Here is a 57,671-nt window from a genome sequence, read left to right as displayed (position 1 = left end):
GCAGGAAACACGCACTTCGCCATGGACCGTCATCCAAAACAGCCCATAAAAGCCCGGCCACGGATGCAAGAAACAACTCCGAAATAATCCCTGCCCCGGAGATAACCATGCGCTTACGTTTATCGGTCAGTTTCCAGGAATCGCTGGTGTCGGTATAAAGCAAAGGCCATAGAACTAATATTGCAACTCCCAGCGTAGTTACCCGAACCCCGTAATGTCTGGCGGTAATAGCATGGGCAAACTCATGTATAATCTTACTTAAAATTATTACAACGGTATAAACAACCAGCCCTTTAAAGCTGAAGAAATGCGCAAAAGTAGAAAGGAAACTGTCCCATTGACGCACTATCAATCCCAGAGAAAAAAGGGATAAAAAAAGCATCATCCAAACGAAGGTACGAGTGAAAAAAATCTTAAAGCATGGATGAATCCACTCAAGAAAACGATCTGGCCGGCAAAAAGGAATTTTGAAGAACAGATAACTTTTCAGAACCTTGGACAAGCTCATGAGTTTCATTCCGCGCACCTGTTCATGGCGGGGCAGGTCAGCAAGTTCCGGACGACTTAAAAAAGAAACACGCAGAAACTTATCCATCCTGACCAGATCTGACTCCGAGGTCCGAAAAACAGTCTCATGATTCATGGCATCAAGTATTTTCTGCACATCGCCCATATGCCAACGACTGAGGATTTCAAACTCCTTCCAGCCGATACGGAAAAATTGCCCGCTCACAGGATCATGAATCGTCCAGGTCGGATTATCAAGAATATCGACAGGCCCGGGGTGAAGCTCAAGTTCCTGCCTTAGCACACAGGGAACAAAAGGTTCCTGTTCCTGAAGCATTTAAAAGCCGCCCCACTGCCTTATGGCCGAGTACGGACGCCGTAAAAGATAATAGGCAAAAGAAACCTCCTGCCCGTAAATTTTCGCAACACCTCGCAGACCAACCCTTGGAACATTTTGTTTATCGTCAAACTCTGCTTCAACCCGGTAAGCCATAAATCCTTCCGGACGTGGGGAAGGGATAAACGCGGCCCTGATCAAGGTTGCCTCCACCGGATTTTCCGGGTCTACATTCAAAAACATCCTGATTTTTGAACCGGGCTCTAGAGAAATAGCGTCCTGTGTAGAAAGCCAGACAATAAGCTTGCTCTGCCCCTTGCGGGCAATTGACAGGATACGTTCACCGGTTTTCACAGGACGGCCCACAAGCTCGGTCTTATCTTCAAAAATTGCGACACCTTCAAACGGGGCCTTAATATCCGCTCGTTTCATGAGGTCCTTTATGTAGGCCACCTCTACTTCTCGTTCCTTGATCGTGGCCCGGAGAATATCGATCTGACCGGAAAACTCCATGCTGCCGAAAGCTGTTTGCGTTGCCTTGAGCAATTTTACCTTTTCAACATCGCGGCTTTTTTCGGCCTGCAAAAGCTGGCTTTCAAAATTCTGCTTATCCAGCTTTACCAGCAACTGATCTTTAAACACATCTGCATTAGGATCAACCAGCACCTCGTCTATGACACCGTCAAGAGGGGAACGGATCACCGCGGGATCAAGGGCGGCAACCTCGGCCTGACCAAGAGCTGTAAGCGGGACCTTAATAAATACGGAACCTGCAAGTAAGCCCAGCATGAGCAGCAATACTCCCCAGCTCCGGCCCACCGCCTTGAATCTCCAGGAAAAACCATCCTTTCTCTGATTTTCCAAGGCATCCCAGGCGTGCCCGTAAGTTTCCGCAAGAAAAGAGACTAGAGTGATATCACTGTCAGTCCACTCTTCATTCCGGGCCAGAACCATCGCCCCTGACTTGGATTTCCCAACATTACTCAGCGGAATCCATAGAAGATTTTCAGGAAGCCACTCATCCCAGCCAGAGAGTAGTTTTTCGGGAATATCGTCTCGTGAGACGACATATGGCTCAGCTTTGCCCTGTTTATTCAGAATTCGTGATAATTTAAGCGCCCATCGAATATACGGGGTATTCTTTTCAAATGCAGGTGAACCGGAAACAGCTTCAATACGGTTTTTACTCAAGCTCCAGACAAAAGCCTGCCGGTAGGGAATCAGTTTTATGGTCTCGTTTACGGCGAGGAAAAGCAGCGAAGAAACAGTATCCGCCCTGCGGGCCATCTTCTCCAATTGCAACAATACACTCAGGCCGGAACTCTGGGGTGAGCCTTTTTGCATACCTTCCTACTGAGTTTTCTGCATGTTGAATGAAAAGATAGCGTTGCCACTCATTCCGGGCAACACAGAACCGTCTTTGGCATTGAGTTCGCCTATGATCTTGACTGTCTGGCTAACTGGATCAACCTTGGCTCCAATAGACGAAACCACAGCCTCAAATTCCTTATCAACCTCTTCTATGTGCAATCTGAATTTCTGCTCACGTTTAAGCCAGCGTAACCAGCTTGAAGGCACCCTGAGCTCAACTTCAAGAGAATCAGGATCAACTATGGACATGAGCACTTCACCCGTATTGACCCGCTGGTAGGGTTTCACATTCAGGTTTGCTATCCTTCCATTGAAAGGAGCTTTTTCAATGCAGGTCTTGAGCTTGGCACGCATGATACCGACTTTGGCCCTTGCCATATCCAGTTCGGCCACACTTTTCTCAACATCAAGCAGACTGATGGATTTGAGCTTGTCGAGTTGCTTATTGACCCTGACCGCTGTTTCAGCTGCTTTTTTCTCAGCCTTAGCGTACTGCATTTCCGCCTCTTCCATACTACAGTCAAATTTCACTAAAACTGCTCCTGACTTGAAGCTGTCCCCTTCGCGATAAGTCAACTTGGCGATTTTTGCTCCAATTCCCGAAGAAAGGACCGTTTCCTTCTTGGAACGCAATTTAGCCCGGACAGGCTCACTAAAAATCGGACCTGTAGCATTGAAAACTTCGGATGCCTCTGCTTGTAACACCAAAAATGTCACAAGCAGAGGCATTGCCAAAAGGTAATACTTAATATTTTTACGCATGAAGTCCTTCTGCACTTCAGTGCTTTATAAGTTTATTTTTCTTCGTCTTTGGGATTTTCCAACATCATCGCCAGCTTATGGCGGTTTACCAACCCTTTCACATCCATCATAGCGAAGTTCTGGGTGAGCATAAGCTTGTTCCTAAGCTCATTGAAACTCATCACACTAAGATCTGCACCAGGAAGCATATCAAGCCCCATAGACATGACCACCCTTCCGTAAGAATTATGAGCCTCAGCGTAACGCTTGTAATGGTTCAACTCAGAAAACAGGGCGGATGCGTCCTGCCTGATGGACTCAAGCGGATTTCCCGCAGAACTACTCACCTCATTTTTCATAAGAGTATTCATTTTAGCGTCAATATTGCTGATTGCTTTGGCGCGCTGACTTGAAGCAATAGAGTCGCTGTACTGACGAACAGCAATCTGCACCTGTGAAATCACCGCAACATGAACAGCCAGCCTTCGGTGTTCAGCAAGATTCACAGTAGACTCTGCATGTTCAATTCTGGTTGGAGCAGTCAGAATATCCATAATATTACCTGTCACATGAGCCCAAAGGTTACTCCAGGAGTTATCTCTGAGATATGTGTTGGAATCATAATTCAGGGCAGCCTTGAGCTCCAGTCCGGGAAGCATTTTCAAAATAGCTTTACGTACTTCATACGAACTTGAACGAGCCTGATACATTGCCTGCCTGACTTCCGGGCGCTGATTAAGGGCCAGATCAATCATATCCTTCAGCTCAGGAAAGGTCGCATTGAGTTTTTCTTTGTCCGGATTTCCAGGAGCAAGAAGTGTAAGCTTAGCCCCGAAAGGAGCATCAATAAGAGTCCGCAGCTCAATCTTGGCAAGGTCAAGTTCAGACTTCAGATTCTCCAACTGAGATATTATTTCATAAAGAGCACGCTGATACCTGAGAGTTTCCATAGGAGGCCTGAGTCTCAACTGCTCAGTCTTTTTGGATTTCTCAAGTGCCACCCTTGTTTCGGCAAGGATGGCAACGACCTTCGGTTCAAAGAATTGTGCGAAATACGCTTTCCAATAAGCATAACGAACCTTGACCATCAGGTTCTGCAGAACTTTGCGCTGCATTTCATGACGTACAAGAACCGCATCGGCCTGCTGCTTGGCCTGATAATAGCTTAAACCGAAGTCAAGTAAATTCCAGGAAAAAGTAACATCTCCAAGAAACCGTTCCTTCTCTTCAGAGGAAGTGTAGCCGCCAGTGGAAACTTCACCGGTATCAAGGTTCACACTCTTGGAAGCAGACTGGGGGTCACGATATGCATATGAGCCAGTTGCACGAAGTTCGGGCAGCATTTCCAACTTAGCCTTTTCAAACTCCCCGTTAGCAACCACCTTCTCCATCCTCTGAACCTGATAGTCGGTATTGGCGAGGATAGTTCTGGCCATGGCATCATAAAGGGTCATAGGTCCCTTGATATCAATACTGTATTTTTCACGCAGTTTTTTATCTTCTTCAATATAATCCTGCCTTTCTTGGAGCGTGAGAGGCTCGGGTTTAATAAAGCCGCAACCGGAAAGCAGGACCAGACAGCACATGGACATGAACAATTTTGAGTAATTAGCTTTCTTCATTCTAACAACACTTTGTAATTTTGTTTACCCCGGCTAGCCGAGTTTATTAACTGCTTTGGAAAGAGCTTCCTGAATCAAAGCGACATCCGCGAAAAAGCCCTTCCTACCAGCCTTTGCCATCTGGCTAGAGAAGTCGGAATTATCAGCATGAGAATCATCTTCCAGACCTGCAGCTTCCCCCTCCTCATTCTCCTGGCTCTCTGAATCCTGAAGTCCATTGAGGCTTTCGATCAGCCTGTCAACTTCACCAAGAATATCCTGATCCCCCTCGCCCAATCGCTGATTACCATCGCCGAGACGGCGCTCGGCTTTGTCCGAACTTTCATCCTGCTGACTTTCCTCCACTAAAGGACCAGCTTCAATGCTGTTGGAACCAAGCCCATCCTTGACTATTTTAATAGTAAAGACAGCCTTGGCCTCATTACCAAAATCATCGATAGCCTTAACCATGATGGGCATCTTGACCTGAACATCCTTTGGCGGCGTTATCATAAACGCCTTGGTTTGCGTATCAAAAGTAATCCACGGCGGCAGCGGAGAACCGTCAGGTCTTGTTGCCTCGAAAGACAACTGGGCATTAGGATCGGTATGATGAATAGCCGCAGCAGGAATCTTGAATTCTGAAGCCTTTTCCGCCTCAAAAGTCTGATCCGTCAGTTCAATCAGGAACCTGGTATCTATGTCAACACCGAGTCTAGCTTCATCGTTGGCAGAAAGTGCATTTCTTGCTCCCCATTGAATAATCGGAGTACTTGCACCACCCTGTCCGTACCCCACAGAAACGGGGCCGTCATTAGGACTGTTCGGTCCTACAACTGGAGGATTAACCACCGGATCAACCACAGGCGGGATAGGGTCAGGCTGTGGATTCGGGTCAGTATTCGGCCCGTCCGGTTTCGGATCAGGTTTCGGATCAGGCTTATTGTCGTCAGGCTTCGGATCAGTCTCCGGATCTTTAGGAATTGTAATTGTTATTTTAACCTTTGCATCGGAGCTACTATGACCTCCGTCGTCATTGGTAAAATATTTGAAATTAACAGTCCCAGACTGATTCAGCTTGGGCTTGAAAATTAATTTCTTGGCATCATCAGGAGTAAAAGTATCCCCTACCTGAACCGGAGTTGTACCGTCGGGATGATAAAGTGTTCCCTTGGTAGCATTAGGCAGAGTCTTGATCTCCATATTATTGAGGTCACCGTCAGGGTCATCCCCGTCAAGAACAACAGTGATTGGCTTGTCATGGGTTGTGCTTCCGGTAAAATCCTCGGCGGTGGGAGGATCATCAACCGCACTAGTCACGATAATATTCACGCTGTCGGTATCGGAGAGAGGTCCTCCTGCTCCGGTATTGCCCTGATCATCTGTCGTGATAGTCAGAGTATCCGCACCATGATAGTTTGGATTACCCTTATATTTCATACCATCAAGTGCAGAATTTATTTGTGCGATAGTCCCTTTGAGTACGACCTCGGAAGTACCGTCTCCGGTAACGTTAACTGCTCCGGGACCAGGGATTGTCAGGGTTCCCTTGTTAACCTTCAAAGTAACTTTCATTTCACCATTACCGGCATCAACATCCGCAATACTGATCTTATTGCCATTACCTGTGCTAAAGGTCAGGTTTGAGTTTTCGCCGATAGTCTGGTTACCGGGAACGGTGTTCACAGGAGCGTCATCAATAGGTGTTACCGCGGTATTGATCTCGACCTCATTAGATGAATCGGAATATTCTGTAGCACCACCGGAATTAGCTCCGGCAACATTCTGGTTGTTGCCCGTGGTTATGTTACCGCCGGTTTCAACAAGCCTCACAGTAATACCGCCAGGAGTTCCCGTGTAGTCGGCAGTCGGGTTGAACCGCAACTGCGCATCCTTGGAGATTATCACACTGGTTACAGCTGTTACATTGGTAGGAATGGCAGTCCAGTTCGTTCCATCGGTGGAATACTGCCAGACGCCCTGTGCCGCAGTAGAGGCATTACCAACTACAGCAACCCCGACAAAGGCATCAGCAGATGTTCCGCCAACAACCTGATCCTTGGCATCGCTGAAGGCTGCGCTAAGCAAATTGCTTACGGTATCCTTGGAGGGGGTAACCGTATCCTCGGTCATGTCCGGCAGACTTACGGAATTCAAAAGTTTAGTTGGTGCATCGTTAACAGGGGCAACAGTGATGGTTCTGGCAAGCGAAACAGTAGTCGCTGCACCTCCGGCACCGGAATTGCCCTGATCATTATACTGAGCGTTAAGATTTACAGTGCCGTTGAAATCAAGGTCTCCCTTATACTGGAGTGAGGCAAGGGTGGAGTTTATATCGGCAAGCGTTCCGGTAACAGTGATCGAACCGGAATTGTTGTTGCTGACATTTGCGGCTCCAGCTTCGGTAACCCGGATAGTACCTTTATCCACGGAAACTGTTGCGGTATTGTTATTGGTATTGCCCGCATCGACATCATTAAAAGACACAAGCGCACCGCCGTTGATAGCAGACCACACATCTTCGGTGGCATTGGCTCCTGCATTGGCGATGGTCGCTGTCGGTGTATCGTTAACACCTGTCACAGTCGTGCCGATGGTCACCTGATTAGAGGAATCGGAATAAGTTGTGGTTCCGCCGGAATTACCACCGGAGACATTCACCATCACTCCGCTGGTGTCGTTACCGCCAGTCTCAACAAGACGCACGGTAAGCTTGCCCGGAGTTCCGTTGTAGTCAGCCGCAGGATTGAAACGAACAAGATGCTCCTTGGCAATAACCAGTCCGTTGGTTGCGGAGACATTGGTAGCAATATTGACCCAGTTTGTCCCACCATCAGTCGAGTACTGCCAGATTCCCTGACCTGCCGTGGCGGCATTACCCACAACAACGATACCTTCAAAGGTGTCCTCGGAAGAACCGCCGACCACCTGATCCTTGGCATCAGAGAATTGGGCTGCAATCAGGTTATCCACCGTATCCTGCGAAGGATTGTCTGCATCTTCCGCAAAATTCGGCAAAGTGACAGCTCCCGTTCCGGTAGGAGCATCGTTCACCGGAGCCACGGTAATGGTTCTGGCAAGTGCTACAGTGGTACCGACACCGCCGGCACCGGAGTTGCCATGATCATCATACTGGGCGGAGAGATTGACAGTGCCATTGAAATCAAGGTCACCCTTGTATTGAAGAGAAGCAAGAGTGGTGTTGATATCGGCAAGCGTTCCAGTAATGGTGATTGAGCTGGTATTGTTGTTGATTACATTTGCCGAACCGGCCCCGGTAACACGGATGGAGCCCTTGTCCACAGTGACTGTTGCGGTATTGTTGTCGGTATTTTCGGCATCCACATCAGCAAAAGAAACAAGGCCGCCGCCATTGATTGCCGACCACTGGTCCTCTATGGCATTCACACCCGCATTGGCTATGGGTGTGGTCGGCGTATCGTTAACCGCAGTAATGGACGTCCCGATAGTCACCTGATTAGAAGAATTGGAATAGGTCGTAGTGCCTCCGGAATTACCGCCGGAAACATTTACAGTCGCCCCGGTAGTATCATTACCGCCGGTCTCTACCAGCCGTGCAGTGAGCAGACCGGGAGTGCCGTTGTAATCCTGTGCAGGCTTAAACCTGACCAGATGTTCCTTGGCGATAACCAGTCCGTTAGTCGCGGAAACATTGTTGGCAATGTCAACCCAGTTGGTTCCACCGTCAATGGAGTACTGCCATGTTCCCTGTCCGGCAGTGACCGCGTTGCCGATAACAACAATCCCTTCAAAGGTATCGGCGTTTGAACCGCCCGCAACCTGATCCTTGGCATCAGAAAACTTGGCCGAAATAAGGTTGTCCACTGTATCCTGAGAAGGATTGACCGCATCTTCAACAAAAGTAGGCAGAGTAGCCGCCGCACCACCGATTCTGGTGGGCGCATCGTTCACTTCAGCGATGTTCAAGGTATGGGTTACGGTAACGGTCTTTTCGCCACCGACACCAAGATTTCCTTTATCGTTGAAGACAGCGGTGAGGGTGTCCGTTCCGTTGAAATCCAGATCTCCCTTGTACCTAAGGGTCGCAAGCGTGGCGTTGATGTCAGCGATTGAACCGGTAATGGTCAAGGTTTTACTGCTATTGCCGCTCACATTTGCGGCCCCCTGCCCTGTCACATTGGCAATACCCTTGCCCACCGTGATGATCGCGGTGTTGTTCGTGGAGTTAAAGGTATCACTGTCTGCGAAAACAATTGTATTGCCGCCGTTAATTGACAGCCACTGATCTTCCGTTCCGGCGATGTTGGCATTGACGGTAGTTGTAGTAGGATCATTGTTCGCGGCACTGACAAGCACGTTAATATTGTCCGTTGCCTCCCTCGCAGGACCTACACCACCCACAGGGACACCTCCGTTATCTTGGTCATTCACAGTAACGTTTATAACGGGGGAGTTATTCACATCATAGTCTGTAGGCACATAGGAAAGGCCATTGAGGGCTGCATTGACCTGCGCTTTAGTGCCTGAAATCGTTACGGAGTTAGTACCGTCATTTGTTACATTCGCACCGCTGCCGCCTGCAACAGTCAGAATTCCATATCCGTTACCGCTGAGTTTGGCAGAAACAGTCACGGTAAAGGTATCCAGACCGTTGTTATTCAGGTCCTTGGCATCATCAATAGAAATCTGATTTCCGTTTGCGGCGCTGAACACAAGGGGGGTAACTGAGATTATGTACTGGTCTTCGTTCGGTGCGTCCAAAGTTGGAGCATCGTTCACATCCTGAACTTCTATATTTTGCGTTGCTACAACATCTCCACCGCCAAGCTGCCCTACGTTACCCATATCATTATATTTAACGGTGACTGTATCCGCGCCGTTGTAGTCGGCATTACCCTTGTATTGCAGCTTGGTCAGGTAGGTATTGAGCTGTGCTAGAGTTCCGCTGAGAGTGATTGTGCCAGTGCCATTTCCGTTGATCCCTGATTCACCCTGAAGTCTGAGTATTCCCTTGGTTACGCTGATGATCAACGTGTTGTTGTTCTTGGTAAAAGCGTCAGGATCATTAATCACAAAGGTATCAATATTAGTCCATGTATCCTCCAGCGCGGCAATGGGGCCGGGAGTGGAGGTAAATGTAGGATCATCGTTGTCCTTTGATGCGTGAATCTTAAAGGTGTCAGTAACAATGTTATTTGTTTCGTTTACGATCTGTACAGCCCCGGAACCTTCGTTCTGGTTGCCGCCGTTGGCATTGGCAGTGAGATTACCGGAACCGTCACGTAACCGGTCGTCAATTTTAACAGTCACGGTTACAGTCTGGTCGAGATCGAGAACGCTGTCTCCGGCATCAACAACAGTGTAGCTGATGGAATCCAGAGCAGCTTGAACTTCAGCAAGGGTACCGCCGAGAACCAGATCGGCGCCACGGACACCGACACCGGAAGAATAACTAAGACCGACCAGATCGCCAACTGCGAACCTGGAGTTGGCATTGTCAGTGGAAACGGTGACCTGTACAAAATCGGTCTCCCCTGTTGTGAGCGAAGCAACATCGGCATCACCGATGGTGATCTTCTTGCCTGCACCGCCAAAATCCAGCGGAATACCCACATCATAAAATATATCGGAACCCGGAACGGAAACTGTCGGAATATCGTTCAGAGGTGCAGTAATAATGATGTCAAAACGCCCGTTATCCTTTGCAAGACCATCATCCACTACAAAGGTAAAATAATCGGCATGATTTTCAGAGCCATCATGGGTGTAGGTTACCCTGTTGTTATCAAGGTCATCCTGAGTGAAAGTGGATCCCACACCAAGGCGCTTGCCGTTCAGGAACAGGGTCCCGTAATCGACAATGTCAGTCACCTTGTACTGGCGCTGAATGGTGTTGTTATCGGTATCGATTGCAGAAAGCAGCCCGGAAGGAATGGTTTCCGTGGCACCTTCTGCCATTTCCAGACGGTCGTTATTTGAAGTCAGAACCGAACCGTCATTAGCTGTGGCTGTATCGTTTGCACTGTTATGAAGATCAGTAACCTGCGGAGGATCGTTAAAAGCCGCGATGCTGATATTCACAGTGGCCTCATTACTAATATTGTTACCATCTATATCTGACGCCTGAACCGGGTTGACCGGGGCAGCGCCATCAGGAGTGGTCAGTGCAATATTAGAAGGCACAGCCTGGTTGGCGCGAACCTCAAGAGCGTTCCCCGCTGCAGTGAGATCATCACGCACATAGAATTTGAAAAGGTCAGTGAGCGATGCCGCATCATCTTTACCATTATGGACATAACGGATACCGGAAGTACTTCCGTCAACATTGGTTGCGCTGAGTATGGACTTGGAAAACCAAAGAGTGTTGGTTCCGTCCCCGGCGTTGTAGAGTTGGTTCGCGGCAATGGCAGTCCATGCAGCACCATTCCAGTACTGCAATTCACCATCCGCAGGAAGCGCACTGATCGAGAACCAGAAGTTGTCTGCGTTGCCCTGTGCAACAGCCTGCTTAGCAACTTCATTAGCACCGTCTACATCACTCATGCCCATATGACTTGAATCAATGCGCACGATGCCTGACCCGGCAACGCCGTTCAGTGCTTCAGTTGTCTCTACAGTTCCGCCAGATGCAGATGCCTGATCATTGATGGGTGTAACATCAACGTTAAGGGTAAGATTGAAATCGTTGGTTCCGTCTGTCACTGAAAAAACGTAACTGGAAACAAAATCTTCGGAACCATTATGGATCAACCTGACCGCGCTGTTGTTCAGGTCTTCCTGAGTAAAATAATCGTAGCGGGTTACATTAGTCCAATTCCCTCCGCCGAGATCTTTCTGCAGAGTGGTGTTGCTGGAAAGTGTGGTCAGTCGGAAAAGAATTTCATTAGCGGGAACCTCATAATCCGGATTCATGGGATCTCCGGAATATGAGCGATAATTGATCTTGCTGTTGTCAAGAACGTTCTTGGCCCCTTCATACATGGTAAGGGTTTCACCATTGCCTGAACCGGTAAGGTTCAAAACAGCAAGAGAACCGTCAGAGCCGCCAGCTCCGCCGGACCAATGGTCAACTAACATATTAAATGTGAATTCTTTCAGTGTATTAGAATTACCATCGTAAATAGCACCTTCTTGCCCCGTATTATCACCAGCAGCCTGCCAGCTCTTAAGTTCGGAGTCGCGAACAGTGAACTTGAAAGTATCTATAGTATTGTCCTGAGGAACATTATTGATATGTGAATAACGAACCTGATTATTATCAATCTGAAGCTGAGTGAACCTGCCGCCTACAGAGAGATCGCGCCACTGCCCGCCAACCAGAACCTGAACTTTACCATACGAAGGCAATGCGGTGATTGTGTAGGCGAGATTATGTATGGAAGTATCAATGTCGGTTACCTGAAGGTCTGCATTGGTAATGAGCTTGACCGAAGCGGTTCCTACATCAAGATAGTCACCTGTAACGGGGCCGTCATAATTCTCATTATTCCCGTCTCCGTCATCATCCGCTCCCCCCTGAACTCCGTCACGATTCTTTGCGAGCACAGGGTCATCATCAACTTCAATCATGGAGATCTGGATAGTCTGATCCCCGGAAGAAAGTTTATTGCCTGCCCCTTCGCCACCTCCGGCATCGGTTACGTTGATAACAAAGGAAGGCTTGGTGTTTCCGGGTTCATCACCATCATGTACAAACTTAAGCTGCCCAAGATTATCCGCAGAAAAAGTTTCACCACCAGTAAGAGCCTCTCCCGCGTCAACAACTCCGTTGTCATTAATATCACGGAAAAGGGTGCCTTCATTCTGGTTGTTGACCGAAACGATAGTCACGGAAGAATCGGCCGCAGTGTCGGCATGCCCGCTTTCCTCATCACTTACGGAAAGCCCCAATGAAATAGTCTCACCCTCGTGAACAGTAGGACTTCTGCTGATTGAAGGAGCCGCGTTGACAGGCTGCAGGCTGATGTTGATGGCAGTGACCCCAGCCTCGCCGCCAGCACCGTCGTAGACATTGACATTGAAAGTATCGGTGGCTCCCACGGCTACGTCCGAGCCGTCATGGGAATATGTAAGCTTTGCGACCTGGTCATAAGAAAATGAAGACCCCACGGCGACCGGGCTGCCGTTGTACTTAAGGGTGCCTTTTGTAGGCAGACTTTTGATCTGGACGATCTGCTGCTGCTTTACCTGCTGGCCTGAATCGATATCAGGATCGGAAAGGCCGAAATTAGCTTCACCGAAAGAAACGTTCGCCTGCCCCTCATTTACACTCAAATTCGAGGAGGTCAGCGTGGGATCATCATTGACCTGCACAACTTCTACGGTCACGCTGCCATTAGTTGTCACAGGGGCTGCAGCCGTAGCGTCAGTAGCGGCGAGACTGATCACAGCATTGCCGTTGTAGTTGAAGGAACCTTTGAAGGTCATACCGCTCAGGGCAGTGTTAATGTCAGCCACAGTGCCGGTAACAGTGACAGTTGAAGACCCGTCAGCGCCGGCGTCAATTGTCAGGTTGGCAACTGAGGCCAGCTTAATGGTACCGTGATCAACAGTCAGCTGCACGGTCAGGTTGTCGTCATCAGAATCTCCGACGGTCACGCCGGTAATAGAAAGATTGGTATCCTCTGCTACTGAACGAGTACTGGTTGCACTGTCAGTAATGCTCGGAGCAGCAAGAAGACCTTCATAGTCGTCAAGGGAGGAATAATGATCCGCAATGTTCGACTCGATTTCACCACTGGCAAATTCAAGATCCCAGTCACCACCCTTTGCAGCCGAACCGGTTGCATCATCGGATGCGGCGACATCAGCATCGGTAAGGGAACTAAGTTGTTCGATCATGGCTTTCCCGTTACCGTCTTCGGCTACGGAGCAACCGTAAAGCAGAATATCTGCATCAGCGGTAAGAGACTCGGACCATTTGTTTATTTCTGCAGCCCGGTCGGAAAGGACTGAAGCGTCAATCTGGGTTCCGCCCAGAGAAATAGAGCCGTTGCTACCGTGAGAAAGGATATGAACGGAACTTACATCGTCACGCTCAGCTAGCGCTTTTGATATTTCTGCGATACCATCCTGCCCCTGTTCGATTACATGCACCTCGGCATCACTATCAAGTCCGGCAAGGATATCTTCATAATTTTCTACACTGCTGTCGACAACGACAAGAGAATTTTCATCAGAGCTGTTTTTAAGCTCAAGGAATTGGCCGGTCTCAAGCGGAAGATCGTCATTATCAGAATCATCCCCTTCCATATTGATTTCCTTAACCTCGAAATCCTTCATTCCATTTTCATCGGCAGAAAAATCAACGGCTGCGGCAACAGCCTCAAGTGAGCACTCGCTATCTTTTTGAGGCATGCCATTTGAAATAGCCTCAAGAGCTTCAACTACATTATCGCAGTTATCGGCATCGGCAACATCACTTGCAGACTCGGGTGGAGCTGCATTATCCACAAAGGAATGTGCATTATCACCACTATCGTCTGCATCAGCAGGGGCTGCATTATCTGCGGCCTGGACCAGATCTGCAACTACAGCGGGCGCGGCTGCGTCAAAAAGAATTCTCGGTTCAAGAGCGTAGGCCTTGTGACTGGGTTTATCATTAGAATTATCAGACTGAACTTTCTTGTTAATCAACATCAATCATCTCCAGAACAAACTATCATAACTACACTTTTAATCGACAAGGCTTTAGCAACAGATATCCGTAATCCGAACTTGAGCCGCAAAAAAAGAGCACGCCTAATTTCAAATTCAGGCGTATTTCAACTAACTTGTATCCGTTTTTTAAGGAGTGAGCGCCATACGACGCACGAGACATTACCCCCCCTCTAACTCCAATACAAAAAGCCACTTAACAAACCAAACATGAATACACAATAAGTATTTCAGGATAGTTTAAATTAAAGTCTTTTCTTCAACACTGATTCAATAAATAAAGATTCTAGAACAGAAGGTGACAGTTGGTTTTCTGGTGATCCGAAGCGCGATATTCTTGAGTTGCTATTGCAACAATACAACCCAGCACAGTGGTTTTTCGGGCACTTTCACATCCATCAAACTGATAAATTCAAAAATACAGCATGGACGGCTTTAGCAATCCCTATGGAAGATAAAGAAATAGGTGGGTTGAACGATAACCTCTACGGTTCCAACATTTTTACTATAAAGAAGTTGAAACAAAACAAAATTCTTTATTCTACCCCCCTACCATTTCCACAACCCGTCCATAAAACCGACCAGCCCACCCTTCAATAGTATCAGGAAGAAGAAGGCCCTTATGCCCCCCTGCACATTTCGGATGCTTAATTCCTATATGGCTTCCGAAGCCACAAACTTGAGTCAAAACCTTTGATGGCCAAACAAGCGATCCGCGGACAAGCCCATACATGATCTTATTCAAATCACTTTCCCATTCTGAATAGTTATATGGAAGCAAAACCTTTGTAGACAGAGCCTTTTCCGCATCTGAAGTATCCACCTCAAGCAAAATAACATGTTTCTCCTGAACTTCTAATACGATGGCAGCCATGCATCTTGGATTACCTGTTGAAAGACGGTGCTTTGTACAACGAGCAACAGACGGGAGTTCATAAATTTTCTTTGAATGTCTTACGCATCCATCATAGCTTGTCATGACATTGACCATATCAAAGAAACAATCAAATTTGCTTTCATAGAGGTGTGCTTTATCCGTAACATCATTGGTTATATTCCTGTCAGCACCAGCATGTCCTTGACCGGCTATAGCTTCCTCAGCACTGACATCAAGAATATGCCTTTCGCTTTCACCTTCATCGGGGATAGCCGAACTTACTTTTCGTTTCTTTTTGGATATTCTATTTGTAATAAAGGCCTTGCTGAATTCAGATTCGACTTTATCGCTAGGAAGAATTATGCGACTACCATCAGCATTAGCATCTTCATCATCATGTATGCGAGCACCTGCGAGATCTCCGCTAGGGGCTACTGGCATCCCTTTCTCATTGCGCTCCTGACTGGGAGTAGTAAATTCAGGATGAAACATGTCAATTTCATCAGGTATATCAGCCTTTATGCGTTTAATTTTGTCGATTTCATATACAAAAATTGATTTGGTCTCCTGATCGAACCACCCACGTACACTAAAATAAGCACCAGGCAATTCAGGAGGATCAAAACTGAAATCCCACATTCGGTAATTGCCTGATTGATAACCATATTTTTTCTGATGCAGACCGATGCTCTCATACGATTTCCGGGCTTGCTCATCCAACAAAATCCAACTTAAATAATTTCGGCGATCCAAGTCATTGAAGCTCCCTAAAGGATATCCGGATGTAGGCATAATTTCTATATACGCTCTATTGTTACTCCAATCAGTGCTGACATTAAAATCCAGATCCAGACACTCTGGCATAAGGGCTGTCCTAGACAGATAACCATCATGAAAAAATAAAGACCGACCAAACTCAAACTGAGGTAAATAAGCCGTCTTCCCGCCTCTCATTGGTGCGACAAAACAAAACTGTCGTTTATCCTTCTCAAGGCTTTTAATCGGGCAATCTCCTATTCGCGCAGCCTGCCATTCTTTCGTGCTTGAAATGTAAAAACTTTCTTCCCAGCCTTTAAGATCGTGATCGATTGTCGGGTTGAGATACCTCTTTCTGGCTAAAATAGGAGCATTGGAAATTGTCAAAGATGACTTCTTCTGTGTACGATAAAGCTGTAAATTTACGCCCCACCGAGTATGGTTCTTAGCTTTAAACATCTCACCAATAGAATCAATCCGAACATCTGAATCAAACTGGGGAAACACATAGTCAGACATCTATTCTACCTCACTTCTTTCAAGTATAGTTCAGCTTCAACACGAATTCGTTCATCACTCAGACCAGCCAATCTTAAAATTTTCCATCTACGCTTGGGCTCACAGTCAACATCAAGTTGGCGAATAGCAACCGCAATCCGCCGAATCTGATAGTCCGACACTGATTCACAATATTTTTCAAAGAACTTTACTGTTAATGGCAGTTTATAGAGGTTTGTTTCGACGGTTGCTTTTGCTCCGAGCTGATCCAAATACCAATTCCTGGAACGCCTTGGACCTTCCAAATCAGCAGTAGCCCTTTGCTGTATATGCTGCAGTTTGGACAAAACATTTTGATCTCGTTTTCCCCAATCAACCCGCTTATTTTCAGAACGTGATGATCGACGAAGCTGCCCATTAATCTTCATAAGCCAAGCTCGATCATTTCTATATAACCAAGCATAGATCGCTGCCCCACCGGAAGAACGAGCCTTTTTCACCCCGAACTCTTTGAGGAACACTTCCCACGAGCTGCGCATATCGAGAATTTCTTGACTGGGATTATCCTCTGAAAAATCCACAGGACAGCTCACAATGCTCTTTGACTCCAAACTGGACACATTGCTCAAGACTGAGTGGAAATCCCATTCTGACCCCAGTAAAGCTTCTAAAACAACAATGTGTTCAAGATAGCTAAAAGACTTCCGATGCTTTCGGAAAATTGATTTTAACCAACAAGAATTTGAATTAGTGGATGGTAAAAGACTTCTCTTTGCGAGCCATAGGTCCGTCCAGCAGGCAATTACCTTTTCAGCAACCAGATCGTGCAAGACCTTCTTGCCCTTTGCGCAGTCAGTATCTCCTGCTAATCGCTTATAGAAAAGTCCCCATTGTTCTAGGGAAGGGGATTCTACCGGGGATAGACTCAGCAATTCATTAATGCGTTCAGCAACACAGAAATCCTCTACACTTCTGGATTCACAAGCTTCCCCAACACAAACATCTGGCCTAAGCGCAAAAAACTGATGCCGGTATCGGCCATGCAATTCAATTCGAGAATCAGACAATGGGCCATGCTGCGGACAAACGTCAGCACCAGTGACCTGCCAACTGCGCTTCCAATAGTACTCTCCAAATTGAGCGAGTTGCTGATCAAGGCATTCAGGGCAATATCTTAAAAAACGAATTTGCTTTACCCGGGAAGCTGCTGCTCCAAGGGCAAGATGTACGGCTCCTTTAGATTGTCCGGCCATCCATTCTATGCACTGTAGTCTGCGATCTTCAGGAATGAAGGGAGCGTAAAGCGGGAAAAGGGTATGTTTGTAAATGATGTTCGTGACATCAAGACTCAAAGAGTGCGAATATAGTCCTGAAATTTGTTTGAGATGGGATGGCAGGTCCGGGGTCGCTATAACCTTACGATTGGCAAATACTTCATCAAGAAGCTGCTTAGGACTCATCAATCCAGCATGCACACCGGCCCGCGCAACGGTGCTGTAGATCAACTCATCAGGATATGGCACGGGAAAACTGAGCATTACAAACACCTACTGCAGCCATGAATTCACATCAAAAATCAGTGAATCATTTTTTAGCTGCCTATACAGGTCTTCACCGCTGGCCTGCGAAAACTTAAAACGCAAATCTTCTGAATCAAGCGTATTCCACTTTGACTTAGGTACTGATTTTTTCCCTTTCGGTTTACGTTCTTCATTCTTCGAATCGCTTGCCTCGTACCAATCTAAAACGATCCTCAACAGTTCATGTCTAGAAACATCCGGATGCTCATCCAAAACCTTCTGTACAAGCGGTATAACTTGGGACTCTTCACAGTTTGCGGCCAAAAGAATATCATGAAGTTTTAACGCTTTTTTATTACTTCCATAAGCAGCTCTCGCATAATCAACTTCACTCAAAGACTCCGTAATAACGGTTGATAATTCAAGAAGCCTTTGTTCAATTCCTGGTAAAGTCAAATCTGCATATTGAGCTATTTTTTCCGGGTCCTTAGATCTAAGTGCTCCCAGCATTGAATGCACAGGCTTCAGATCATCAAAATAGACTTTCTCCATCAACTTTGGGGTTATTCTCTCTGTCTTTGTAACGATAGCGCGCATTTGTGCTAAAACGAATAATTTAACAACAATATCATGCACTCCTTGAGACAAGTCGTACCAGCAATTACGAAGTTCTTCGCTTAGGACTTCATCACGCTTTTTCAGCCACTGATACTTCCAAAGAGCATCAGTAAAAGACCGCCACTCATTTGTTTTAATTTCCCCTGATTTTGGATCAACGATCGGTGCAACATTTTTCATTGGCTCCCAAACCAAAGAACCGAGGCCAACTCCTCTACGGGCCAAACGTAATTCCTTCTCAAAAATATCTCTCGCCTTAGGAGTTCCGACAAAAACAACAGGCAGGCCAATCGTATTTTCCATAGTCACGAAAAAACTCATCATATTATTAACTCCACCGGAGCTTTTACTGTATAAATGCTGAATTTCGTCAATGACTAGAACCCCCAATCCGTGTTTATTAGCGACTTGAGGTATCAAACTTAATAAGGTTTCAATATTATGCCTTTTCTTTACATATATGGTCTCATAGTCTGTATCCAAAACTCGGTCTATGGCCCGGAAAAAGTTGATGCAAAGATTTTTAATCCCGCCGTCATGAGGGCAGTCTATTTTCAAATAAACTAATTGGGTAAAACCATACTTTTCATGCAAAATAACTTGGGGGTACGTCGCTAAAATGCGGTCAATCGTCGAACTCTTGCCACATCCTGGAACACCAGTTAGCAGCAGACTCGACGCCGTTGAAATAGGTGCATCAAAGACAAACGCGTCTAGGTCTCCAGCCATAACTCTTTCATAGCCGTTTTGCTGATGTTTACGTAGCGAGCCATCAGCCAAATTTCTCCCGACATACCCTTTTCTAATCAGAAGAGATAATTTTCTTTCAAATTCAACATGCGTTGTAAGAGGCTGAAAAAAGTCATCAAGCAAAGAAGAAATCATGTGAATTCTATCTATGTCGTCTTCGTATATATCACGCACATCAAATTCAACTTTACCCGTTAAACACTTTTTGATCTGTTTAAGATTCATCTTAGGGGGTAAAGCCTCAATCTTTGGATTTCCTTTATATTTCCGTGTAGTTTCACCCCTGTAAACAGCATAAACAGTATTTTTAGGAAGCGGCATCTAAATATCCTCATCATCAAAAAGTTCTTCTGTATAATCAGGGTAACTATAATCTTCTTCCTGAGACCCACCACTCAACGAAATAAATTTCGCAGGCTCATCTTTACGCGTCTTTTCCGGCTTATAAAATGGGACACCTCTCTCAGATTCCTTCTCTTGCGCTTTGTTGCCCTGAATTCCACGTATCCGCTCGGCATTGCTCATATGGCTGGTATCAGGAAATTTTCTTTCAGCTTCTTTAATCGTTTTAGCCACAAACTCTTCATGTAGCCGCTTTTGTTCTTCTGCTTTCAGATTCGTCTTCGCGTTAGACCTTTTCTGCGCATCCTTTACCTGCCAGACATCCCAGAAAGAACTTCCCTGAAATTCCCTAGATCGATCTGTTAGCGTGCAGACCCAGTAATCATTTTTACCCTTATAAGGAAAAAGATAGATATGATCTGCTGAAGCTGGATCATAAGCTGCCTGCAACCCCACAGGCCTGCGAACATCCTTTGAGCGATGCAGCCACCCACTCTTCATAATTTCAGAAGAAGTATAGTATACCCCAAAAACTGAAATTCCCAATTCGGAAACAGTAGCCTTGACTCGGGGGAGCAAACTAATTCTGAGAGCTTCTTCTGATGCTACTCTCAATCGACCGGTTCTGTTCCGAATTCCCCAATTCCAAAGCGACAGGGGAGTCATTTCCAAGTCTGCGGGTATATCAACATCCCGGTCATACTTACTCAAAAAATGGAACTTATTATGGTACAGAATTGAAGATAAAATGATTTTCTTAAACTCACTCACAGGCAGTTTGGCAGCCAGCCGGTAGTCTTTCCCGCCACGTTTTTTTATTAATGTTTTTTCAACAACTCCGGGGGAAAAAGGCTTAAAGTCAACCTGAAGCGTCTTAAAGCTCCGCTCGACTATACCTTTGGCATCACCACGGTAGGGTGGAGCATTCTCAATTCTTATGGAAAAACTGCGTTCAAGAGATTCAATCTGATGACCAAGCAACTCTCCTCTGTCCGCAAGGATTGCATTCGGCACCCCGACAATAGGCCAATCTTCATAAGTAATATCTTCAAAACCATATTGTTTGCACAACTGAACCTTATCGGTCATGGCCGTAGCAAGCGCCTGCATCGCAGCAGCGTATGATGGGGATTCGAAGCCGACATAAAAGCCAGCGACCATCCTGCTGAAGACATCAATGAACATATAGATAACCGGCCGGCCTACGATATTGCCGCGGTCACTGTCTGAAACGAGGTAGATGTCTGCAATTGTGGCATCAATCTCGAAACGAGATCCCGGGCCTAAAACATTACTATTGGCTGTCCCTTTGAGAGGGCGAACATCTTTCCTATATTCAATGGCATTTGTACGCTTTTTTAATTTCTCAACCTGACTGTATTCGCGCTTATAAAAATGAAGCATTTGCCACTTTGTGGGAATTTCAGACTCAGGAACTTCAGGAAAATAGTTCTTATAGAGCTCTGCGAATCTTCTATACGCGTAAGGAACACTAACACCTTTATCTTTCATCAAATATTTATCAATGACGATCCTGAAAAGACGTTCAACCTGATCGTCAACTACGGCTCCAACACCTGGAGTATATATGCGGGGGCGGCCGAGTTTTATACCTGCAGCCTTACGCTTCTTACCCTTCCCGCCAGAATTCTTATAGTCAGGAAGCAATGCATTGGGAGTTTGGCCGCGCTGCCAATAACGGCGTAATAATTTATAAAGTGTAGGCTTGGAAGATCTACCCTCAGCAATCAACTTATTTATTTTACCAGCACGAATTTTAGGATCATAGCAACCAGGATCAAGGACAATACTTTTTATCAACTCATAAGCTTGATCCCGTTTAATCTGAAGACTGCTTCCTTCTTCAGGCATTTCATAAGCAAGACCAGCGAACGGATCACTCACTCTTGTAAGGGATGCGTTATCAAAAGCAGCAATCAAATCTCGAACTAAGACGATTCCCGGCATTGCTTTCGGATCATCAATACTAATCCACAGTAATTCCTCAGGAAGTACCTGCAAAACTCGGTATAACGTTGATTCGTATTCAAAAACTTCATTAATTCTAAACATTGATTACCTCCAATACAGAAACATCATCCACAAAATTAAGGTCCGCAGGGGTGATTTTCCGGAACGGGATATTCACGTCAAAAGATAGCAACCGACTAGCCATAAGTCCTCTGATTTCAGCCAGTGACTCTCCTGCTTCGTGGTCGTATTTAACGTCCAATGTCTTTGAAATCTTAATTATAGTTGAGGTAGGATTTTTCGAAAAATGATGAATGTAAAATTTCAATTGTTCAGCCAAATCACTTAATTCATGAGTCCTTTGCTGATCAGGATATAACCATTCAATATTTTGAAAAACAGTATTAGATATTTCTTTCTCGGTAACCAAAAACCACGGGACTTCTTTATGCGCCCAGTAACGCCGTTCCAGCTCTAGCTTTTCCACTGCTCTCGGGTCGCTTAAGTCTTTAGTGTATTTTGCCTGCAGTACGAATTTCGAAAGGGTAGAGTCGGATGAGTTGACTAGAAAGTCTGAAGACATGACCTGAAAAATTCCCGAAACTTGAGGATGTCTTATTCCGGATTTTTTTGCCAACTCAAGGGTAAGTTCCTGCTGCAAAGGAAACTGTTCTCGTATTTCAGTTGTTTTGGGAGACCAATCAAGACTTAAAAAGACTGCCAGCTCCAGATCGGAAAAGAGATGATGTGTTCGTCGGGATTTATGACCAAAAACTCGGTGTGATCTTCCCTTGGAAGCAATATCCCTAATGTGGACTGAAAATAAAGTTTGATAAAAAAGTAGCGATTAAGCCGCATGTTTGGGTCGGCAGATTTAACAAAGAGACAATTAGTTTGATAAATTTTGGGTGTGATTTCGGTCCATGATGGAAGTATTTTTATCAAACTAATTGTCTGTCATGTGGCAGCTAAAAATTACTCTCCTTAACCAGAGTCCGGTAAACCTTATGCCACAGGTCGACAATATATGATCTGGTAGCTGTCTTCATGCGTATTTTTCCACTTTTGCCAAGCGGAAGTGAAATTGGACCATCCGGTTTAACTTCAACCACATACCGCGCTTCAAGCAGGGAGGTGTTACCATAGCTGTCCTGTGCGGCGGGAATCTCTCCAGAAGCCAGTGAAGTGAGAGCAATATGGCGAGTTGAGTCTGTTTTGCTTTTGCTGATTCTTATTATGGTGCCCGGAACGGCTTCAGCGCCTGTTTCTGGATAAAACTGGGCTGTTTCCCCTTCGGTTAATTGGGCCACTTTCTCTTCCGGGATGTAGGCTGCAAAATATAAATCGTCAGGGTTAACGATTCTTCCGAAAATCTGGTTCTGCTGTACATGTTGTCCGATGCGTAGATTGCGGTCCCATTCCGTGATTGTTCCTGATACCTGCGCGGAAATATCGTATAATTCCTGCCGTTTTTTGATGCCTTGCAATCTGGAAGCAACTTGGTGTTTTTCCTCTTCCTTTTGGGGAATCGCGGAAAAGTTGTGCTGTATAAACATAAGCTGCGCTTCGGTATCCAGAATCTTTTCCTGCAAGGACAGCTCACTTATCTCCGCCCGTAAAGGAGCAGATGCTATACTCAATATTTCATCACCAACTTTGACTTCTTTTCCACGACTACCGCTGATCTCAGTCACAACACCGGAGAAAGGTGCGTAAATCTGCTGTAGGTTGCGTGCTTCGACCACGGCAGGGAAGTAGTGGGTGTGAGCACGGGGCCAGACGAGCCACGCTGTCAACGCAACGAACAGCAACAAAAAGGTGATCAATCGGGCATTGAAAATAAGCATTTTGCGCATTTTTATCACGGATGAAATCTCCTTGACGATGGGCAGGGCGATAAACCACCAGACTTCTACCAGAAACAGGAATATCCCCAGCAGCTTGGTGAACTTATAGTAAACCAGAACGGCGATACCGATATATAGAAAGAAACGGTATGCCCATGAATATATGGAATATGTGACATATAGAAATTTGCGCCAGCCTTTGGGCTTCTCCGAGGCAACGAGCTGCATCCCAAGACAGGAGGTACGAAACAACCAGCGCAGATAATTAAAAGACCTTGAGCGCAGGTTATCGATACCTGAGACATCCATGAAAAGATAATAACCATCAAAACTCATGGCCGGGTTCAGGTTTACCAGCAAAGTAGAAATAAGCGATGCCGTGGAGACTACGAAGAACAGACTGTTCAGCAATCCCGGCTGTGTGCTGGCCCAGCCTACGAGACAAAACCCGGCAATAACCAATTCCGCGATTATCCCGGCTGCGGCTACTGGCAGTCGTTCTCGCTGCTTAGGTATACGCCAGGCATCGGTTACATCGCAATAAGCCACCGGCCAGAGTACGATGAAGGCCACACCCATTACCGGGACCCTTAATCCGTGCGCTTTGGCAGTGTAGGCGTGCGAGAATTCGTGAATAATTTTTACGAGTGTTATGGCTGTGCCGTAATAGAGCAACCCTTTGATGTTGAAAAAATACTGAAAGGTATGGAAGAATTGCTCATGGCGCATGCTGACCAGAATCAAACCCACAATTCCGCAAATAAAGTATAAGGCAAAGGCCGTAGTGGAGGCCAACGGACACACGAAGCTGATTGTCTTACCAAGAAAAGCATCAGGGCGTAAAAGAGGGATACGGAAGTACAAATAATGGTGCAAAAGCCATTTGAACCAGTGCGGCGTTCTGGCTTTTACTTCCTTTTCAAGCTGTTCCGGTTGCTGGATAAGAGTGTTTACAGTCAATCCTTGTTGCACCAGTTCCTGACAAACTTTCAGGACGTCCTCGACCGTAGGACTCATGGTTGTATCCCGATCCAGCAAGGCAACCACTTCATCCAGAGTGTGCGGCTGTCCCAACAATCTGATTACCGCAAACTCAAACCACGAAAAACGGTTATACGATCTTGCAAGAGGATCATAAACAACCGTTGTCGGTGAGCCGTCATGGGCTTTGGGGCCCGGAATAATCTCTAGGTCCGGGCGCAGGACCGGAAGGGGGGTGTCCCCTGAAATCATAAGATCAGCCTTTGTTGTTTTCTGATGCTTCCCGGATCTGGCGTTCCACTTCTGCAAGGGCGGAATTCAGCGCGTCCTTGAGCTGGATTGCTCCGGGAATGGAGAACACAACGCGATCACGGAGCACGGCTTCATTCTGCACCGAGCGATGCACATTACCCATTTCGATAACCACTTCCGTAGCGGAAGCATTTACATTAAAAAAATCACGGAACTTGTAGTCGAGATCGTTGGGGATAACCACTTTGAGATCATTGCTTTCGTCTGCCATATCTTTTCTCCTTTAAATTCCCATTATTCTTCGAGCCGAAGCCCACGGTTTGCGCAACAACCAGTAGGCAACCGACACTTTATCACCATAAAGCACAGCCGACCCTTTCAAGCCGATCCTTAGCTTTTCATCTGCCCTGTCAGCAAGATCAGCAAAGGTTCCTTCCGCCATAACCGAAGGGACACCTTCAGGACTCACGGAAACACTCTGAGCCACGTATTTTAGATGCGCATTTAATGAGTCATCAGGAAAAGCATTGAGCAACACTTTCACTTCGGTGCTGTTGCTGAAATTCACATTATCCGCTTCTGGAAGCCAGATGCGCAGGTTGATGTTCTGCGGATCAACCACCATGAGCACCTTCTGCCCAACTTCGACTGGCCTGCCACGCCATTCATCAGGATTATCCACGATGATTGAGCCGGGAACATCCGCCCTGACATTTAACATGGAGGCCCGATATTCCGCCATCTGCAACCTGATTTTTTCCTGCTCCAAACGAAACCTGAGGATGGAAAGCTCAGCTTTGGCTTTTGCACGTTTTAGCGCTTCGAATCCGGTATTCGTCATGGTGGTTTCAAGCATATTTACTTGGTGCTGAGCTATTTTTAACTCTTCATTAACCACACGGGGATCATAACCAAAAAGCTGACTGCCCACTTTTACTTGATCACCGGATTCGACAAAGACTTCGGAAACAACACCGGAAAGAGGTGCGGTAACAATAAACGGATCTTCCGGAATTATTTCACACGGTGCGACGACCCGAAGAGGAACCCGCCACGAGAGTAGCACTGCCAACAGAACAACAATGGAAACCAAAAACCGCCGCCAGCTGAAAAGCTTCCCGCTTATGCGGCGGCATAATGTTTCCGGCTCCAGCCGCTCAAAAGCAGATTTTGCGCTGACACCTACAAGGCTGAGCAGCTGCAGATCCCGTTCGGCCCATTCATCCTGCTCCCAGCGTTCGAACCAGAGAACGTATCTGGTTTTGCCCCACGGCTTTATGGGCAGCCAGTATACGGAAAGGCCGTTGGTATGGTCGCTGAGGAATTGCCAGTGCGCCGCTTCTTTAGCAGGAAAAGAGCTTACGCTCAGCTGTTGCGGGCTATCTTTTTCAGTGACGGATGAGGCCAGCTTCTCCCATTTCTCGACCATCTCGGAATAGCTGTCCACTCCGGATTTACCAGATACAGCCTGAAATTTTGCACGCTTACCATCAACCTTGAACAGCACCGCCCGCTTGTATCCACAGAGAGAAATGGAACGGTTGAGCAGCCGAAAATAAAGTTGTTTTTTATCCTCTGCCGCCAAAAATTCAGTAGTAAGCTGGTGCAGGATCATTGCCGGGTGCTGTTCGCTACTCATCGCGTGGCAACCTCATCTACAGGCATGGGAATGTGGCCGGTCATGCCGCATTTCAGCTTCCGTTTTGAATTAGGCACCTCGATCTTCACTTCAAAGGTCTGGCTGGCGGAATCCATGACCGCGCCCACATGGGAGACCTTTCCTGTCACAGTCTCGCCATTGGTAAGTTCTATAGTTACCTGCTTCCCAATGGGAAAGGACTTCAGCACGTTCCACGGGACTAGCGTGCGGGCCAGCAGCACTGAGTCGCTGACAATCTTGATCAGCGGAGTGCCCGCCTCCACCCATTCCCGTTCATCAACCAGCAGTTTTTCAACCCGTCCAGAATAAGGGGCCGTAATGGTACAGAAGCTGACTTCCTTGCCTGCAATCCGCATATTGGCCTTGGCAATGCTCAATTCTGCCCGTGCTTTTTCCAAATCGATGATGGATCGCGATTTATCCTGATACAGTTCTTCAGTAACCTTGAAAGTTGCTGCGGCCTCGGCATGCATGGCCTTGGCTTTGTCCTGCCTCCAGATGAATATCTGCGGGTCGAGCTTAATCAACACCTGCCCCTTTTTAAAAGACTGCCCAAACTCCTTTGCAATATGACTGACTGTAGATTCAACCTCTGCGGAAAGGATTACTTCCTTACGCGGATAGAAGACTACGCTATATGTACTCTGCGGGGATTTGTGGGATTCAGCGTCTATCTTTGCGTCCTGTTCCGAGAAATCTGGGAAGGAAGGTAGTGACGAATTTCCGGCAAATACAGCAGGCACAAATGCCAGTTGCAATGCAATCAGGATTAGGGCTGGAATCAATTTTATCATATCGCTCAATTACAAAATAATAGCCGGGAAATCCCAGAAGGATAACCCGGCTGCATTGTTTGTTTTAATCTATTTCAGGGCGTAGGACATATCATCCTCGGCTTCAGCATGTTTGAGGACGATTCCGCCGGTGGCGGTCAAGTCCTGCTGGTCGAAGCTACGGCCCATTGAATTGTAAATTTTTGCCTTGGCAATGATCAGATCTGAATATGCGCGCAGCCTTTTTACACGAGCTTCAAGATACTGCTGGTTGGTCTGCAACAAAATACTTTCACTCTCGCCAGTACCAGCTTTAACTTCCCGATCAATCACATCCTGAAGTTCTTTCTGGCTCTGTTCAAGCTCGGTAGCTATGCCAAGGGATTCGTAGGCGTCACTATATTCAATGGCAGCCAAGTTCAACTGTACAAGAACAGCCAGAGCCTGTGCCTGCCGCTGTTTACGCACCACCGCAGCCCGTTTCATACCCGTCTGCTGTTCGGAAGAAAGACGCGGAATGGTAAATAGATCCCATGATACGCGCAGTCCAACATTGCACCACTGGTGGCGTGACATATATGAGTTGTCATCGCGGCTGTAGCGGGCAAAAGGAGTCAGGGTCGGGAACATCTGGGTAAGAGCTATATCCGCCTCACGTACGGCCTCGTCTTCCCTAAGGTCCATCTCAAACATTTCAGGGCGCGATGTCAGTGCTTCCTTTTCCCATGCCGGAAGGTTCATAGCCATTTCATTGGGAACATCGGCAAGGTTGATACCTTCAATCGTAAATTGCGCAGCAGGTGCAAGACCCAGCAGTTGTGCAAGTTCCTTCTTGGCCTGACGGTAATCATATTCATAGCGGCGAACGCTATCACGAAGTTTGATGATTGAAATCTGGCCATTCAAAGCATCTTTCTTTTTCTGGCTCCCGGCTTTCATCTGTTTGATAATAATTTCCTGCCGCTTCAAAGCACGGGCAATCAGGTCATCAGCCCGGTCTTTGGCATCCTTGGCAATGGCGCAGCGCATGTAAGCCTGAATAACACTTACAATCAGGTTCTGTTTCACACGCTTAAGCAGTTGCTTGCTCATGCCAAGCTGTGCTTTGGACTGAAATGTGCGCTGGAAATCAACCGCCAGATTAAGCAGGTTCCATGACAATTCCACAGACTGGGTAGAAGTCTCCAGATCGTGCGAAATGGAAGGTTCCAGAGATTGCTGTCCGCTTTCCCAACTCTTGGAAGAACTGGGAGTATACCAATCCTGCGTGGAAAATTCCGCATTACCCATTAGGGAAGGAAGCATGCGCCAGTACGATCCGGTCAGCACTTCGCGCTGCACAGCAACCTGATGTTCGGATACCGCCGCATCAAGGTTATGCTTCAGGGCATAATCAATGGCTTCTCTTAGAGAAATAGCCCTGCCCATAATGGCTTCACCTGCTTTATCCGCAGTGGCATTTGTGTGCTGACCCGAAAGGGTCATCTCAGCTTGTTGGGTGAAGGAGAGGTCCTTAGCCAGATTCTCGTTCCTCATTTCTGTGCCGGTTTTGGGGCCGCAGGCTGTGAGGAGTAGGAACACTAGTAGTATATTTATCAAAAAGAGACGCATGTTATTCACTTAAATCCTTTGGGTCTGCCCAACCAGAAAGCTCAAGAGATGATTTTTTTTGGGTTTCTGGGTCTGCAACGGTGATAAAACCGTCATCTACAGTTACTTTTTCACCATTGTCATTTAATATCTCTTTAGTTTCTAATTTAATAAACACGACATTATTAGGGTTGTCGTTTTGATCAAAAATTTCTAGCTTATACACCCCTGGATGATCTGTCAGTTCTGTTTGTGATCGCACTATTCCTACATGCCCTACAGTGTCTACTCTTTTAGAATTACTGCGGTGAAATGATATTACAGCACCTTCTTTAGGAGGTTCGACTGCCGAACTTGCATCTTGTCCATCTCCAAACAAGCCATGTGATTTATCTCCGACCTCACTATAGACATATCTTCCATTACCTAAACTTCCACTTGGTGCTTTATCTGTAACAGAATAAACTACAGACTTAATCAATGCTACACATTGAAGAGAGTCGCTAGCCGAATATACTTGCTTATACGAACCATCTTTTTTTATAAAACTTCTAAATGCAGTAACATCCTCACTAGCCTTACCATATATACCCTCCAATGCATCCTTAGTCATTTCAGAATTTTGCTTTATGTATAAATCTTCATTGAAATTATTTTTTAATTCAGCAATATCCTTATAAACAACACTATCTCCATCAAGGTATGCTACCTTGTTCGTGCTATAGTTATAAATATCCCCATGGACCCTGATATAATCACTAGAAGATTTGTCATCTTTCAAGTTTATAATTTCCTTTTGCGCATCAGCTGGATTCACATCACTGTTCAGTATCAGTTCTTTCAGTTTACTTTTCTTATTATAAGAATTGAATATCTTCTTTACATCTTTTTGTTTCAAAAAAACCAAACTATTGTCCGTGTCAAAATAAATCTCATCGAACAAATTCGCTCCGTCGCCATAAATAATCTTATTTATCCTTTTTTGGCTAGTTGTTGAGTCCCCTTCTATATTCTTAATTATACGCCAAACTCTATCGCTGGTGGTTATATCTTCATCAAGAAAGAGATCAATAAACTGCTCACTGTCAAACGACTTTCCGCGATCAGAATAAAGTTTTTCAAGGATTTTGATTTCTCTATTTAATTTCTTTGTTTTTTTATTGTTAGCTTCTGCTATCTTTTTTTCTTCAGGTGTAAGCGAAGTTTTATCTTTATTTTTTTCAGTGTCGTCGTAATGTAGATTATCGAAAATTATCTTTGCAGCTTCAGAGGCCTCACCATCAGCATCCCCCCCCCGAAGCTGCACCCATGCAGCACTGGCTTTGTCTGGACGTAATGCCTTTGAACTAGGATCATCGGTGTCGTCGTTATATTTAATCAAACCTTCAATATACTCATCTACTAGCTGATTACGGTCAATTTCCTCATTTTTATATTTCTTATTCAAATTACTTGCATATTCTTTAACTGTGATATCTTTTCCATTCGAAGACGAATGATTACTTGTGTCGACAACATGTGTTACAGAAGAAGAGCTGTCATTGGGGCTATCGCTTGATGCTTCGGTGTTGCTGGGAGCAGAAGTAGTGTCAGGATTTGGAAGTACAATCCTGTCTGGCCTTAGGGTGGGGTGATCATTATGTGATGAGGGAAATTCCCATAATGTTTGATCCCAGTCTTTGTAAGCATTGTAAGGAGAGTTTGATATGTTTGCGCCATCAATACCACTCAAGCTTTTGGCACTAACAGAGCCTCCTGTCACACGCATTGCCCTATTAGCATGATTATTTGAAAGTGAAGCCCCTAACAACAACCCTACAACTCTACCGACATCAGTATCCCCATTTACCTGACTATTAAGAGCGTAGTTATTTGTAATTTTATTATTTGCACTGCTCCTTCCAACTAAACCGCCAACACTTTTTTCTCCATTTACTATTCCTGAAGAATAGCTATTTGAAACATAACTTGAGTCATGCATTTGACCTATCAACCCACCAACAGATTGCTTTCCATCAACTCTACTGGTTGAATAACTAAATCTTACAGAGCTAGATCCTCGTGTCTCAGCAACAAGCCCACCAGTTGCAGCTTCACCATTGACATTGCCACTCGAAAAGCTGTCACTAATAAAATTTGAACCAGAAATTACACCAGCAAGTCCGCCAGCCCCAATGCCACAGTCAACTGTCGACGAAGAAGAACTTCTTACAATAGATGCTGTTGAGATCCCTGAAGCTCCACCAACTAATCCTCCAGCCCAATAACCGCCAGTCACACTACCTTTTGAAGAACAATTTTCTATTGTAGACGAGCTATATAGCAAACCAACTAATCCACCTGCGTAATAGCCAGACCCTTGAACCGCTCCACCAAAGGAACATTTTTCAATTATTGAGTTAGTTGCTTTTCCTACTAGACCACCTGTGTAAGTCCTTCCGTATATCGTTCCCGTTACATTTAGCGCAAATATTTTTGCATTTTCAACATACCCAAACAAACCCGTATAATAATATAATTTGCGGTTAGTATATAAATTGTATATTGTATGATCATTACCATTAAACTTACCGCTAAAGGCCGTTCCCTCAAATGAAGCTTTATTCCCCGTGTGATAACCAATCGGCCTAAAACCTATCATGTCAGACGGCATTCCATCTCCATCCCAATCAACACTAAGCACATCCGAGCTAAAACGAATATCGCCTGTTAGTTCATAGTTACGGGACCAGTCTGCTGTTTTATTTGTTGTTTGTGACAAAGCAACCAATTTTTCAGTAGTATCAATCTCATAATATCCATCCCCATCAACGTCATACAAAGTTTGTGGGGTACCGCCATAATTCAAATTAATTATAATTGAGTCAGTAGCCAACACCCCATCAAACTCACCCAACTTCCCACTATCAAAATAAACTTGCGCAAGATCAACCCCGCCTTCCTCAAGCAGCCAGTTGCCACCTGCTTCAGTATTCCCGGTATCATCAATACTTGCGGCAATCTCGCGTCCGGTGATCTGTTCCAGCTTAGCAATGAAATCCTTACCAACTTCGCCTCCGGCAACACCGCAACCGAGCAGGTCGATATGACCATCAGATTCAACAAGCGAGCCGACATTCTTCCAGAATTCGGTCATTTCAAGATTGGAAAGAAGGGTATCGGCATCAACGGAGTAATCTCCGCCCAGATGAATGGAACCGGAGCCAATAGAATGGGAGGCAAAGCCGATGGATGCGGCCTGTTTGCCGTCGAGAGCGGATTCAATTTTGTTGAAAATATCATCAGGATTAGCGGAGTCACCGTCATAGGTAACAGTAACCACATTTTCCTTGGCGGCTCCGAGCAGATCATTAACATCTGCAAGGCCGCTGGAGGCAACCAGCACAGTGACCGGATCTTCTTCAGGCTGAGAGTTGTCTTTAAGAACAGCCGTAGCTGTATTATCTTTGGCAGGAGCAACACCGACAGGCTGATTTCCCTGAGGAGCTACAGCTTTCAGAAGCGCGGCAACATCCGGTGCTTCTGCAGTCTCGGCAGAGCCGGAATCAGCTTTCGCAGTGTCCTTAGCATCATGTTCAGCATGAGAATCCTGTGTGGCATTTGCGTCAGCAGTATTATCAACTATATGCGCATCAGCCATAGCCTGAGCAGCTTGCTCAACCACAACTGCAGCCGCACCATCAAGTACAATTCTCTCTTCCAGTCTCATGTTCCGCCCCCTCTCTAGTATCCAGAAAATAATTCTGCACAACGTCAGAATTAATCGATTATGAATAAGAACAAAGATAGCTTGGTAGAATATTAAGAAACAGTGGTGGATTTATCATACGAATCATTGAGAGTCTATAAAAGAGACATGTGAAACGTTGCCGACAGAGCGACAAACCTTAGCAGCAGATATATTTGAGAAAATATCTAGTGCTTCACTCCACAAAAAATAAACCCCGCCATGCATAAACACAGCGGGGTTTCTTGATAATCAATATTTCCTGTAAAACTTAACCGATCAAAACAGGAAGATTGCGCATGAACTCGCTACCGATACGGGACTGAATGAATTCCGCATGACTCATGAGCCAGTCACCTTCGGCAGAGGAAAGTCCGGCCTGCCGGAGCTGGGCCACGCATTCCACGCAGACAGCTTCAATATTGGCTTCCAGAACCTTAGGATCGTTAGCACCAGCGGCGTTGTATGAATCCATCAGGATCTTCAGCTTGGCCAGCACGCGCTGGGCAGTAGGAAGCCCCTGACAGGCTCGGAAAGACCATTTGTAAAAAAGCATATACTTTTTACTCAGCAAGAACTGCAGGGAAAGCGTAGCTTCCACAAACTTGGACAGAGCCTGCAAGGACGCAACCGCATCACCGCGCTTGGCAGTACGTAGCAGGTTGTACTGCCCGCTCTGGGCCATGGTTCCGCAGCGGGCGGCGATTTTCTTCAAGCGCACATCTTCGGATAGTAATCCAACAGAGCCTGACGGTAGGCGGAAAAATCGCCGCCATCATCGCGAAAGACCTCGTCGTTGGTGCAGGTGGCCAGAAAATGTTCCGGGATGGCAAACCATTCCTCCACGGACTGCGGAGGGCGCTTGTAGCGGGTAAATTTGCTGTAGAATTCTCCGATGCCGAACAATCCGCAACGGCCAATGCGTTTCCCGGGAACCATACGGCTGGGAACGCCTTCAAAAGTCTCGGGCAGAAAATTTAATATCCCCTCCACCCGACCGCGCAGAGCATCCAGTTTATCATCAGGTACCCAGACACAAAATGCCGGACCCCAGTCATGATCCTGTGAATGTTCGTCATCAAAGCCGAAACACTCGGAACCCTCACCAGCCAGCCCGATAGCCAGCTGATCAAGGAGGTCCGCCAGAACTTTTTGCATCATAGGTTCCGCGCAACGGCGGTAGAAGTCTCTTGAAAGCTCAAGTCCCTGAGTCAGGCCAAATCCTCATATCTCATTACGTAAATTTTGTTTTTCAGTCTCAAAGCTGTATACTGAACTCTAAGGCGATCAACAACCTAAGAGGGCCATTTTTTCATATGAAAAAATGGCCCTCAATTATTTTTACACAACATTAGAGTCTTTAAAATACACATTTTAACTACTCAGCATCATCACACCACACAACTCGCCCTTTTTTAAACCAAAAATGAGAGCAACACCCCTTCTGTCTATTGACTGAAGGATGCAAACTAGCTGTATTGTTTTTATGTATTTTAACTCGCCAACACGGTCTCTCGTCAGTAAGGAGGTTCATATACAAAATTTTACCGCATCCACACGGACATAGCATTGCAGCAAACTCAACATATCCATCTTCTTGAACAACGTAGAGGGCTCTCTTTTTGAGCTTTTTGGGAAGCTCCTCTTCTACGACAAAAGTTGAATAACCTGGCAGTACCGAATAAAACCATCGTAGAAATATTCTAAACAACTTCTTTACCTTAAACACTAACGACTCCTTACAGAAAGTTCGGGCATGCCTAACAAAGGGGTAATATCGCCAACACCAACTTTATCACGAAACATAAGGCAAGAATTATCTTCTGGCTCGCCAAAAATTTCCATACTCGACAGACTAAATATAACTTGTGAATATTCTGAGTTGCCCTCTTCCCTGTAGGGATGAAGACGGCTCAACAATTCATTTACCGCGAGAGATGCGCCTAATGTATTCACACTAATCACAGCAGGACTTGTCTCAACAACACCTGAAATGTAACCTTCAGCTTCCTGAGTTGAATATGCCTGAGGGTCAACACGACGCAAACCTGCACTCGAAACATCATCCATGCTAAACAGCCCTCTACTCACAAGACTAGAACGGCCAGGCTGTAAATAATGTATAGTACCGCAAACTTCTCGAATTGCCCCCTGTTCAATACCTGTAGGATCGGCCTCCAAACGTATTCCAATATCAAAGTATGGAAGCATATAGTAAGTCGCTATGGAATTAAGAAGGTAGCGACCATCAACCGAATCCATGCACCCGAAGACAATATCGCATTCAGCTACAGCTTTTACAGATCTTGGATCCCACAAATTATAAGGGATAGCGTTTATATCAGTTTCAATTCCAATTCTGTCTAAAGCGCATTTAGTAAGTTCAACTTTCTTTTTTCCTGCGCTGACATCAGCCATTGTTGAATTATAAATACGGTTAACATTGCGAGCTTCAATTATATCATCGTCGATTAAAGTAAGCCGCTTCACCCCAAGCCGGGCAAGCTGCTCTGCAAGAGGGCTACCTGTCCCTGAGCAACCGACAATAGCAACTGAGAGTTCACGCAACCTCTCAGTTGTCCCCTTGCCAAAAAGTTGTGCGTGCGAAGCAGTAAAATCACATTTACCACGCTCACACTGATGACTATACCAGTAGTGCAAATCATCACCCACAACGTTAATTGAAGTTAAGGGTATTAATTCATTTTTTTTATCCCAAATACGACCAAACATATGCCCATTAACCAGCATTACAGCACTACCGTGGGGCACGTCATTCTCTAAATAACCATTTAGTACAGACAACAAAGCAGAATCACTCTGATCATCAACCTTTGAAAAAGAGGAAAGACCATTCGGATGACTATGAATCTTAACCACGGACAGTCTTTTACCTTCAATTTTGTCCAATAAAGGTTCTATAAGGTCAGTTGACCAAGTAACCGCACAGTCAGACCGAAAGGAGCAGCTAGCATTAGGAACTATAATGACTTCCTGCACTAACAAGCGATGCCGTTTTGCCCCCTTGCATTGGCCACAAACAGCAAATGCGACACCTTCTTTGCCATCTCCTGCATAAAAATGCGCCTTCAATGCTAGATGCTGCTCTTCGGTAAATGTTAAAATGTATTCCTTAGACATCTTATTCAAACTCCCTTTCAAGCCAATCTTCGACAAGAGTCACATGACTTTCCAAATTATCAACACCGGGCCGCCAAGGATTCTGACCAGTTCTGTGTCGAGACCACCGCTGATAACCTTTGCCGTCAATTTCTTGCGTTACCTGTGTCGCATTGATTGCAACACCATCAACTCTAGCCAAAGGGGGATAAAAATACACCATGTCCAACTGTGCATTGGGATAACCAGTTTCCATTCTGACGGCAGCTATAACGTGGCTATGGTTGTATCCTGAACCTGTCGGGAAATTATGAATTAAAATCCATGACGATCCGTCGTTTATGGCCTCCCACGGGAGGCCATATTCATTCAAAAACAGTTTATCTACTTCCAGCAATTCAAAATCTACTCTCATATCCATGATTATCCCTCTGTCTGATCTCGCGGAAGAGCTTTAAACTTTTCAACACCGGGCTTTGTAAGATCAACCTCTTCATCAAGTCTTACTTTCCGCGGCCTTTCACCAGAAATTTTCAACCGCAATGTATAGTTCTCTGCAGGAGTCAAACTTGCGAGCTCTAAAATTTCCCGCCCTGTAAGCTGATCCGTAGTGACTGAGAACTCTTTACCGTTAACTTTAATTTTATACTCAACAACGGGATCTTTCTCGGAAGTATAAAGGCGTTCAATCCCGGTAGGATCAAGGGCAACGGACTCTTCAAGGCTAATCAGCCTGTCAGGCTCACAGCCACGAACCTCAAGCCACAGGCTCGCAGCATCAGGGGCAACTTTTGCCAACCTTAAAACCATCCCGGCCGCAATCGATGCATCTCCCCACTCAAATCGCCTTCCGTTGACTGTAAACCGATAAGATTCTGAGCTTTTGAAACAAAAGAACTCTTCAGTGTCATTTTCACTCAGATCAACTTTTTCGTCTAAGCGGAGCTCTTCAAGCTGTCCGCTCTTCAGAAACTGAAAGATAAGAAATTCATCAACAGGGAACTTCCCAGCAACCTCAAGAAGCTGGCGGCCAGTGACTTTGGGGTCATCGATAGCGAATTCAGTACCATCAATAACAAAGCTGTAATCTTCATCGTGCATAGTGCACTCCTTCCCTAAAAGGGATTTTTCGCGGCAGACTGCCGCAGGTTATAAATATTTTTTCCATTTTTAAGATTTAAATAATAGCTATTTTTTAGCTAGTCAATAGCTTTTTTTTTGATTCTTATAAATTGACAAACTGGCTAAAAGAGTTATAAATGAGAATAAGGAGGAGATATGGCAGCCAAAAAAACAATGACATTAAATCTGACCCCTGAAGAGATGCAGGCCCTGGAAGCCCTGTCAGCTAAAAAAGAATTGAGTAAGACAGCTGTTCTGAGAATGGCCTTGCGTTTCTATCAACTGATGGACACACGGCTAGAGCAAGGCCATAAAATATATTTTGAAGATGAAGAAAAAGAAGAAAAAGCGGAGCTAATTTTCATATGACCAATCAAACCTTCCCAATTTCACTTCTTCACATTCCTACCGACAAACCTGTTGACGCGGAACTACTATGCACAATCGGCAAAGAACAAATTGCCGACTGGAAAAAATTTTGGATACCAGCCAAAAAGGATGGACTCAAAGCTAGCCAGGAGTCTCAGCTCCATAAAAGTATCCCTGGTTCACTTCACTGGGACTGGGACAAAAAAGCTAATCACGCGAATAGTTTTCTTGCATGCTCTGGATACTCAATTGTATGTGAAGGTAGAACAGAAGGACTAATGGTCATAACCAAATCAATTCATTCCGCCAGGCTTGAAAGTCAAAAGGGTAAACCGTTAATATATGTAGACTATATTGAAACGGCCCCTTGGAACATTAAAGGCTTTATGCCTCCTGGAAAATACTCTGGAATTGGATCTATCTTTCTAAATACAGCCATTCAGGTAAGTGTGCATGAAGGATATAAAGGTCGGATAGGGTTACACTCGCTACCCCAAGCAGAAGACTTTTACCGTAAAGCAAGAATGGTGGACTTAGGTAACGACCCTTCATATCAAGGGTTGCGTTATTTTGAAATGACCCCCAAAGAAGCCAAGGCTTTTGCTGCTTAAGGAGAGACTTATGCTATTAAATTTTTCAAAAGAATGGTGCATTAGGAAGGCTAGAGAAGAGTACGGCTACAACATAAATGCTGGTAGCGATCTCTCTTTACGACATACAAATTGCGAATACAATTCTTGCTCCACTACGCAATATGATGGTGCGAGGGTTGCTTTTGGCAAATTAATATTTCAGCTAAGACAAAAAAACAACCTTTCCTATGAAGATCTAGCAAGAAAAGCCAATATAGATTTAAAAGAACTTAAAAACATTGAAATAAACGCATGTTGCATTCCAACACCACGGACAGTTTATACATTAGCCAATTTTTTCAATTTAAATATAACAAAACTATTGCAACTTGCAGGTTTAACAGAAAAAAGAGAAAAAAGAATTGAAGAAAAAGCTTTAGCATTTGCTGCTAGTTCTGAACCTTTAAAAAAACTATCCTCCGAAGAAATCGAAATATTAGAAACTTTTGTTGCTGTATTATCTGAAAAAGAATAACGTCACTGTATGAAAAATATTATCTTGGACGCAAATACGATATCAGATATAGATAAAAGTGTTCACAAAATTCTAAGGGGGCTTGGTAATCCTGAGCCTCCTTTAGATTTATCTACTGTATTAGATTTGCTCAACTTAGATAAACAGTACTACACAAACAATGATGATGGTTTGCTTTCGGAGGTTATCAACCGCTTAACGGTTGCGGGTAAACAAATTCTTCAACACCCTGACTCGCTTTGGAATGCAATACGTAACTTTGATCTCAAAGCACTATATATTCCTGAACAAAAAAGGATATATATCGATGGCGATTTACATAAGATAAAACACCGCTGGAACGAAGCCCATGAAATAGCTCATGAAATAATTCCATGGCACACAGACATACTACTTGGAGATGACAAATATACACTTTCAAACGCTTGCCACGCTCAAATCGAAGCTGAAGCTAATTATGGAGCAGGAAGATTACTATTTCTGGGAAAACACTTTGAGTCTGCAGCCAATGACTATGACACACGATTTAAAAGTATTTTAGACCTACACAACCTTTATAACAACTCAATTACTACAACTTTTTGGCGTTTTATCGAATGTACACATACTGAAAGTAAAATGTTCGGAATGATTTCAGAACATCCATACTATCCTAAATCCCCAATTGATCCAAGTGCTCCTTGTGAATATTTCATCCAATCACAATCTTTTGCAGACGAATTTTCTGCAGACATAATAAACATATACAAGCAGATAGAAAGCTGCTGCTCATACAGACGGCAACAAATTATTGGAGAAGGAATAATACAAATCGAAAATACTAACGGACAAGTTTATGATTTTTCCATTGAAATTTTCTGCAATTATTACCAAGCCCTAACTCTTGGACGCTGCATTGGAGAACACAAATCTATATTCACTATTCCCGGCCAAATTTAGCTACTAAAATACAGTCACAAGCATATAATTATTCTGTTAGCAGCATAGAATCCATTACTTAAAAATTTCATCATCCCACTCTTTCAGACTTACCCGTTGAGCTTCAACTATTTCTTCTGGAGTCAATTTAAGTTCGAGCTCGGTTCGACTAGAAGCTGCTTCCTCCACACCAACGGCAGCAGCAATATTCAAGTACTTGTAAAGATAAACACCATCAGCAACCGTACATATATTTTTACGATAAAGCTGAAAAAGAGGTATGACACTCTCTATATGCCCACTTTCGAGAGATTGTAGGAACCATTTTACCGCAAGTTCATAGTTCTTTGGCGTACCAAGGCCTTCATAGTACAAACTACCAAGCTTATAATAAGCTTGAATATAATTATTCTCAGCGGCCGTTTTAATTTTCTTATATGCAATTACATAATTTTGCTGACACCCATTTCCATTAAGATACTTTATACCCAATTCATATGTTGCATATTTATGCTTAAAATTTTCAGCAAAAGAATAATATTCAAAAGCTCCTTCTGGATCATCGGGAATCCCTTTTCTTTGTTCAAACAAGCCATTAAGCCAAAAAAAAGCTTTTATTTTAGCTTCCTTCAAAGCACACTTTGAAAGGACTTCATAAGCTTTAACAAACTCTTCTTTTTTCAAATATTCTTTTGCCTGTTCTAAAAGACTGAGTTCATCATTCATTAACTTTCTCCCCTTGAGAAGGCCCAATAAACACGCAAATAAATCCACCGCACTCGTTTATAGAGCACTATGGCAAATTCTACGAGACACAAAGGAACTTAGAGATCGGTTCCCCACATCTTCACAGCAGTCCCAACCAGCCGCGCCGCCCATCTTTTGGGCAAAGAATCCTTATTCTGATTTGCGGCATTGTCATGTCTCCGGCAATGCGCCAGTCGAACAATCTTCCACGATCCAGACAAACGCTTAATATCGTCATCATTGACTCGCCCTGAGAAGGCCGCGATTCGACGTAAAAGGTCTATTAAAACCTCTTCGGCACCAGTTTGGACATCATCCTGTAGCGGAGTAAATAAAATCGTTTTAAGGGCTTTTCCGCCGGTTCGCTCCGGCTCCAGAATATAAACAGGCCGTTTACCTTCCTTCTTAAGCTCAACAACACCGCACAGCCTGCGCCGAGTGCCCGCGAAGGAGAAATTTCTTCCTCTCGGTAAAAACACTGTAGAGTGCGAAACATCTAAATCTCTGGACATCATTGGCATCAACGCCACAGCATCAGTAAAATCTTGCAAAGCGTTGTCAGGAAGATCATGACACACTTCAAGCCCCTTATACTCAATTGACTTAAGCTTACTGCTCGCATAAGCGCGAGATCTTCCAGAACTAACTTTTTTAATTTTCGAAGTTTTGTCATTGCCTTGGTCAGGACCGCCACTGGCCGGCTTACCGCCTTCACTATTACTTCTGCTAGAAGTCGTAGACTCAAAGTAATCTTTACGGATCTTTGCCCTATTCTTGAACGCAGCAAAAGTCTTAGGCGAACGAAGAATTCCTTCAGGCCCTCCTGCGGAAGGAGGCTCATCAACTCCAATAATAAACTCCGTGCCGCCACCGGACCGGGAGCCAGCCACGCGCCCTTTTCCGGATGTCACATCAGTAACTTCTTTAATTGATGGATGCCTATACACTAACTCTTTAAAGAAATACTCCAAGCCACCAATAGACTCAATCTCGGACACAATAAATTTATTACCGCATGAGATGCCGCGGAGATTCAATTTGCAATCAATTATCTGCGGAAGAGATAAGCAAAGCTGAACACCCCAGCCTTGGGAACGTCCGATTCGTTGCTTCATTACATCTGCATAAATTGAATTCCATGAGTTCAAAATCTGGGGGGTCGCAACAATCCAAGCTAAAAATTCTGCAAAATCATCATTCACCAAACTAGTAGGAATTAATTTTGTAAAGTTGAGTTCAAACAGAGGACTATCACAGGATAAAGGACGCTGATAAAGTCTATCTATCCCTGACGGCTGCATAAGGGCTTCGCACAAGACTTTATGATGCAGAAAAAGAGCACGGATCAACTCGACAGCGGGAATTATATACTCAACACCATCGACCCGATATATCAAAACCTTCTGACGCATGAATTCACTCTCGTAAAACAAATGAATTTCTGTACCGACAGCATCCACTGTATTTGAGATTTCGACAAATGAAAGGTCAGGAATCGTAACATTTTTATGTTCAAAAGCCGCTTTATTCGAAGGCGTTGACACCTTCCCATTCAGATACGTCTGACCAAGCCTATGGACAATGATCTCGGCGAAAGGAACTTTTTCAAAGAAAATTTTATCCGCAACAACATCAAGAAATCCAATATTTATAAATCCGCCACTGTTTAAGACAAAGGTATCACCATACCAGTAGACTCGAACTTCCCCCCGGTCTTTTAAATATTTAAAAGTGGTTCTCTGCATATAAATCCATCCGAATAGGTTTTGAGTGCTAATGAAACAGCCTTCTCCAAGTCAGGCTTAACCGGAGTTTTCAGACCGGCCAGACGAACAATTTCCCAATCTTTTGACCTGCGGCCGGCACAATACTCTGTGCGTGCAATATGAAAAATGCGCCGTACTTGAAAATTTTCAACAGATTCCAACCGTTCCTTTAAAAACGCTTTGGTCCGAGGGTAATAATCCAACTTATGCTCTAAATTTGCCAAGCATCCCAGCCTCTTTCCAATCCGCGATATGGTAACTCTACGAAGAGGAATCTCCATATGAATATCAATTACAGCTTGTCGAACAGCTTTAAGCATTTCCGTGTCACGCCGCTCCCAATTCACATGTCCGGGACTGCCTTGGCTTTGAAGCAGGGCAGGAGAATTCTCACTAAGCCATTGTTTGTCGTGTCGGTACAGCCACGTATAAAGTTTGGGATTCAGCTTTCTTAGCTGAGTTTTCGAAAAACCTGAATTTGCGTCCTGCAGCATTAGCCACATCTCTCGATTCGTTTTCCGTTGCTGATGGGGAGGGACATACTTTGGATACACACATATCTTGGGCAATTTCTTTTTCCGTGCGTCAGGCAGGGCATTCAGAAATTGACTAAATAAGAAATGCCGCACTGGAGAAAAAGACTTTCTGTGCTTCCTTGAAATAGCCTTCAGCCAGCAGGAATCATTCGAAATATCAACAGTGGAAAATAGGATTTCCAACAACTCACTGGGGTAATAACTCGAAAAGGAGTCAAATAGCTTCTCCTGAGAAACAGAGTCGCGCCCCTTTATAAAGCCTTTCTTCTTGAGGAGGGCAAAATATCTTGCTGTTCGTTTCTCGTGGGGCTCGGTACGAATTTCATCAGCAACAATCCTTTGGTAGGCACGGGCTATGTCATCAAAGACATTAGGATCGTTTTCATAAACAGACAGCCTGAAATCCTTGCCTACTCTGCAATTACGCCTCGTTGCGGCAATAAACGCATGACGATTCCTTTGAGTCACTGCAACCAGACTCTCGTGTAAAGGAAGAATATGCTCATGGCAGCCCAAGACTCCCGGCAATTGATGCAATCGACGCCAATAAGTCTCACCGTATCTCGCGAAATCAGAATCCAGACATGCAGGACAAAATTTCAACACACCCGGCAACTCAACCGAATTTGCAGCAGTACCAAGGAGAACATTTAACGCTCCGCCTCGATTATTCAGGGATGATTCATAGGCCCTCTGAGCCACTTCAGGAGTCGTATAGGCCGTAAAAAATGGTAGGAAGGTGTGGTTGTGAACAAGATCTTGTTCTGAATACGGGAACAAATGCTTGATACGCTGATGCAACTGTCGAATATGGCTTTGAAAATACACCGAAGCAGTTACATCTTTTTTGGCAAATAAAGCCCGACAGGCTCGCTTATAACTTCGCTCGCACGTATGACGCCTGAACCTTGCAAGAAGGCTGTATAAAATTTCATCAGGATAAGGGTGAGGAAAGTAAGCAATCATTGATATAGATCAAAATCATTCTTTGGATGCTTTATCACCCCGGTCTCGTCCAAAATTTCATATACACCAATATCCTCATCCTCGGCTTCATAATACCCCCGCAAAAGATCATCAACTTCGAGATCCTGTGGTTCAACTTTCTTGAGAGGATTTTGTTTTTTCTTCTTACCTTCAGCTAAAGAATTATCGGTCAAAAATTCATAAGCCACATGACTCAGTCGAAAAGACGATGCATCAGGTACCATTTCCACAGCTTTCTTTAAGGCACCCAGAATATCTTCTGCATTATACCCATCCTCCGCTAGCAAATAAAAAGCGTTTGCTAATTCAGGTGGAATATGGAGCTGGGATGGCTGCGAAGTGCTTGCATTAAAAGCTGTAGGGGCAGTGTGCTGAATAAAATCAGTCAAAATATCATCATAGCGAAAGAGGGCATCTTCATCATTATTTTTTAAGGCTGTAATCATGGGTTGAACATCTGACATTTTTTCCTTTGCCACATGACTAATCAATTTTGCGGAAAGCTTTTCATATGAGGTTGAAATCGCTCGATGCTGTGCAAGCCTGAAAAGAGAGGTTAACAGGGCTAATATCCCCTGACTTTCATCATACAATACATCTTTTATCTCTTCAGTCAGTGATCCCGGATTTTTTACCCATTGGTATTTCCATAAATTCTTCAGTAACTCCTGCCAATCTGGATCATCCTTTGCAAACCGAGGGAACCTATAACTACCGGCCCCACTAGCTCTACGGGCTTGTCTCAGATTGTTTTGCAATAAAGGAAGGGCCTTAGGTGTCCCAACTAAAACAATCGGTACGTTAACAGTATTGGAAAGTGTTACAAAAAAGTTCATCATCTTGGTAGATTCACTTTCTCTACACGACATCAGATGCTGAATCTCATCTATCACAAGGAGTCCGATACAATGAAGATTTGAAACAGAAGCCATATGCGCCAACATTTCATCCGGAGTTTTTCCTCTGGAAGCATAATCAGTGCAATATTGAGTTTTCAATAGAGAATCAACAGCTAAAAAGAAACTCATACAAAGCTGCTTCAAAGATCCAACGCTTGGACAATCGATTTTCAGCCATACAATTTGATGTATACCATAGTCAGGATGGACGATAACCTTCTTATACAGAGAGAGAACCTTTAAACAGGCCTCGGTCTTTCCTGAGCCTGAATTTCCAATAATAGAAATGCATTCCGCCGTGGACGGAAGTGACTTTTCTATATAGGTATGATCTTTTCTTCGAACCCGTTCATAGCCATCATTGAGCTGTTTTACATGTGCGGACGAAGCTGGGTTACGGTTCAGATAGCCGCCACGAATCATGGTAGAAATTTGTTCCTGCAACTCAAAATGATGAGGGAAGGCTTCAAAAAAATCCCTAATTCTGGAAAGGTAGTGAATCCTTATAGATGCAGGATGGTTTCGCTCTATCTCATCGAAAGCAGGCCTTGACGGAAGAACTTCCAGAGCATCCTCTTCGCTGAGAATGTCCGGTAGAGCCTCAATTAAAGGAACTCCTCTGTATTCAGGAACAATTTGTTCACGATACTGAGCGATTTCAAATGAATCCAAGCAATTATCTTTCATTCTCTTCCCGCTCCTTTATAATTATCTGCCGCTTCTCACGGTTAGGATATGAAAAGTCTTCTTCAACTTCTTCCTGAGCAATAGAAATTACAGGAGCTTTCTGTCCTCTGAATTTACGCTCTGTCAGAACCATTGCATCGTCAGCCCGCGATAACTTCTTTTCCTTTTCGCGGTTCTCCCTGATGTTACTAACACGCTCTGATTTACTTCGTGTTTCAGGCCCGCTTTGGACTTGCCTAGCTTGGGCAGACCGGGCAATTTCAAGCAGTTGAGCATCAAGATTAACTTGAGCAGTCAACTCTTCTCTTTTTCGTCTGGCAACACCTTGTTTTTCTTTCTTCTGCAGCTCTTGCAAATCCCATAACGACATATTCTCAAAAGCTCGACTTTTCGAAGTCAAATTGCAAACATCAAATTCAAGCCGGTCCTTCTGCGGGATATAGAGATGGCTCATATTCCGTGGGTCATAAGCCACATCAATTGTCCAGCTTTTCTTGCCCGCCTGGACATACCATCCTTTCTCCAGAGCTTTGGCGCAGTGGTAGTAATTCCCTTTAAAGACTATTCCTTTTCGGGTTACCTTGGCAGAAGATCGAGGCAACAAATGAGCTTTGATTACATTTTCAGAATATGTTCTCAGGGTGCCGGATCTGTTGGCAATTCCCCAATTCCATAATTCGATGGGGATAGCCGGGACACCCTCGACCATCATTTCAAAATCCTTATCGTACTTAGTTATTTCATGAGAGTTATTGTGAAAAAGAATACAACGGATAAATGCCTGAGTAAAATCTTCGATTGTAACATTAGCACTCAATCTATAATCTTTTGCACCTCGTTGCATGAAATCCTTATCGATGGTCCCGCTCAAATGTCTTTTGAAAGTCGCTTGGATTGTACGGAAATGCCTTTCAACAATCCCTTTACAATCCGCACGATACGAGCCCGTATTTTCTACCCTGACAGAAAAAGCCTCGATAAAATTCTCAATCTGCTTAGCTTTCAATTCAGCATTATCAGCTAGGATCGCATCGGGAACATGAAAGCTTGGCCACTGATCCGAACGAATATCAATTCCGTAAGATTTACAAAACTCAACCTTATCAGTCATTGCGTTGACCAATGCTTCTGCAGCAGTAAGATGTGAAGCGTTTTCCACCCCAATGTATAACCCCACAACCATCCTGCTGAACACATCGATCACTTCATAAATGACAGGCCTACCAATTATCTTTTTCGAATCTAATTTGGAGACAAGATAAATATCACCGACAGTCGAATCGATCTGAAAAATAGCACCTGGGCCATAAACTTCCGCATTAGAAGTTCCTAAAATTGGACGATGGTCTTTTTCATAGTTTTTATCGCCCTTCCTGCCACGGAGTTCTGCTTCCAGATCGCATTCCTTTTTATACCAATATTTAAACTGCCTTAATGTAGGCATTGATTCATGTCTGGGCTGTAGCTCACCATGGCAATCAACATCAGAGAAATAAACTCTAATCATGTCTTTATAAGCGTCGGTAAAAGTTCCCTCGGGATTCTTCTGGTAAAAACTACGAGCAGATTTCCTGAAAATATTCTTTATTTGTGAATCGACATTAACCCCTTGCACCACATCAAATATTCGCGGCCTTCCCCTCTTCGGCTTTCCCTGTCCATCACTTATATGAGCTGTCCCGGAATTTTTGTAGTCAGGCAAAACTGCCATTTTAGACAACCCGCGCTGCCAATATCTACGAATAGTGCGTGTCAAGGTAAGACGGGTTACCAACTCCGAATCCCAATATAATTTTATAAGCCGGTTCCGTTTCTTTTTCTCAAACACATCCGGCACAACTGAAACAATAGGCTTGATCACACTCCACAATAACGTCTGCTTTTTCCTCCACTTATCTGGTATCTCGTCAGCTTTGATATGATTTGAATATTTATCTGCAATCGAAAAATCAGCATTTTCAGCATCAATCTCATCTCGAACCTGTTCAGCATCAAATCTCTCCGGCCAAGCCTTTTCTGAATCAATATCAATGGCAAAGAAATAACTGTTATCTGGATTCACCCACAAAATTCGGAAAGACTCATCCTGATCTTTGAGCCTAAAAATTTCATTTTTAAGGAATACTTTCATATAGCATCCCTCCATTCCTGCCAGCCTCCGACAGGAGTAAAAGCCATCAGCGGCACATCTTTTGAGCAATCAACAGTCAGATCAAAACGAATCAGCTTCTTCGCGACCAAATAGTAAAATAAAGCCCTGCAATCCCCCGCAGACATATCCAGTCCCTTACTTATCTCAGCAAGCAAGGCGCTTACATTTACATGATGCTGCACTTGTAAACCGACAAATATCCGCTCAAGCGCATCATCAATAACTAGGGAATCTTTTAAGTTCTCGCCGAGGATTCCCTTCGAATGTAAACTCATAATATTTGTTGCAACCGTCTTCGAAATTTGCCGCTCTGTGACAATCCCCCAATCAATTCCACGAGACTTCCAATAACGGCGTTCAATTTCAAACTTTTCTAATACTCTTTTATTATTTAACTTCTCTGAAGGCTTTATTGTCCTGGCGAGGTAATCCTGCTTTCCGTTGCGCTCTACAGTAATGAAAAAGTCCGTAGTCAAAGGGATCTGTACTTTTGTATGGGGATCACAGGGGTGACGAATCCCTCTTTCTGCAGCAATCGAAATTGTTTCCTCCAAAGGCAGCAAAGGATATTGCTCACGGATATCAATCACTTCATCTGCCCATTCCAGATAGAAAAAGTAATTTCTTTCAAGCTGGGATAACAAATGATGCAGCCGTCCGGTTTTCCAACCAACAGGCCTAACAGTATTAGAATTTGCAGCAATATCCTGAACAGTCAGCCAAGGCTTATAGTCAGCCCCTGTCCCTTTTCCACGGCCTTCGTCCAAAAATCTCTGGATCTTCTTCTCGTCAAATGAATATTTTTTCCTCGCCATAAAAAAGCCTTCCTTTGGAAATGATTTTCATCATACCAATGGAAGGCTATTTTTATCAAACTATTTTTACTTTTATCAGACTAATTGTTTTTTTATCAAACTAATTGTCTTTTTATCAAACTTCATTGTCTGTCCACACCTAACTCGCAACCAAGGAGAGTAATCGGTTCCACGTCCAGAACCACGCCCTTCTTTGATCCACTTCTTGATCTTTACCTCTGTTAAGCCATTACTTCTTTTTGACATAGGAAAGCCGCTCCTGTTTTAGACCATATTTTCAGTCTAACAGAAGCGGCCTTAGTTAACAACTTTATTACTTAGTAAAGAACTTTAATACTCAGTAAAGAACTTTATTACTCTCCCACAATATTTTGTTAATTATTTCAACAATTTATTCGACAGTGACCGATTTTGCCAAATTCCTAGGCTGGTCAACATCCTTGCCGAGGTAGTCGGCAGTTTCGTAGGCGAAGAGCTGCAGGGCCGGGAGAGCGATGAAGGTGTTCAGCGGACCCCAAACTTCGGGCAGGGACCAGCGATGTTCGACATCAAGGTCAACACCGGGGTTGGTCAGCGCGATGATCTCGCCGCCACGGGCCTGAACCTCTACGAGGTTTGACTTTACCTTGGGGAAAAGGTCGTCATTGAGAGCCATGGCAAAGGTGGGAAACTTAGGATCGATGAGCGCGATGGGACCGTGCTTCATCTCACCGGACGCATAGCCTTCAGCGTGGATATAAGAAATTTCCTTAAGCTTAAGCGCACCTTCAAGGGCCAGCGGGAAGTAAAGTCCCCGGCCAAGAAAGAAAAAGCTGTTGGCTTCGGAATACTCGCGGCTCAATTCCTGTGCACGGCTACGCATTTCAGGCAGGGCGGTCTCCAGAATTGAAGGAATGCTGCGCATATCCGCAGCAGCGCGACTGTAGGTAGCATCATCAATCACACCCTTCTTCTTGCCCCAATAGAGGGCCAGCAGCAGGAGAGCAGTCAACTGGCTACACATGGCCTTGGTGGAAGCTACGCTGATCTCAGGTCCGGCCTGAGTGTACATGACGTAATCAGACTCACGGGCTACGCTGGAACCGACTACGTTACACAGACCGATTATGGACAGCCCTTTCTCCTTAGCCAGCTTGATTCCGGCAAGAGTGTCCGCGGTTTCACCGGACTGGCTGATTGCCAGAGCCACACCGCCCTTGGAAAGCAAAGGATCGCGGTAACGGAACTCGGAAGCAATCTCTACCTCCACGGGAATCTTGGCCCACTGCTCAATGAGATATTTACCCCATAGTCCGGCATGGTAGGAAGTACCGCAGGCAATGATATGTAATCTTTCCGGCGGCTCCATACCTTCTACTTCCGGCAGGATAATTTCATTCTTGGCCTGATCTACACGCCCAGCCAGGCAGTCGGAAATAACCTTGGGCTGTTCAAAAATTTCCTTGATCATGAAGTGCTTGTATCCGCCCTTCTGCGCGGCCTGCACATCCCAATTGATAGTCTTGATTTCCTTTTCTACCGGATCAAGGGTCTCGGCATTGAAAACTTCCCATGAAGAGGAAGTGATCTTGACCAGTTCGCCGTCTTCAATGAAAACCACCTCACGGGTGTAGGGCAGGAAGGCGGGAATATCGGAAGCAACAAAGTTTTCACCAACACCGACCCCCATAACCATGGGACTGGCAACGCGTGCAGCGTAAACTGTTCCCGGTTCGTCAATAGAGACCACGGCAATGGCGTACGCACCTTCAACCTGCTTCAAGGCCCATGAAATGGATTCCAGCATGGAAGGATTGTGTTTAAGGCCCTCGGCAATGAGGTTGCAGAGCACTTCAGAGTCAGTATCGGAGCGGAATTCGTACCCTTTGGCGAGAAGCTCAGTCTTGATTTCCTGATAGTTCTCAATGATTCCGTTATGGATCATAGCAATTTTCTTTTCATGATCCAGATGGGGATGGGCATTGCGTTCAACAGGTATGCCGTGTGTGGCCCAACGGGTATGGCCTACGCCGAATGTGGAGTTGGTCACGTTTTTCTGGGCCAGCTTTTCATCAAGGGCGGCCAGTTTGCCTTCGGCCCGAACCAGCTCGATTTCCTTGTTCTGTACAGTGGCAACACCCGCAGAATCGTAGCCGCGGTATTCAAGACGTCTCAAGCCTTCAACGATAAGGGGAACAGCAGGACGGTGCCCGGCGTATCCGATAATTCCACACATATATAATCTCCATTAATTGGATGCGCTTCGCGCTATTTGACAAAAGATTTCGCCCCCGGCGACTTAAACCCTTTTTGTAAAAAGGGTTTAAGAATCCCAAAAACTTTTAGTTAGCTTCGCTACCGCAAGTGACAAAACGTTTTAAATCTAAATAAATTTATCTGCTGATTTTCTCTTGGAAATCTGCCCATTGTTCCATGAGCGCACGCAGGGCCTTGCCCCGGTGAGAGCGGGCATTCTTGGTTTCGCGGGTCATTTCCGCTGCAACGCAACCTAGCTCGGGATCAAAGAAAAGTGGATCGTAGCCAAAGCCCTGTTTTCCGGTCAGTTCAAAGGCTATACGCCCTTCCCACTCACCCCGGCTCTGGATGCGGATATTATCAGGAGTAGCAGCCACCATGACACAGACAAAACGGGCGGTACGCTCTTCTTCGGCCACACCGTCCAGCTCTTCCAGCAGCTTGGCATTATTCTTTTCGGGAGTAGCATTCTCACCGCTGTAACGGGCTGAATAAACACCGGGACGTCCGCCGAGTGCATCAACTTCAAGGCCGGAATCATCCGCTACAGCCACCAGCCCGGTCAGGTTGGCAACAGTCTGGGCCTTGATAATTGCATTTTCAAGAAAGGTTTCACCCGGCTCGGGAATTTCACCGATTTCAGGAAATTGATCCAGACCTTTCACTTCCAGACCCAGATCTTTAAGAAGCTCATTAAACTCAGCAATTTTGCCTTTATTAGAAGTGGCAAGAACAACTGTTTTCAAAACAATCTCCCGTAAATATTATCTAATTTTGAAATTTAACTGGCTAAAAACAATTAGGGAGTGCAAGAGGCCTATAGCCGTTAGGCAAGAAGCTTTGCTTCGAGTTTTACGGATACAGAGAGCATAGCGGATTATCCCCTTTGCCCGCCGAAGGCGAAATGCGACCATCAAAAGCGCGATAGCGCATCAAAATTATGTTTTGAGACTAATACGCTGTAGAAGCTGTTTAGGCAACCGGAGCTTTACGCAACAGCAGGGCAACGCTGGTCCCCTTACCCGGACGGCTGGCAAGTTCCACTCCGCCGCCGAATTCTTCCATTATTTTCTTAACCATAGGCAGACCGAGGCCATTTCCATTTACCTTACTGGAATAAAAGGGATCAAAGACATGGCTGCGGATGTCATCGGAAATTCCGGGGCCGCTGTCACGAACTTCCAGCCAGACATGCTTCCCGCTTATGCCGCTGGAGATTTTAAGCCTGCCACCGTCCGGCATGGCCTCCATGGAATTCTTGACCAGATTGATCAAGCACTGACGTACCTGTTCAGCTCCGCCAACTCCCAGTGGGTGAAAGGGATCAAGATCCATTTCCACTTCAATTTCCTGCAACTGGCAGCCAAGGGAAAGAAGCTGCATGGCATCCGCTGCCACCCGGTTAACGTCAATATTGTTTTTCTCCACATCCCTTGAGCGCACAAAACTGAGGATGCTTTTGAGCAAACGGTCCAGCCGCTGGGCCTCTTCAAGAATAATCTGAATCTTCTCACGACCGGCGGAATCGATGCTCTCATCATTGATCAGCACCTTGGCAAAGCCGCCCATAGCCATCAGCGGATTGCGGATTTCATGGGCAATGTAGGCGGAAAGTTCACCAACCGTCGCCATACGCTCGGATTGCTGCAAACGCTGCTCGATCATGGTCCGCTCGGTGATATTCCGGCAGATGATCACCAGTTGAATTACATTGTCACTGCCCTCTTCAATGATGGGATAAGCATAGAGGCGATAATATTGCATTTTGCCATGCTCATCACTCTCGGAAAACATCAATTCTTTATTGTCACGCGGCATGGCCGGGACATCAATAAGGCCATCCTTAACCGGACAAATGGACGACAGTGACTCATAAAATTTAAGAGGATTATTACCTTGAAGATCGTAGATGGGTTTTCCGGCCCGCTCGGAAAAATGGTTATTACAATCCAGAATAAGGCCATCAGGACCGACAATCATGATATCTTCAGGGAACTGGTCCACAACGGATTTGAACAGGGCCTGCGTCTGCATAAGATTGGCCTTACAAGCAATCCATAAACGGTCAGTGGCGTGCAGGCGCAGGAAAAAACGTGCAGCAGGTAGTTCTACAAGTGCAACTTCCGGAGGCAGGGACGAACGCAAACGCCCGACCAGCTCCGGCTCACCGGAAAGCTCAAAAACCATTTCTATGGATGGATGAGCGGAGAGCATGGAATCAACATCCGCATAAAGAGGAAAATCATGGCCTTCCTGCAGAGGGCTGCCGGACTCATCTATGATAACTCCGGCTTCAATACTTATACCTGCGGCCTCGCGGCTGCTTTCGTGCAGCAGCAACGAAAGAGCGGAAAGCGCAAAGGACCGTCCTACAATTCCGATGCAGTCTTTTTTTATACTAATAAAATCTTCAAGCATTACTGCCCCATCCCACCCCTCGGTTTGAAAAGTATTTCCAAGATAAACTATTTTCCACAAAATGGGTAATCTTGAATGGCATTAATTAGCTCTTTGCACTTGCTAGCGAATAGGTTAACCATTGCCGCACAAGGAATACTGACCTATAAAATAATCCGTAAAAATTTCACCACCAACGGAATTAAAAATATGAACATTACTAAAACCAGAATTTATACCATCAGCCTCGGCTGCCCCAAAAACAGGGTAGATACAGAAAGAATGCTCGGCGCATTCGGCGATAACATGATCGCAGCATCCAACGCTGAAGAATCGGACCTCGTATTGATAAACACCTGCGGATTCATCGGCCCTGCTACCGAGGAATCTGTGGATACCATCCTTGAAGCTGCCGATGCAATAAAAGACCTGAACCCGCGCCCGGTTCTGGCTGTAGCCGGATGTCTGGTCAGCCGCTACGGCAAACTGACGGAACAGATGCCGGAAGTAGACCTCTGGCTCTCCACCCATGAACTGGACCAATGGCCTGCGCTTGCCGCCAAGGCCCTCAGCAAAGAATTTCCCGTAGTGCACCAGCGGGTCATCAGCACCGGCCCAGCTTATGCTTACCTTAAGATAAGTGAAGGCTGCTCCCATTCCTGTAGATTCTGCACCATTCCCTCCATCCGAGGCCCCCATGTGAGCCGCAAACTGGACGGTCTTGTGGAAGAAGCCCGCTACATCCTTGATCAGGGTGTACCTGAACTGGTTATTGTGGGACAGGATACCACAGCTTACGGTTCAGACCTTGACGATAAGGAAACAAACCTGCGTGCCCTGATTGAAAAGCTGCTCCCGCTCAAGGGAATGGAATGGCTGCGGCTGATGTACCTCTATCCCGCAGGCCTGACCGATTCCATGCTTTCATTCCTTGCACAGGCTGGAAAACCGCTGCTGCCCTATTTTGACATTCCCATCCAGCACGCCCACCCGGATGTACTTTCATCCATGGGCCGCCCCTTTGCCCGCGATCCTCGCAAGGTTATTGATCGGGTCCGCAAGCATATTCCTGATGCGGTTCTGCGTACCAGCATCATCGTAGGCTATCCCGGCGAAACCGAGGAGCACTTCAATACGCTGGTTAATTTTGTGAAGGAAACACGCTTTCAGAACCTCGGCGTATTCGCCTACCAGCCGGAAGAAGGAACCCCGGCCGGAGACATGGAACAGCTGCCGGAAGAGCTGCGCGAAGAGCGCAGAGAAATACTCATGGAAGTCCAATCTGAAATCAGTCGTGAAATCCTTGAAGCGAAAGTAGGGGAGACAATTCAAGTGCTGGTTGAAGAGCCCAACGAAGAATGGCCGGGGCTGTTCAACGGACGCGTCTGGTTTCAGGCCCCGGAAGTGGACGGCATTACCTACGTCAGTGCTCCTGAAGACGGCATGGAGCTGGAACCGGGCATGATGGTTGATGCTGAAATAGACAATGTCACGGATTATGATCTGGTGACTCTGGTTAAATAAAATTAACCGTATCAATGTAATAAACCAAAAGGCTGGAACAACGTGTAGAAATATACGTTAGTTTCAGCCTTTTTTACAATGTTTACTGTGCAGACTGCGCCATGTAGATGGAGACATTCCGACATTTTTACGGAAATTGTCTCGCAACGCAGTGGATGAACCGAATCCTGTTGCTGCCGCTATTTGTTCAACTGACATATCACTAGATTCCAACAGCGATTGTGCCCAACGGACACGAGCCTTGACCAGCCATGTCATTGGCGGCTCCCCTGTCTGGTCTTTGAATTTACGATTCAGGGTTCTTGTGCTCATACAAGCGTGCTGTGCAAGCTCTTCCAATGACAACTCCCTATGCAGGTTTTCGGAAAGCCATAGTTGCAATCGGGCAAGATTGTCATTTTCCTGCGGCGAATACCGCTTAATGATCTGGGCGTGTCCCGCTTCGCGCTCAATGGGCATAACAAAGAAATTGGCAATTTTTTCTGCCGTAGAAACTCCATAATCCTTTTTTATCAGATGCAGACACAAATCCAGCCCGGAAGATAAGCCCGCTGAAGTAAGTATCTGTTCATTATCTACAAACAGAATATCAGGATGAAAGGTTATCTCAGGATAACGTTCAGCTAAAGGCTTTACGATCTCCCAATGCGTAGTAGCCGAAAGCCCGTCGAGCAATCCTGCTGCGGCAAGCAGGCATGCCCCGGTGCAAATTGAGGCTATCCTTATACCGGCAGCAGCGGCCTTGCGTAACTGCTCCAAAACAACTTCGTCAGCATATGAAAGTGCGTCATGAATTCCCGGAATGATTATGGTGTCGGCTTGTTGAAGCCTTTCAAGTGACGAAATCCCGGTAATACTGAAGTCCTGACTGGAGACAACGATGTCAGGGCCGCAAAAGAAAGTCTTATATGGTCTGCACCCGTCAGCCAATGAGACCAGCGGAAACATCTGATACGGAATGCTTATATCGAAAAGGACAAAGGCCGGCAGAGCAAGTATTGCGATATGATGAATGTCTCTATTTTGTTCCACGTTTCCATCTCTACTGGTCGTTATTAGTTTGCTTATCCGAAACCAACCTTTAATTAATGGCAACATCAGTTACAAGAGCAGGACTGGCTAAATTGTAATTGTGGCAAGATTATTTCGGTTAATGACTCTTTGACCGATATCAGCTCAAAGGAGATATGGATAGTTTCTTTGGAAATCAAACCGACCAAAGGAGCTATTCATGAATCGACGGACTTTTTCTCTGTCTTGCCTCGGAGCTTTGGCTGCTCTTGCCGTTCCCATAACCAAAAGGGTAATGTCACCGGACACGGCGCATGCATCTGAAGCGCCGCAAGCAGATCGCGACCCGAACAAACCTCATATTTCATTCTTGCTCTACGAAGGAATGACCGCGCTTGATCTCATTGGACCTGCGGAGGTCCTGACCGGACAAGGATTCTCAGTAGATTACGTATCCAAAGACAAAAAGCCGGTATATGCCGAAAGCAGGTCCAACCGCCGGCTAGGTCTTGTTCCCACTGCAACTTTCTCCGACATCAATACCACGGACATTCTTTGTGTTCCGGGAACAAGCAATCCTTATATTCAGATAAAGAAGAATGAGATGGTGGAATGGGTTTCAATGGTTGGCCAAAAGGCTCAGTGGGTTACCAGCGTATGTACCGGTTCCTTTATTCTGGGGGCGGCGGGCTTACTCAATGGCTATAAGGCAACTTCACATTGGGCTCTTGCGCAGGAACTAGCTTACTTTGGAGCCAATCCGGAATTAGAGCGAGTTGTCCATGACCGTAACCGTGTAACCGGAGCAGGCGTTACTTCCGGGATAGATTTTGGACTAGTGCTTCTTTCTCTCTTGATCGGCGATAAAGCGGCACAAGCCAAGCAGTTGATTCTGGAATATGATCCGCATCCCCCGTTTAACAGCGGATCACCTAAAACCGCCAATCAAGAATTAATTAAAACTGTTCAAAAACAATATCAAAATTATCTCAAGCAGGTTGCCCCTGATTCTGCCAATTTGTTAAGGGAAAAAGCGATCCAACTTGGAATCAAAACCCAACAGGGATAAACGCTATTTTCCACTTCAAACAACAGCTATAACTTCAGACTCTCGTGCAAACAAAATCCCCCTGAAACATACGCATCAGGGGGATTTTTCCATCTATAGCTGAAATTCTTTTTTACATATCTACAATTTCTACTTCGCGATTTTTAAACTCAGGCAGGGCTTCATAAGAGGCAATAATTCTGGCCCCCTCTCCCACGTAACGGCTGATCTCATCCACAAGGTTGCTGCGCTGGCAAAACACATTTTCCGGTGAATAAGTCATGCCGCTTTTGCCTTTAAGCTCAAGTGAAAACTTCAATCCGGCCTGCGGGGTCATTTCTTTCGGTCCCTGATCAGATTCCTGTCCGGCTACAGTAAGCACTGCCTTATGTAAAACTTCCCGGTTTTCCCAGAAACTTTTGTTCAATCTTATGATTTCACCGTTACTGAATTCAAGTTTCGCAGGAGAAATTCCTTTGGAGAATTTGTATCCGGAAGAAAGAACAGGACGAGGCGCTTTTCCACCGATCGAATAGATCGCATAGGTACCTAATGCGGCAAAAGCTGCAAGCCCGATAAAAAGGAATATGATTTTTTTTACTTTGCTATTCAATGCCACCAACCTGCTTCTTAACGATAACTTAATATTCGAGGAAACAGGTTATTACCGAATTAAGGCACAGCAATCAAGCATGTACGTATTATAAACTCTTAACTAGCTGTCATTACAGCGAACAATCTTCGCATCAGCTTGTTCTTTGCGCTCATAAGCTGCGGAGGCCTCCACTGCAGCGGCCCATGAATCAAAACGCCCAAAACGCACGCAATACCATTTACGGTTGTTTGCGGAAGGGATCTCGACCACATAAGCCTCATACCCCTGTCCGGCAAGGCGATTACGCACCTTGGCTGCTGATTTATGCTTGCGGTTGGAACTGACCTGTACTGCATAGTTGACGGGCTTAAGTCCGGCACTGATCTTCGGTGCAGGCTTACCCCTCTCGGCAACAACAGAAGCTTTGCTGCCAGCGGGATTGCCCTTCTCGCGCACATCAAAAAACTGCCATGCAAGCGGTCCGTCCAGAGGACGGGAGTAAATCAGGTACTGTCCTTCACCATCGGACATGAAATTAAAAATATCATCCTCTTCCACTTTCATGGAAGAAACCACCCGACCGTCACTGCGGTCGATAACCTGCAAGCGCACAGCCGGATAAACTCCGCCTTCTTCCATGGCAAAGGAAATAGTGGAATTAACGTCAAAGACAGCAACACCTTGACGTTTTTTAGATTTGGTAACGATGTTCAACCCTTTGTACGACGGGGACTCAGTACGCACCGGCAGGGGCAGGGATAAAACCGGATCCCCGTAAAAAAGCAAATCATAAACCGGAGAAAGACTTTCTCCTTTGACCAGATTCTGGGCAAACTGGGCCCGGGCCTCGATAAGGGCATCACCAATGCGGTGTTTACCGCTGAAATAGGCCTTATGGAATTCCATAAGCAAACGAGGTGTCCCGCTGGAATCAACCCGGAAAACGCGTCCGTTATCAAGTTCAGCGCGAATATCCCCTCCACTGTTACATCCGGTCATCATTGCCAGCCCTCCGCCGGAGGAAAGCACCACAGCTTCCGCCGGAGTCGGCATGGTTGAATTCAAGGCAGCAACTTCACAGGAAGGATTGAGCACCACAGGCAGACCCGGCTTATATTCAAGTTCCATTATCGCCGAAACCGGAACAATTCCTTTTCCGGCCCGAAAACCTTCGGAAGTGGCATCAAGAGCCAACCATTGCACCGAGACATCATCCTCAGCCAAAGACTGCGCCAACCTTTGTGGAGTTGCTCCACCTGCTGCACCGAGATACCGTAT

38 protein-coding genes and 1 pseudogene (2 of these 39 cut by a window edge) are annotated in these 57,671 nt (G+C 45.4%); 6 read left to right on the top strand and 33 right to left on the bottom strand.

All coding sequences use genetic code 11. The features are described 5' to 3' along the window. The 21 genes and pseudogenes from ACKU40_RS17065 to ACKU40_RS16965 form a co-directional block, all read right to left on the bottom strand. Positions 1 to 844: the 5' end (the start) of an efflux RND transporter periplasmic adaptor subunit gene (locus ACKU40_RS17065; protein ID WP_320173988.1), read on the bottom strand. Its footprint begins 1,274 nt before the window's first position; only the first 844 of its 2,118 coding nucleotides appear in the window; it begins with the start codon at positions 842 to 844; its stop codon lies off the left edge, out of view. Next, the gene (locus ACKU40_RS17060; protein ID WP_320173987.1) at positions 845 to 2,188 is read right to left on the bottom strand and encodes an HlyD family efflux transporter periplasmic adaptor subunit; all 1,344 of its coding nucleotides are present in this window, start codon (positions 2,186 to 2,188) and stop codon (positions 845 to 847) included. It abuts the gene before it with no gap. 6 nt (positions 2,189 to 2,194) lie between these two features. Further along, entirely contained in the window at positions 2,195 to 2,977 is a 783-nt protein-coding gene (locus ACKU40_RS17055; protein ID WP_320173986.1) for an efflux RND transporter periplasmic adaptor subunit, read from the bottom strand. Positions 2,978 to 3,009: 32 nt separating this feature from the next. After that, a complete protein-coding gene (locus ACKU40_RS17050) occupies positions 3,010 to 4,578 on the bottom strand; it encodes a TolC family protein (protein WP_320173985.1) in 1,569 nt (522 codons plus the stop codon). A gap of 33 nt (positions 4,579 to 4,611) precedes the next feature. Then, positions 4,612 to 14,178, bottom strand: a complete 9,567-nt coding sequence (locus ACKU40_RS17045; RefSeq protein ID WP_320173984.1) for a DUF4347 domain-containing protein — start codon at positions 14,176 to 14,178, stop codon at positions 4,612 to 4,614. Between the two features lie 559 nt (positions 14,179 to 14,737). After that, a complete protein-coding gene (locus tag ACKU40_RS17040; RefSeq protein ID WP_320173983.1) occupies positions 14,738 to 16,348 on the bottom strand; it encodes a Tn7-like element transposition protein TnsE in 1,611 nt (536 codons plus the stop codon). Between the two features lie 5 nt (positions 16,349 to 16,353). Then, a complete protein-coding gene (locus ACKU40_RS17035) occupies positions 16,354 to 17,865 on the bottom strand; it encodes a TnsD family Tn7-like transposition protein (protein ID WP_320173982.1) in 1,512 nt (503 codons plus the stop codon). Positions 17,866 to 17,874: 9 nt separating this feature from the next. Further along, positions 17,875 to 19,536 (bottom strand): AAA family ATPase, encoded by a 1,662-nt coding sequence (locus ACKU40_RS17030; protein ID WP_320173981.1) that lies wholly within the window; start codon positions 19,534 to 19,536, stop codon positions 17,875 to 17,877. Further along, positions 19,537 to 21,630 carry a Mu transposase C-terminal domain-containing protein gene (locus ACKU40_RS17025; protein WP_320173980.1) on the bottom strand — a complete coding sequence of 698 codons (2,094 nt, stop codon included), beginning with the start codon at positions 21,628 to 21,630 and terminating at the stop codon, positions 19,537 to 19,539. Then, positions 21,623 to 22,165, bottom strand: a complete 543-nt coding sequence (locus tag ACKU40_RS17020) for a TnsA endonuclease C-terminal domain-containing protein (RefSeq protein WP_320173979.1) — start codon at positions 22,163 to 22,165, stop codon at positions 21,623 to 21,625. The genes ACKU40_RS17025 and ACKU40_RS17020 overlap by 8 nt, the downstream gene beginning before the upstream one ends. A gap of 331 nt (positions 22,166 to 22,496) precedes the next feature. Then, the gene (locus ACKU40_RS17015) at positions 22,497 to 24,608 is read right to left on the bottom strand and encodes an HlyD family efflux transporter periplasmic adaptor subunit (RefSeq protein ID WP_320173978.1); all 2,112 of its coding nucleotides are present in this window, start codon (positions 24,606 to 24,608) and stop codon (positions 22,497 to 22,499) included. Positions 24,609 to 24,612: 4 nt separating this feature from the next. Further along, complete coding sequence (locus ACKU40_RS17010) at positions 24,613 to 24,879, bottom strand: hypothetical protein (RefSeq protein WP_320173977.1); 267 nt, start codon at positions 24,877 to 24,879, stop codon at positions 24,613 to 24,615. A 12-nt stretch (positions 24,880 to 24,891) separates the two neighbouring features. Beyond that, entirely contained in the window at positions 24,892 to 26,247 is a 1,356-nt protein-coding gene (locus ACKU40_RS17005) for an HlyD family efflux transporter periplasmic adaptor subunit (protein WP_320173976.1), read from the bottom strand. Then, positions 26,244 to 27,062 carry an efflux RND transporter periplasmic adaptor subunit gene (locus ACKU40_RS17000; protein WP_320173975.1) on the bottom strand — a complete coding sequence of 273 codons (819 nt, stop codon included), beginning with the start codon at positions 27,060 to 27,062 and terminating at the stop codon, positions 26,244 to 26,246. The genes ACKU40_RS17005 and ACKU40_RS17000 overlap by 4 nt, the downstream gene beginning before the upstream one ends. Before the next feature lie 69 nt (positions 27,063 to 27,131). After that, positions 27,132 to 28,577, bottom strand: a complete 1,446-nt coding sequence (locus tag ACKU40_RS16995) for a TolC family protein (RefSeq protein ID WP_320173974.1) — start codon at positions 28,575 to 28,577, stop codon at positions 27,132 to 27,134. A gap of 76 nt (positions 28,578 to 28,653) precedes the next feature. Next, positions 28,654 to 32,340 carry a DUF4347 domain-containing protein gene (locus ACKU40_RS16990; protein WP_320173973.1) on the bottom strand — a complete coding sequence of 1,229 codons (3,687 nt, stop codon included), beginning with the start codon at positions 32,338 to 32,340 and terminating at the stop codon, positions 28,654 to 28,656. A gap of 289 nt (positions 32,341 to 32,629) precedes the next feature. Further along, positions 32,630 to 33,297 (bottom strand): annotated as a pseudogene (locus ACKU40_RS16985) (DUF4037 domain-containing protein). 439 nt (positions 33,298 to 33,736) lie between these two features. Next, on the bottom strand, positions 33,737 to 33,892 hold the full coding sequence (locus tag ACKU40_RS16980; protein WP_407944339.1) for a DUF6527 family protein: 156 nt from the start codon (positions 33,890 to 33,892) through the stop codon (positions 33,737 to 33,739). Positions 33,893 to 34,086: 194 nt separating this feature from the next. Continuing rightward, entirely contained in the window at positions 34,087 to 35,499 is a 1,413-nt protein-coding gene (locus ACKU40_RS16975) for a ThiF family adenylyltransferase (RefSeq protein ID WP_320173972.1), read from the bottom strand. 1 nt (position 35,500) lies between these two features. Then, the gene (locus ACKU40_RS16970; RefSeq protein WP_320173971.1) at positions 35,501 to 35,899 is read right to left on the bottom strand and encodes an E2/UBC family protein; all 399 of its coding nucleotides are present in this window, start codon (positions 35,897 to 35,899) and stop codon (positions 35,501 to 35,503) included. 2 nt (positions 35,900 to 35,901) lie between these two features. Continuing rightward, positions 35,902 to 36,579 (bottom strand): multiubiquitin domain-containing protein, encoded by a 678-nt coding sequence (locus ACKU40_RS16965; protein ID WP_320173970.1) that lies wholly within the window; start codon positions 36,577 to 36,579, stop codon positions 35,902 to 35,904. Positions 36,580 to 36,756: 177 nt separating this feature from the next. Between ACKU40_RS16965 and ACKU40_RS16960 the strand changes: the two genes are divergently transcribed. The 4 genes from ACKU40_RS16960 to ACKU40_RS16945 are packed head-to-tail and all read left to right on the top strand — an operon-like array spanning position 36,757 to position 39,015. Next, on the top strand, positions 36,757 to 36,969 hold the full coding sequence (locus ACKU40_RS16960) for a hypothetical protein (RefSeq protein WP_320173969.1): 213 nt from the start codon (positions 36,757 to 36,759) through the stop codon (positions 36,967 to 36,969). Next, positions 36,966 to 37,580 (top strand): hypothetical protein, encoded by a 615-nt coding sequence (locus ACKU40_RS16955; protein WP_320173968.1) that lies wholly within the window; start codon positions 36,966 to 36,968, stop codon positions 37,578 to 37,580. The genes ACKU40_RS16960 and ACKU40_RS16955 overlap by 4 nt, the downstream gene beginning before the upstream one ends. Before the next feature lie 10 nt (positions 37,581 to 37,590). Beyond that, the gene (locus ACKU40_RS16950; protein WP_320173967.1) at positions 37,591 to 38,076 is read left to right on the top strand and encodes a helix-turn-helix transcriptional regulator; all 486 of its coding nucleotides are present in this window, start codon (positions 37,591 to 37,593) and stop codon (positions 38,074 to 38,076) included. A 9-nt stretch (positions 38,077 to 38,085) separates the two neighbouring features. Beyond that, on the top strand, positions 38,086 to 39,015 hold the full coding sequence (locus tag ACKU40_RS16945) for a hypothetical protein (protein WP_320173966.1): 930 nt from the start codon (positions 38,086 to 38,088) through the stop codon (positions 39,013 to 39,015). A gap of 54 nt (positions 39,016 to 39,069) precedes the next feature. Here ACKU40_RS16945 and ACKU40_RS16940 read toward each other — a convergent pair whose 3' ends face one another. The 9 genes from ACKU40_RS16940 to ACKU40_RS16900 all read right to left on the bottom strand — a co-directional run bounded on the left by ACKU40_RS16940 (position 39,070) and on the right by ACKU40_RS16900 (position 52,236). Continuing rightward, the gene (locus ACKU40_RS16940) at positions 39,070 to 39,720 is read right to left on the bottom strand and encodes a tetratricopeptide repeat protein (RefSeq protein ID WP_320173965.1); all 651 of its coding nucleotides are present in this window, start codon (positions 39,718 to 39,720) and stop codon (positions 39,070 to 39,072) included. A gap of 98 nt (positions 39,721 to 39,818) precedes the next feature. Beyond that, a complete protein-coding gene (locus ACKU40_RS16935; protein WP_320173964.1) occupies positions 39,819 to 41,486 on the bottom strand; it encodes a hypothetical protein in 1,668 nt (555 codons plus the stop codon). After that, a complete protein-coding gene (locus tag ACKU40_RS16930) occupies positions 41,459 to 43,009 on the bottom strand; it encodes a TnsD family Tn7-like transposition protein (protein WP_320173963.1) in 1,551 nt (516 codons plus the stop codon). Before ACKU40_RS16930 ends, ACKU40_RS16935 begins: the two co-directional genes overlap by 28 nt. Beyond that, entirely contained in the window at positions 43,006 to 44,616 is a 1,611-nt protein-coding gene (locus ACKU40_RS16925) for an ATP-binding protein (protein ID WP_320173962.1), read from the bottom strand. Before ACKU40_RS16925 ends, ACKU40_RS16930 begins: the two co-directional genes overlap by 4 nt. Then, positions 44,606 to 46,747: a Mu transposase C-terminal domain-containing protein gene (locus ACKU40_RS16920; protein WP_320173961.1), complete on the bottom strand. Its 2,142-nt coding sequence runs from the start codon at positions 46,745 to 46,747 to the stop codon at positions 44,606 to 44,608. The genes ACKU40_RS16925 and ACKU40_RS16920 overlap by 11 nt, the downstream gene beginning before the upstream one ends. Next, positions 46,744 to 47,583: a TnsA endonuclease N-terminal domain-containing protein gene (locus ACKU40_RS16915; RefSeq protein WP_320173960.1), complete on the bottom strand. Its 840-nt coding sequence runs from the start codon at positions 47,581 to 47,583 to the stop codon at positions 46,744 to 46,746. Before ACKU40_RS16915 ends, ACKU40_RS16920 begins: the two co-directional genes overlap by 4 nt. A gap of 391 nt (positions 47,584 to 47,974) precedes the next feature. Beyond that, a complete protein-coding gene (gene glmS / locus ACKU40_RS16910) occupies positions 47,975 to 49,798 on the bottom strand; it encodes a glutamine--fructose-6-phosphate transaminase (isomerizing) (protein WP_320173959.1) in 1,824 nt (607 codons plus the stop codon). 157 nt (positions 49,799 to 49,955) lie between these two features. Further along, a complete protein-coding gene (locus tag ACKU40_RS16905) occupies positions 49,956 to 50,564 on the bottom strand; it encodes an XTP/dITP diphosphatase (protein ID WP_320173958.1) in 609 nt (202 codons plus the stop codon). Between the two features lie 226 nt (positions 50,565 to 50,790). Beyond that, positions 50,791 to 52,236 carry an ATP-binding protein gene (locus ACKU40_RS16900; RefSeq protein ID WP_320173957.1) on the bottom strand — a complete coding sequence of 482 codons (1,446 nt, stop codon included), beginning with the start codon at positions 52,234 to 52,236 and terminating at the stop codon, positions 50,791 to 50,793. Positions 52,237 to 52,425: 189 nt separating this feature from the next. On the opposite strand from ACKU40_RS16900, the gene rimO reads away from it, so the two are divergent. Further along, entirely contained in the window at positions 52,426 to 53,739 is a 1,314-nt protein-coding gene (gene rimO, locus ACKU40_RS16895; RefSeq protein ID WP_320173956.1) for a 30S ribosomal protein S12 methylthiotransferase RimO, read from the top strand. Between the two features lie 63 nt (positions 53,740 to 53,802). On the opposite strand, the gene ACKU40_RS16890 is transcribed toward rimO, so the two are convergent. Then, positions 53,803 to 54,771, bottom strand: coding sequence for a helix-turn-helix domain-containing protein (locus tag ACKU40_RS16890; RefSeq protein ID WP_320173955.1), 969 nt, complete (start codon positions 54,769 to 54,771; stop codon positions 53,803 to 53,805). Between the two features lie 199 nt (positions 54,772 to 54,970). Here ACKU40_RS16890 and ACKU40_RS16885 point away from each other — a divergent pair, with 199 nt between their 5' ends. Continuing rightward, positions 54,971 to 55,819, top strand: coding sequence for a DJ-1/PfpI family protein (locus tag ACKU40_RS16885; RefSeq protein ID WP_320173954.1), 849 nt, complete (start codon positions 54,971 to 54,973; stop codon positions 55,817 to 55,819). Positions 55,820 to 55,931: 112 nt separating this feature from the next. On the opposite strand, the gene ACKU40_RS16880 is transcribed toward ACKU40_RS16885, so the two are convergent. Further along, entirely contained in the window at positions 55,932 to 56,411 is a 480-nt protein-coding gene (locus tag ACKU40_RS16880; RefSeq protein ID WP_320173953.1) for a hypothetical protein, read from the bottom strand. A gap of 102 nt (positions 56,412 to 56,513) precedes the next feature. Beyond that, positions 56,514 to 57,671 carry the 3' portion of a C25 family cysteine peptidase gene (locus ACKU40_RS16875; protein WP_320173952.1) on the bottom strand. It continues 687 nt past the right edge of the window, so 1,158 of the gene's 1,845 nt are visible here — the last part of the coding sequence; its start codon lies beyond the right edge, outside the window — the gene reads right to left on this strand; its stop codon occupies positions 56,514 to 56,516.

The organism is Maridesulfovibrio sp. (assembly GCF_963666665.1).
GTDB lineage: Bacteria > Desulfobacterota > Desulfovibrionia > Desulfovibrionales > Desulfovibrionaceae > Maridesulfovibrio.
Note: the sequence above shows the minus strand (reverse complement) of the source record. Positions and strands in the feature narration are given on the sequence as shown.

Excerpts from the sequence above, each read along its gene's own strand:
- ACKU40_RS17060 (WP_320173987.1), bottom strand. The coding sequence starts at position 2,188 with ATGCAAAAAGGCTCACCCCAGAGTTCCGGCCTGAGTGTATTGTTGCAA.
- ACKU40_RS17055 (WP_320173986.1), bottom strand. The coding sequence starts at position 2,977 with ATGCGTAAAAATATTAAGTATTACCTTTTGGCAATGCCTCTGCTTGTG.
- ACKU40_RS17050 (WP_320173985.1), bottom strand. The coding sequence starts at position 4,578 with ATGAAGAAAGCTAATTACTCAAAATTGTTCATGTCCATGTGCTGTCTG.
- ACKU40_RS17045 (WP_320173984.1), bottom strand. The coding sequence starts at position 14,178 with ATGTTGATTAACAAGAAAGTTCAGTCTGATAATTCTAATGATAAACCC.
- ACKU40_RS17040 (WP_320173983.1), bottom strand. The coding sequence starts at position 16,348 with ATGTCTGACTATGTGTTTCCCCAGTTTGATTCAGATGTTCGGATTGAT.
- ACKU40_RS17035 (WP_320173982.1), bottom strand. The coding sequence starts at position 17,865 with ATGCTCAGTTTTCCCGTGCCATATCCTGATGAGTTGATCTACAGCACC.
- ACKU40_RS17030 (WP_320173981.1), bottom strand. The coding sequence starts at position 19,536 with ATGCCGCTTCCTAAAAATACTGTTTATGCTGTTTACAGGGGTGAAACT.
- ACKU40_RS17025 (WP_320173980.1), bottom strand. The coding sequence starts at position 21,630 with ATGTTTAGAATTAATGAAGTTTTTGAATACGAATCAACGTTATACCGA.
- ACKU40_RS17015 (WP_320173978.1), bottom strand. The coding sequence starts at position 24,608 with ATGATTTCAGGGGACACCCCCCTTCCGGTCCTGCGCCCGGACCTAGAG.
- ACKU40_RS17010 (WP_320173977.1), bottom strand. The coding sequence starts at position 24,879 with ATGGCAGACGAAAGCAATGATCTCAAAGTGGTTATCCCCAACGATCTC.
- ACKU40_RS17005 (WP_320173976.1), bottom strand. The coding sequence starts at position 26,247 with ATGAGTAGCGAACAGCACCCGGCAATGATCCTGCACCAGCTTACTACT.
- ACKU40_RS17000 (WP_320173975.1), bottom strand. The coding sequence starts at position 27,062 with ATGATAAAATTGATTCCAGCCCTAATCCTGATTGCATTGCAACTGGCA.
- ACKU40_RS16995 (WP_320173974.1), bottom strand. The coding sequence starts at position 28,577 with ATGAGGAACGAGAATCTGGCTAAGGACCTCTCCTTCACCCAACAAGCT.
- ACKU40_RS16990 (WP_320173973.1), bottom strand. The coding sequence starts at position 32,340 with ATGAGACTGGAAGAGAGAATTGTACTTGATGGTGCGGCTGCAGTTGTG.
- ACKU40_RS16980 (WP_407944339.1), bottom strand. The coding sequence starts at position 33,892 with ATGAACCTCCTTACTGACGAGAGACCGTGTTGGCGAGTTAAAATACAT.
- ACKU40_RS16975 (WP_320173972.1), bottom strand. The coding sequence starts at position 35,499 with ATGTCTAAGGAATACATTTTAACATTTACCGAAGAGCAGCATCTAGCA.
- ACKU40_RS16970 (WP_320173971.1), bottom strand. The coding sequence starts at position 35,899 with ATGGATATGAGAGTAGATTTTGAATTGCTGGAAGTAGATAAACTGTTT.
- ACKU40_RS16965 (WP_320173970.1), bottom strand. The coding sequence starts at position 36,579 with ATGCACGATGAAGATTACAGCTTTGTTATTGATGGTACTGAATTCGCT.
- ACKU40_RS16960 (WP_320173969.1), top strand. The coding sequence starts at position 36,757 with ATGGCAGCCAAAAAAACAATGACATTAAATCTGACCCCTGAAGAGATG.
- ACKU40_RS16955 (WP_320173968.1), top strand. The coding sequence starts at position 36,966 with ATGACCAATCAAACCTTCCCAATTTCACTTCTTCACATTCCTACCGAC.
- ACKU40_RS16950 (WP_320173967.1), top strand. The coding sequence starts at position 37,591 with ATGCTATTAAATTTTTCAAAAGAATGGTGCATTAGGAAGGCTAGAGAA.
- ACKU40_RS16945 (WP_320173966.1), top strand. The coding sequence starts at position 38,086 with ATGAAAAATATTATCTTGGACGCAAATACGATATCAGATATAGATAAA.
- ACKU40_RS16940 (WP_320173965.1), bottom strand. The coding sequence starts at position 39,720 with ATGAATGATGAACTCAGTCTTTTAGAACAGGCAAAAGAATATTTGAAA.
- ACKU40_RS16935 (WP_320173964.1), bottom strand. The coding sequence starts at position 41,486 with ATGCAGAGAACCACTTTTAAATATTTAAAAGACCGGGGGGAAGTTCGA.
- ACKU40_RS16930 (WP_320173963.1), bottom strand. The coding sequence starts at position 43,009 with ATGATTGCTTACTTTCCTCACCCTTATCCTGATGAAATTTTATACAGC.
- ACKU40_RS16925 (WP_320173962.1), bottom strand. The coding sequence starts at position 44,616 with ATGAAAGATAATTGCTTGGATTCATTTGAAATCGCTCAGTATCGTGAA.
- ACKU40_RS16920 (WP_320173961.1), bottom strand. The coding sequence starts at position 46,747 with ATGAAAGTATTCCTTAAAAATGAAATTTTTAGGCTCAAAGATCAGGAT.
- ACKU40_RS16915 (WP_320173960.1), bottom strand. The coding sequence starts at position 47,583 with ATGGCGAGGAAAAAATATTCATTTGACGAGAAGAAGATCCAGAGATTT.
- glmS (WP_320173959.1), bottom strand. The coding sequence starts at position 49,798 with ATGTGTGGAATTATCGGATACGCCGGGCACCGTCCTGCTGTTCCCCTT.
- ACKU40_RS16900 (WP_320173957.1), bottom strand. The coding sequence starts at position 52,236 with ATGCTTGAAGATTTTATTAGTATAAAAAAAGACTGCATCGGAATTGTA.
- rimO (WP_320173956.1), top strand. The coding sequence starts at position 52,426 with ATGAACATTACTAAAACCAGAATTTATACCATCAGCCTCGGCTGCCCC.
- ACKU40_RS16885 (WP_320173954.1), top strand. The coding sequence starts at position 54,971 with ATGAATCGACGGACTTTTTCTCTGTCTTGCCTCGGAGCTTTGGCTGCT.